This is a genomic window from Pseudomonas ovata, assembly GCF_003131185.1.
Taxonomy (GTDB): domain Bacteria; phylum Pseudomonadota; class Gammaproteobacteria; order Pseudomonadales; family Pseudomonadaceae; genus Aquipseudomonas; species Aquipseudomonas ovata.
Window position 1 is genome coordinate 285,567 of the sequence record NZ_QFFU01000003.1, and the last position, 56,446, is coordinate 342,012.

Annotated in this window: 55 protein-coding genes and 1 riboswitch (2 of these 56 only partly in view); of the genes, 21 read left to right on the plus strand and 34 right to left on the minus strand. The window is 63.4% G+C overall.

Features of this window, described 5'->3' with window-relative positions; translation table 11 throughout:
* On the minus strand, positions 1-1,269 hold the 5' portion of the coding sequence (locus DGA31_RS06695) for a DNA recombination protein RmuC (RefSeq protein ID WP_161959165.1). 111 nt of this gene lie to the left of the window's left edge; the window shows 1,269 of its 1,380 coding nt (coding positions 1-1,269); the start codon lies at positions 1,267-1,269; its stop codon lies beyond the left edge, outside the window.
* A 1,057-nt stretch (positions 1,270-2,326) separates the two neighbouring features.
* On the opposite strand from DGA31_RS06695, the gene DGA31_RS06705 reads away from it, so the two are divergent.
* From DGA31_RS06705 to DGA31_RS06715, 3 genes are all read left to right on the plus strand, one after another.
* On the plus strand, positions 2,327-2,554 hold the full coding sequence (locus DGA31_RS06705; RefSeq protein WP_056838230.1) for a hypothetical protein: 228 nt from the start codon (positions 2,327-2,329) through the stop codon (positions 2,552-2,554).
* Between the two features lie 215 nt (positions 2,555-2,769).
* Entirely contained in the window at positions 2,770-3,249 is a 480-nt protein-coding gene (locus tag DGA31_RS06710; RefSeq protein ID WP_056838228.1) for a hypothetical protein, read from the plus strand.
* 152 nt (positions 3,250-3,401) lie between these two features.
* Positions 3,402-4,664 carry an OmpP1/FadL family transporter gene (locus DGA31_RS06715; protein WP_056838226.1) on the plus strand — a complete coding sequence of 421 codons (1,263 nt, stop codon included), beginning with the start codon at positions 3,402-3,404 and terminating at the stop codon, positions 4,662-4,664.
* 81 nt (positions 4,665-4,745) lie between these two features.
* Here the strand turns inward: DGA31_RS06715 and DGA31_RS06720 are convergent, their stop codons facing one another.
* From DGA31_RS06720 to cobO, 13 genes are all read right to left on the minus strand, one after another.
* Positions 4,746-5,297: a glutathione peroxidase gene (locus DGA31_RS06720; RefSeq protein ID WP_056839053.1), complete on the minus strand. Its 552-nt coding sequence runs from the start codon at positions 5,295-5,297 to the stop codon at positions 4,746-4,748.
* A gap of 98 nt (positions 5,298-5,395) precedes the next feature.
* A complete protein-coding gene (locus DGA31_RS30465; protein ID WP_269084915.1) occupies positions 5,396-5,518 on the minus strand; it encodes a hypothetical protein in 123 nt (40 codons plus the stop codon).
* Positions 5,515-6,723, minus strand: a complete 1,209-nt coding sequence (locus DGA31_RS06725; RefSeq protein ID WP_056838198.1) for an MFS transporter — start codon at positions 6,721-6,723, stop codon at positions 5,515-5,517. Before DGA31_RS06725 ends, DGA31_RS30465 begins: the two co-directional genes overlap by 4 nt.
* Positions 6,724-6,853: 130 nt before the next feature.
* Complete coding sequence (locus DGA31_RS06730; protein WP_109512010.1) at positions 6,854-7,582, minus strand: adenosylcobinamide-GDP ribazoletransferase; 729 nt, start codon at positions 7,580-7,582, stop codon at positions 6,854-6,856.
* Position 7,583: 1 nt separating this feature from the next.
* A complete protein-coding gene (gene cobC / locus DGA31_RS06735) occupies positions 7,584-8,168 on the minus strand; it encodes an alpha-ribazole phosphatase family protein (RefSeq protein WP_109512011.1) in 585 nt (194 codons plus the stop codon).
* Positions 8,165-9,217 (minus strand): nicotinate-nucleotide--dimethylbenzimidazole phosphoribosyltransferase, encoded by a 1,053-nt coding sequence (cobT, locus tag DGA31_RS06740; protein ID WP_056838191.1) that lies wholly within the window; start codon positions 9,215-9,217, stop codon positions 8,165-8,167. The genes cobC and cobT overlap by 4 nt, the downstream gene beginning before the upstream one ends.
* Positions 9,214-9,735 (minus strand): bifunctional adenosylcobinamide kinase/adenosylcobinamide-phosphate guanylyltransferase, encoded by a 522-nt coding sequence (gene cobU, locus DGA31_RS06745; RefSeq protein ID WP_056838189.1) that lies wholly within the window; start codon positions 9,733-9,735, stop codon positions 9,214-9,216. The genes cobT and cobU overlap by 4 nt, the downstream gene beginning before the upstream one ends.
* A 1-nt stretch (position 9,736) precedes the next feature.
* Positions 9,737-11,197 (minus strand): cobyric acid synthase, encoded by a 1,461-nt coding sequence (locus tag DGA31_RS06750; protein WP_109512012.1) that lies wholly within the window; start codon positions 11,195-11,197, stop codon positions 9,737-9,739.
* On the minus strand, positions 11,194-12,198 hold the full coding sequence (cobD, locus tag DGA31_RS06755) for a threonine-phosphate decarboxylase CobD (RefSeq protein WP_109512013.1): 1,005 nt from the start codon (positions 12,196-12,198) through the stop codon (positions 11,194-11,196). Before cobD ends, DGA31_RS06750 begins: the two co-directional genes overlap by 4 nt.
* The gene (gene cbiB, locus DGA31_RS06760; protein WP_056838182.1) at positions 12,191-13,099 is read right to left on the minus strand and encodes an adenosylcobinamide-phosphate synthase CbiB; all 909 of its coding nucleotides are present in this window, start codon (positions 13,097-13,099) and stop codon (positions 12,191-12,193) included. The genes cobD and cbiB overlap by 8 nt, the downstream gene beginning before the upstream one ends.
* Positions 13,096-13,746, minus strand: a complete 651-nt coding sequence (gene bluB / locus DGA31_RS06765; RefSeq protein ID WP_056838180.1) for a 5,6-dimethylbenzimidazole synthase — start codon at positions 13,744-13,746, stop codon at positions 13,096-13,098. Before bluB ends, cbiB begins: the two co-directional genes overlap by 4 nt.
* Positions 13,743-15,041, minus strand: coding sequence for a cobyrinic acid a,c-diamide synthase CobB (locus DGA31_RS06770; RefSeq protein ID WP_109512014.1), 1,299 nt, complete (start codon positions 15,039-15,041; stop codon positions 13,743-13,745). Before DGA31_RS06770 ends, bluB begins: the two co-directional genes overlap by 4 nt.
* On the minus strand, positions 15,038-15,649 hold the full coding sequence (gene cobO, locus DGA31_RS06775) for a cob(I)yrinic acid a,c-diamide adenosyltransferase (protein ID WP_056838177.1): 612 nt from the start codon (positions 15,647-15,649) through the stop codon (positions 15,038-15,040). Before cobO ends, DGA31_RS06770 begins: the two co-directional genes overlap by 4 nt.
* 96 nt (positions 15,650-15,745) lie before the next feature.
* Positions 15,746-15,956: riboswitch (cobalamin riboswitch) on the minus strand.
* Positions 15,957-16,058: 102 nt separating this feature from the next.
* Between cobO and DGA31_RS06780 the strand changes: the two genes are divergently transcribed.
* Entirely contained in the window at positions 16,059-17,375 is a 1,317-nt protein-coding gene (locus DGA31_RS06780) for a PQQ-dependent sugar dehydrogenase (protein WP_109512015.1), read from the plus strand.
* Between the two features lie 70 nt (positions 17,376-17,445).
* Here DGA31_RS06780 and DGA31_RS06785 read toward each other — a convergent pair whose 3' ends face one another.
* The 6 genes from DGA31_RS06785 to DGA31_RS06810 all read right to left on the minus strand — a co-directional run bounded on the left by DGA31_RS06785 (position 17,446) and on the right by DGA31_RS06810 (position 22,606).
* Positions 17,446-17,988 carry a C40 family peptidase gene (locus DGA31_RS06785; protein WP_056838173.1) on the minus strand — a complete coding sequence of 181 codons (543 nt, stop codon included), beginning with the start codon at positions 17,986-17,988 and terminating at the stop codon, positions 17,446-17,448.
* Positions 17,989-18,061: 73 nt separating this feature from the next.
* Positions 18,062-18,763, minus strand: coding sequence for a C40 family peptidase (locus DGA31_RS06790; RefSeq protein ID WP_109512016.1), 702 nt, complete (start codon positions 18,761-18,763; stop codon positions 18,062-18,064).
* 74 nt (positions 18,764-18,837) lie between these two features.
* Positions 18,838-19,602, minus strand: coding sequence for an NAD-dependent deacylase (locus DGA31_RS06795; protein ID WP_161959156.1), 765 nt, complete (start codon positions 19,600-19,602; stop codon positions 18,838-18,840).
* Positions 19,596-20,300: a DnaA regulatory inactivator Hda gene (gene hda / locus DGA31_RS06800; RefSeq protein ID WP_056838166.1), complete on the minus strand. Its 705-nt coding sequence runs from the start codon at positions 20,298-20,300 to the stop codon at positions 19,596-19,598. Before hda ends, DGA31_RS06795 begins: the two co-directional genes overlap by 7 nt.
* 136 nt (positions 20,301-20,436) lie before the next feature.
* On the minus strand, positions 20,437-21,510 hold the full coding sequence (locus DGA31_RS06805; protein ID WP_056838164.1) for an AI-2E family transporter: 1,074 nt from the start codon (positions 21,508-21,510) through the stop codon (positions 20,437-20,439).
* 37 nt (positions 21,511-21,547) lie between these two features.
* Positions 21,548-22,606 carry a DUF2066 domain-containing protein gene (locus DGA31_RS06810; RefSeq protein WP_109512017.1) on the minus strand — a complete coding sequence of 353 codons (1,059 nt, stop codon included), beginning with the start codon at positions 22,604-22,606 and terminating at the stop codon, positions 21,548-21,550.
* A gap of 287 nt (positions 22,607-22,893) precedes the next feature.
* Between DGA31_RS06810 and purM the strand changes: the two genes are divergently transcribed.
* The 4 genes from purM (at position 22,894) to DGA31_RS06830 (ending at position 25,783) form a co-directional block, all read left to right on the plus strand.
* Entirely contained in the window at positions 22,894-23,952 is a 1,059-nt protein-coding gene (purM, locus tag DGA31_RS06815; protein WP_056839050.1) for a phosphoribosylformylglycinamidine cyclo-ligase, read from the plus strand.
* Positions 23,952-24,614: a phosphoribosylglycinamide formyltransferase gene (purN, locus tag DGA31_RS06820; protein WP_109512018.1), complete on the plus strand. Its 663-nt coding sequence runs from the start codon at positions 23,952-23,954 to the stop codon at positions 24,612-24,614. The genes purM and purN overlap by 1 nt, the downstream gene beginning before the upstream one ends.
* Before the next feature lie 8 nt (positions 24,615-24,622).
* Positions 24,623-25,336 carry a DUF3108 domain-containing protein gene (locus DGA31_RS06825; protein ID WP_109512019.1) on the plus strand — a complete coding sequence of 238 codons (714 nt, stop codon included), beginning with the start codon at positions 24,623-24,625 and terminating at the stop codon, positions 25,334-25,336.
* A gap of 267 nt (positions 25,337-25,603) precedes the next feature.
* The gene (locus DGA31_RS06830; RefSeq protein ID WP_056838156.1) at positions 25,604-25,783 is read left to right on the plus strand and encodes a DUF3110 domain-containing protein; all 180 of its coding nucleotides are present in this window, start codon (positions 25,604-25,606) and stop codon (positions 25,781-25,783) included.
* A 72-nt stretch (positions 25,784-25,855) separates the two neighbouring features.
* Here DGA31_RS06830 and DGA31_RS06835 read toward each other — a convergent pair whose 3' ends face one another.
* From DGA31_RS06835 to cysM, 5 genes are all read right to left on the minus strand, one after another.
* Complete coding sequence (locus DGA31_RS06835; RefSeq protein WP_056838154.1) at positions 25,856-26,395, minus strand: DUF2058 domain-containing protein; 540 nt, start codon at positions 26,393-26,395, stop codon at positions 25,856-25,858.
* Between the two features lie 11 nt (positions 26,396-26,406).
* Positions 26,407-27,258 (minus strand): nucleoside triphosphate pyrophosphohydrolase, encoded by an 852-nt coding sequence (gene mazG, locus DGA31_RS06840; protein WP_109512020.1) that lies wholly within the window; start codon positions 27,256-27,258, stop codon positions 26,407-26,409.
* Between the two features lie 139 nt (positions 27,259-27,397).
* The gene (relA, locus tag DGA31_RS06845) at positions 27,398-29,638 is read right to left on the minus strand and encodes a GTP diphosphokinase (RefSeq protein WP_109512021.1); all 2,241 of its coding nucleotides are present in this window, start codon (positions 29,636-29,638) and stop codon (positions 27,398-27,400) included.
* 155 nt (positions 29,639-29,793) lie between these two features.
* Complete coding sequence (rlmD, locus tag DGA31_RS06850; protein WP_109512022.1) at positions 29,794-31,149, minus strand: 23S rRNA (uracil(1939)-C(5))-methyltransferase RlmD; 1,356 nt, start codon at positions 31,147-31,149, stop codon at positions 29,794-29,796.
* Positions 31,149-32,051, minus strand: coding sequence for a cysteine synthase CysM (gene cysM, locus DGA31_RS06855; RefSeq protein WP_056838145.1), 903 nt, complete (start codon positions 32,049-32,051; stop codon positions 31,149-31,151). Before cysM ends, rlmD begins: the two co-directional genes overlap by 1 nt.
* A 241-nt stretch (positions 32,052-32,292) precedes the next feature.
* Between cysM and DGA31_RS06860 the strand changes: the two genes are divergently transcribed.
* From DGA31_RS06860 to DGA31_RS06870, 3 genes are all read left to right on the plus strand, one after another.
* Positions 32,293-35,046 carry an ATP-binding protein gene (locus DGA31_RS06860; RefSeq protein WP_109512057.1) on the plus strand — a complete coding sequence of 918 codons (2,754 nt, stop codon included), beginning with the start codon at positions 32,293-32,295 and terminating at the stop codon, positions 35,044-35,046.
* A 71-nt stretch (positions 35,047-35,117) separates the two neighbouring features.
* Positions 35,118-35,555 carry a hypothetical protein gene (locus DGA31_RS06865; protein ID WP_109512023.1) on the plus strand — a complete coding sequence of 146 codons (438 nt, stop codon included), beginning with the start codon at positions 35,118-35,120 and terminating at the stop codon, positions 35,553-35,555.
* Entirely contained in the window at positions 35,552-35,956 is a 405-nt protein-coding gene (locus DGA31_RS06870) for an META domain-containing protein (protein WP_056838141.1), read from the plus strand. The genes DGA31_RS06865 and DGA31_RS06870 overlap by 4 nt, the downstream gene beginning before the upstream one ends.
* Positions 35,957-35,959: 3 nt before the next feature.
* Here the strand turns inward: DGA31_RS06870 and DGA31_RS06875 are convergent, their stop codons facing one another.
* A complete protein-coding gene (locus DGA31_RS06875; RefSeq protein ID WP_109512024.1) occupies positions 35,960-36,421 on the minus strand; it encodes a TlpA disulfide reductase family protein in 462 nt (153 codons plus the stop codon).
* A 126-nt stretch (positions 36,422-36,547) separates the two neighbouring features.
* Between DGA31_RS06875 and arsC the strand changes: the two genes are divergently transcribed.
* The 3 genes from arsC to DGA31_RS06890 all read left to right on the plus strand — a co-directional run bounded on the left by arsC (position 36,548) and on the right by DGA31_RS06890 (position 38,433).
* Positions 36,548-36,901, plus strand: coding sequence for an arsenate reductase (glutaredoxin) (arsC, locus tag DGA31_RS06880; RefSeq protein ID WP_056838138.1), 354 nt, complete (start codon positions 36,548-36,550; stop codon positions 36,899-36,901).
* Positions 36,898-37,503 (plus strand): NAD(P)H:quinone oxidoreductase, encoded by a 606-nt coding sequence (gene wrbA, locus DGA31_RS06885; protein WP_056838136.1) that lies wholly within the window; start codon positions 36,898-36,900, stop codon positions 37,501-37,503. Before arsC ends, wrbA begins: the two co-directional genes overlap by 4 nt.
* A gap of 258 nt (positions 37,504-37,761) precedes the next feature.
* Positions 37,762-38,433 carry a DNA-3-methyladenine glycosylase I gene (locus DGA31_RS06890; RefSeq protein WP_056838134.1) on the plus strand — a complete coding sequence of 224 codons (672 nt, stop codon included), beginning with the start codon at positions 37,762-37,764 and terminating at the stop codon, positions 38,431-38,433.
* Here DGA31_RS06890 and ttcA read toward each other — a convergent pair.
* The gene (gene ttcA, locus DGA31_RS06895) at positions 38,427-39,254 is read right to left on the minus strand and encodes a tRNA 2-thiocytidine(32) synthetase TtcA (protein ID WP_109512025.1); all 828 of its coding nucleotides are present in this window, start codon (positions 39,252-39,254) and stop codon (positions 38,427-38,429) included. The genes DGA31_RS06890 and ttcA overlap by 7 nt on opposite strands.
* Positions 39,255-39,569: 315 nt before the next feature.
* On the opposite strand from ttcA, the gene DGA31_RS06900 reads away from it, so the two are divergent.
* Both DGA31_RS06900 and DGA31_RS06905 read left to right on the plus strand, forming a co-directional pair.
* Positions 39,570-40,169, plus strand: coding sequence for a Yip1 family protein (locus tag DGA31_RS06900; RefSeq protein ID WP_109512026.1), 600 nt, complete (start codon positions 39,570-39,572; stop codon positions 40,167-40,169).
* A gap of 101 nt (positions 40,170-40,270) precedes the next feature.
* Complete coding sequence (locus DGA31_RS06905; RefSeq protein WP_056838128.1) at positions 40,271-40,765, plus strand: SprT family zinc-dependent metalloprotease; 495 nt, start codon at positions 40,271-40,273, stop codon at positions 40,763-40,765.
* A 58-nt stretch (positions 40,766-40,823) separates the two neighbouring features.
* Here the strand turns inward: DGA31_RS06905 and DGA31_RS06910 are convergent, their stop codons facing one another.
* The 3 genes from DGA31_RS06910 to DGA31_RS06920 all read right to left on the minus strand — a co-directional run bounded on the left by DGA31_RS06910 (position 40,824) and on the right by DGA31_RS06920 (position 44,522).
* On the minus strand, positions 40,824-42,170 hold the full coding sequence (locus DGA31_RS06910; RefSeq protein ID WP_109512027.1) for a dicarboxylate/amino acid:cation symporter: 1,347 nt from the start codon (positions 42,168-42,170) through the stop codon (positions 40,824-40,826).
* A gap of 331 nt (positions 42,171-42,501) precedes the next feature.
* Positions 42,502-43,848, minus strand: coding sequence for an ATP-binding protein (locus DGA31_RS06915; protein WP_056838124.1), 1,347 nt, complete (start codon positions 43,846-43,848; stop codon positions 42,502-42,504).
* Positions 43,845-44,522 carry a response regulator gene (locus DGA31_RS06920; RefSeq protein WP_056838122.1) on the minus strand — a complete coding sequence of 226 codons (678 nt, stop codon included), beginning with the start codon at positions 44,520-44,522 and terminating at the stop codon, positions 43,845-43,847. Before DGA31_RS06920 ends, DGA31_RS06915 begins: the two co-directional genes overlap by 4 nt.
* Before the next feature lie 239 nt (positions 44,523-44,761).
* Between DGA31_RS06920 and DGA31_RS06925 the strand changes: the two genes are divergently transcribed.
* On the plus strand, positions 44,762-45,550 hold the full coding sequence (locus tag DGA31_RS06925; protein WP_056838120.1) for a dienelactone hydrolase family protein: 789 nt from the start codon (positions 44,762-44,764) through the stop codon (positions 45,548-45,550).
* Positions 45,551-45,719: 169 nt separating this feature from the next.
* Positions 45,720-46,439 carry a 4'-phosphopantetheinyl transferase family protein gene (locus DGA31_RS06930; RefSeq protein ID WP_109512028.1) on the plus strand — a complete coding sequence of 240 codons (720 nt, stop codon included), beginning with the start codon at positions 45,720-45,722 and terminating at the stop codon, positions 46,437-46,439.
* 1 nt (position 46,440) lies between these two features.
* On the opposite strand, the gene fhuF is transcribed toward DGA31_RS06930, so the two are convergent.
* Positions 46,441-47,148 carry a siderophore-iron reductase FhuF gene (gene fhuF / locus DGA31_RS06935; RefSeq protein ID WP_109512029.1) on the minus strand — a complete coding sequence of 236 codons (708 nt, stop codon included), beginning with the start codon at positions 47,146-47,148 and terminating at the stop codon, positions 46,441-46,443.
* A 583-nt stretch (positions 47,149-47,731) separates the two neighbouring features.
* Here fhuF and DGA31_RS06940 point away from each other — a divergent pair.
* Both DGA31_RS06940 and DGA31_RS06945 read left to right on the plus strand, forming a co-directional pair.
* Positions 47,732-50,647, plus strand: coding sequence for a ribonucleoside-diphosphate reductase subunit alpha (locus DGA31_RS06940; protein ID WP_056838114.1), 2,916 nt, complete (start codon positions 47,732-47,734; stop codon positions 50,645-50,647).
* A 231-nt stretch (positions 50,648-50,878) separates the two neighbouring features.
* Positions 50,879-51,064, plus strand: a complete 186-nt coding sequence (locus DGA31_RS06945; RefSeq protein ID WP_109512030.1) for a YhfG family protein — start codon at positions 50,879-50,881, stop codon at positions 51,062-51,064.
* A 529-nt stretch (positions 51,065-51,593) separates the two neighbouring features.
* Here DGA31_RS06945 and DGA31_RS29770 read toward each other — a convergent pair.
* Positions 51,594-51,752, minus strand: coding sequence for a hypothetical protein (locus DGA31_RS29770; protein WP_153811668.1), 159 nt, complete (start codon positions 51,750-51,752; stop codon positions 51,594-51,596).
* Between the two features lie 52 nt (positions 51,753-51,804).
* Between DGA31_RS29770 and DGA31_RS06950 the strand changes: the two genes are divergently transcribed.
* On the plus strand, positions 51,805-53,055 hold the full coding sequence (locus DGA31_RS06950) for a ribonucleotide-diphosphate reductase subunit beta (RefSeq protein WP_056838106.1): 1,251 nt from the start codon (positions 51,805-51,807) through the stop codon (positions 53,053-53,055).
* Between the two features lie 232 nt (positions 53,056-53,287).
* On the opposite strand, the gene DGA31_RS06955 is transcribed toward DGA31_RS06950, so the two are convergent.
* Together DGA31_RS06955 and DGA31_RS06960 are read right to left on the minus strand one after the other, a co-directional pair.
* A complete protein-coding gene (locus DGA31_RS06955; RefSeq protein ID WP_109512031.1) occupies positions 53,288-54,730 on the minus strand; it encodes an aldehyde dehydrogenase family protein in 1,443 nt (480 codons plus the stop codon).
* Positions 54,731-54,987: 257 nt separating this feature from the next.
* Positions 54,988-56,446, minus strand: partial view of a 5-guanidino-2-oxopentanoate decarboxylase gene (locus tag DGA31_RS06960; protein ID WP_109512032.1) — the 3' portion only. It continues 155 nt past the right edge of the window; the window shows 1,459 of its 1,614 coding nt (coding positions 156-1,614); its start codon lies off the right edge, out of view — the gene reads right to left on this strand; it ends in the stop codon at positions 54,988-54,990.

Consider the following 56,446-nt stretch of genomic DNA (forward strand, 5'->3'; position numbering starts at 1 on the left):
CAATTGCTCGCTGCGACTGACCAGATTGCCACGTCCCTCGATCAGCTTGTTGCGCGCCGCACCGTAAGCCTTGTCCAGTTGCTGCAGCCTGTTGCCGACCTCGTCCAGGTCCTGGATAAACAGCACGAACTTGTCATACAGCCAACCGGCACGCTCGGCAATTTCCCGGGCATTCTGGCTCTGGCGCTCCTGCTTCCACAGGCTGTCGATCACGCGCAGGGTCGCCAGCAGGGTGGTGGGACTGACAATCACGATATGCCGGTCGAACGCTTCCTGAAACAGATTCGGCTCCACCTGCAATGCGGCGGCAAAGGCTGCCTCGATCGGCACGAACAGCAAGACAAAGTCCAGGCTGTGCAACCCCTCAAGACGCTTGTAGTCCTTGCCGGACAAGCCCTTGACATGATTGCGCAACGACAGCACATGCTGCTTGAGGGCCGCCTGGCCGATTACCTCGTCGGCAGCACTGACATATTGCTGCCAGGCGGTCAGGCTGACCTTGGCATCGACCACCACTTGCTTGTCGCCCGGCAGCATGATCAGCACATCGGGCTGAAAACGCTCGCCATCGGCGCTCTTGAGGCTGACCTGGGTCTGATATTCACGCCCCTTTTCCAGTCCGGCGTGCTCCAGCACCCGCTCCAGAATCAGCTCGCCCCAATTACCCTGGGTTTTCTGCCCCTTGAGGGCCTGGGTCAGGTTGGTGGCCTCATTGCTCAGGCGCAGGTTCAACTGCTGCAGGCGCTCGAGCTCCTTGCCCAGCGAAAAACGCTCGCGCGCCTCGCTCTGGTAGCTTTCTTCAACGCGTTTTTCGAACGACTGGATACGTTCCTTGAGCGGATTGAGCAACTGCCCGAGCTGCTGCTGGCTGGTTTCGGCAAAGCGTTGCTCACGCTCATCGAAAATCTTGCCGGCCAGTTCGGCGAACTGTGCCCGAAGCTCATCGCGCGAGCCTTGCAAGTCGTTGAGGCGCTGTTGATGGCTGTCCTGCTGCTCGCGCAACTCGGCCTGCAACGCAGAACGACTGGCATCCAGTTGCCGCAGCTCGGCTTCCTTGATCGCCCGCTCCTGATTCCAGGCCTGGACCGCATCGCGGCGCTCATCACACTCTTCACGCAACAGTTCGACTTCGCGTCGTACCGCTGCAAGGTCAGCCTTGCGCGCCGCATTGGCTTCGCTCAGGTCGCTGATTTCGTCACGACTGGCATCCAGTTGGGCGTTCAGCCCGTCCTGCGCCAGCTGCGCCATGCTCAGGCGCTCGTCAAGCAACGCACTGGCCGCCTCGCGTGCAGCCAGCCGTCGTTGCAACTGCCAGGCCAGTGCCAGCAGAGGCAACCCGGCAAGGCCAAGCCCCAGCAACAGACTGGTAAGGTCAAACGCCATATCGACTCCATCAATGGTAGGCAGGCAGCATTATGCGCACAACGGCTGGCAAAGGAAGAAACAGCGCCGCCAGGGTCGAAAGACCAAGGGGAAATTCAGAAGGGCCGAACACTTTACGCGCTTTTTGTGTCGCGTAAACCCCCTGATACACCCGGACATGCCTTGGGACAATCCACAGAAGCTGTGGATAACTCAGTGGACAACCCCGCCTCGCCCCCCGCAAAGGCGCGCAGCATGGGGCTTTGGCTCAAACTGTCGATTTTTTCACCAGTTTAAAAAAGCGATGTTTTTCATTGACTTATTAATTCAACGCAATAAATCAAGCGCTTAGGCGATCCTGTGACAGTGATGTGGCAGCTTGCGTTGCCAATGTGTACAACCCACCTTTAACGTCACTCTGCTTGTCAAGAAATGCTTACACGACCCGTTCGCTATCCTGACGTGCGCTAGGGTCTCGGAAAATAAATACAGACAGGGGCTTTTATTCGCCTTTGGAATGCGCTAGGCTGCTCGCCGTTAGTACCAAGCTGAATATCAATTCTCCCAGGTCGATCACGTACGCTCTCCTCAATGACCTCATGCAGGCATTATGGATAAACAGAGCGACTTCATCGCCGGTTCCCCGGACATGCCCCTTGCTGCAGCAGCCGAAGATGCGCTGTACGATCAAGGCCCATGTCTCACAAACCCGCCTGCAATTGATCAGGATCTGCACCCGGAGCACGGAACCTTAGCTCCTGTCGTGTTGCCTGTCCTCTCAAGTACCTACCAGTCAGCCCAAGCGCACCTCTCATAATATGACGCGCTTCAACCGACTGCTTTTATTCCAGTCAGGTTCTGCGCCCGGCCACAGCCCACACATCATCTGTAGGCCCGCGTTTTACTGGAATCCTTATGGATATGCGGCATCCAAGGATGCCGTTCAGGAAACATTTTTCAACTCATGACTATTCAAAACATCCACACCCAGAAAGCCATCAGCGCCCTGACTCACGCCTTTGCTCCGATGAACTGCCTGATCCTTGCCTCACGCAAGGGCAGCTTCAGCTTCACGCTGGTCAACGAACACGGCATCGCCCGCCACAGCGAGCGCCTGTATCCAGAGCAATACGCCAGCGCCGCACCGTTGCAAGCCATCATCGACCGCACCCGCCAGGCCCTCGCAGCCTGAGTCGAATACAATGCCCTGGATCGGCAGGCTAATCGCCAACCGATCTAGGCATGCGATTGAATAACGGCAAATGATTTATAAACAGGCCTTTACCTCGCAAATTTGACACTAGACTTGAACTTGAGCGGCCTGCCGCTCCTGACGGGTCTGCCTTGATCAATCGCTGCCACGCGCCCAGACCCGTCGGCCACTTCCCAAAGTGAGCGGACTGTCTTATGGGTATTGCAGCCGTACATTTGCACCGTCACGTCATTCGTCCAACCCTGGCCTACCTGGGCCACCACTCCTGCAGTGCCGAAGCACTGCTGCTGGGCATTGCCGCCAGCCAGTCATCCCTGGGCGCCGCCCTGGACAGCCGCCGCGGACATGGTCTTTACCATATCCGCGAACAACGCCATCAGCAGTTGTGGGACACCTACCTGGCGCGGGACCCCGATCTCGCCAGCCGCGTACGTGGCCTGGCCAGCCAGCATGCCTTTCTCACCGGCCCTCATCTGGAACTGACCGTCAATCTGCGTTACGCCACGGCCATCGCCTGGCTGATGATCCAGGCCAAGGCTATTGTCGTGCCAGCAGAAGACGACCCTTTGGCCATGGCCCGAATATGGCGCCAGATATTTCAGCCCCAAGGCTGCCTGAGAGATTTCGTAACAGCATGGCAAATCAGTGTTGCACCTCTCTTTGCCACAGCGTGAAGTTTCTTCCCGTTTGACACGTTCGCAGACGTTCGCGACACAAATGTCGGATTGTCCTACAAGAAAAGGCTCTATTTCGCACTCTTCAGCCTATGGCGCACTGTAAAAAATGTTGATACTTTCGACGCCGTGATTCTCATGGAGTACTAATAATGAAAAAACCAATGCTCAAGACCACACTTGGATTTGCGGCCTGTCTCGCTTCTTCCCATCTACTCGCTTCCGGCTTCGCCCTCAACGAACAAAGCATCAGCGGCATGGGCACCAGCTTCGCCGGGCGCTCCTCGGCCGGCGAAGACGCCAGCACCGTATACGGCAACCCGGCCGGCATGTCGCGCATCAAGCGCGAGCAGGTCAGCTTCGGCGCGGCGGCCATCTTCGCCAAGACCGACATCAACGATGGGCGGGGCACCTTCGGTGGCAGCAACGACGGCGACATGGTGCCGGTGGTTGCAGTACCCATGGGTTACTACATCAAACCGCTCAATGAGCAATGGACCTTCGGCCTGGGCGTCTACGCCCCCTACGGCCTGCTGACCGACTATGAAAGCGGCTTTGCCGGCCGCTACTGGTCGGACAAGAGCGAAGTCAAGGTCGTGACCATCCAGCCGACCATCAGCTACGCCTTCAACGACAAGGTCTCGATCGGCTTCGGCCCGACCATCAACCGCATCGAAGGTGAGCTGAGCTCCAGGACCCTGACCGCCGCCACCCCAGGCCGCAACGACGGCAAGGTCACCATCACCGGCGACGACACCGCCGTAGGCTTCAACGTCGGCCTGATGGTCCAGGCCACCGACGCCACGCGTCTGGGCCTGACCTATCACTCCAAGGTCGACTACACCCTCAAGGGCAAGACCAAGGTCGAAGGCCCTGGATTCGGGCCTTTCAGTGGCCAGAAGTACGACGCCTCGCTCGACCTGAACACGCCGGAGTCGGTCGACTTCTCGGTCACCCATCAACTGGACGACCAGTGGACGATCTACGCCGGCAGCACCTGGACACGCTGGAGCCGCCTGGAGACCATCGACGTGGTCAACAAGACCCCGGCGCCGCTGACCCCGACCATCGGCCTGATTTCCGAGCCGCAGGAATGGCGTGACACCTGGTACCACGCCATCGGCGCCGCCTACAAGGTCAACCGCGAGTGGACCCTGCGCGCCGGCCTGGCCATGGACCAGTCGCCGGTCAGCAACTCGCACCGTTCGCCACGCATCCCGACCGGCGATCGCAAGATTGTCAGCTTCGGTGCCGGCTGGAGCCCGACCGACGACATCACCATCGATGTCGCCTACCTGTACCTGCGTGAAGACGAGGCCAAGCTGCGTGACAGCAGCGCCACCAAGGGCACCTACAATGCCGACTTCCGCAACAGCGCCCATACGGTGGGTACGTCGCTGACCTACAAGTTCTAAGCGTACGGCAAGCCATGAAAAAGCCCGCGATTCTGACCAGGGATCGCGGGCTTTTTCATGGCGGCCTTCAACGTTGTCTGCTCAAGGCTTCGAGGCAATGGCCTTTTCCACGGCGGCCAGCAGCTCCGGATCATCCGGCTTGGTCGTGCTGGCAAAATAGGCAATCACCTTGCCCTGGCGGTCGATTACATACTTGTAGAAGTTCCAGCGCGGCGCCCCGCCCTGTTCGGCCAACCCCTTGAACAAGGGTATGGCATCGCTGCCACGCACAGGCTGCGGCTCGGTCATCGTGAAGGTCACGCCGTAATTGACGTAGCAGACCTTGGCCGTTTCTTCGCCATCGCCGGACTCCTGCTTGAAGTCATTGGACGGCACGCCCAGCACTTCCAGGCCTTGGGCCTTGTACTGCTGGTTCAGGGCCTCAAGCCCCTTGAACTGCGAGGTAAAGCCACAAAAGCTGGCGGTATTGACCACCACCAGCGGTTTGCCCGCATAACGCTCGCACAGGTTGATCGTCTCCTTGGCTCGCAGCATGGGCAACTCACCCCGCAATAGAGCCGGGCAATCGGCGGCCTGAGCCGTACTGCTCAATGCCAGCAGCAGGGCCGGCAGCGAAATCCAGCGAATGGTCATGCGGGCATCCCTGTTCATCGATGTGATGCCTGACACAGTACTCTTTTCGGCAACTGACGACACTCACTGGCAAACCTGCATAGTCGCTTGTACAACCCTCAGCAATTACCCATGCCCAACTGCAAACCGGCCAACCCCACCTGTTGCCAGCCCCACCACGCCAGGGCCAGCACCGCAGCCCCCGCAGCGAGTGCCGGCAGCCAGAGCCAGATGTGCTTCACGCCACCGCCTGGGCTTGCAGCCGCGTCACAGGACGCTCACGCACCGGCCAGTTCAAGGCAGCGGCCAGCACACTGAGCAACACCGAGATCTGCCAGACCAGGTCGTAGCTGCCGGTGCGGTCGTACACCACCCCGCCCAGCCAGCCGCCCATGAACGAGCCCAGTTGATGGAACAGGAAGACAATTCCGGCCAGCATCGACAGGTTGCGCACACCGAAGATGCTCGCCACGGTGCCATTGGTCAACGGCACCGTGGACAACCACAGCAAGCCCATGGCGATGCCGAACAGGTAAGCGGTGGTCTGGCTCAGGGGCACCCAGAGAAACAGCACGATCACCACCGCACGCAACAGGTAGATGGCGCTGAGCAGGCGCGGCTTGGACATCTTGCCGCCCAGCCAGCCGGCGGTGTAGGTGCCGAAGATATTGAACAGCCCGACCAGCGCCAGCACGGTGGTGCCGACCTGCGCAGGCAGGTGCTGGTCCACCAGGTAGGCCGGCAGATGCAGGCCGATGAATACGACCTGGAAGCCGCAGACGAAAAAGCCCAGAGCCAGCAGCCAGAAGCCCGAATGCGAACAGGCTTCACGCAGGGCTTCACCCAGGCTTTGCTGGGGCCCGGTGACCACCACCGGCTGGCTTTGCCTGAGCATTGCCGCCAAGGGCACGATCAGCGCCACCAGCACCGACAGCACCAGCAAGGCGCCGGACCAGCCCAGCCCGCCAATCAGGCCCAGCGTACCCGGCAACATGGCGAACTGGCCGAACGAGCCGGCGGCACTGGCGATGCCCATGCCCATGCTGCGTTTCTCGGGCGGCAGCGAGCGGCCGACCAGGCTCAGAAGAATCGAAAACGAGGTGCCGGACAAGCCGATCCCGATCAGGATGCCGGCGCTCAGCGACAGGCTCAACGGCGAATCGGCCAGGCTCATCGTGGCCAGACCCGCCGCGTACAACACCCCGCCGATCACCACGATGCGGGCCGAGCCGTAGCGGTCGGCCAGGGCGCCGGCAACCGGTTGCGCCAGCCCCCACAGCAGGTTCTGCAAGGCAATGGCGAAGGCAAACACCTCGCGGCCCCAGCCGAAATCATTGCTCATCGGCGACAGAAACAGGCCAAAGCCATGCCGCGTGCCCAGCGACAGCGCCAGGATCAACGCACTGCCCACCATGATCCAGCCACTGGTTCGCCAGGCTGATGTCATTGCTACCCCTCCGGTCCTTCGCAGGTGATGCGGTCGATGACCTGCTGTTATTGTCAGAAATCATTGCAGCAAGGCGTATATAACGGCCCTGCCGATGTTGCAAGATATTTCCCGACCAAGGCAGGCAGACTCAGATCACGATCGCCACCAGCACCATGACTTCAAGCAGTTCGAGCATTGCACCGGCCGTATCACCGGTAGTACCGCCCAGACGGCGCAGCATGACCCGGCGCAGGGCATAAAACCCCAGTACAGCCACCAGCACTGCCCACAGCCCGTTAAACCCGGCCATAAACAGACAAAAGAGCGAAACCAGCCCCAGCACTCGCCAGCCGGCACGACGCGGCAAATGATCGGCCAGCGCCTGGCCAAGCCCGCCGGCACGTACGTAAGGCGTGGTCAGAAACAATCCCAGCAAGGCACTGCGGCCGATCAACGGCGCCAGCAGCAGGCCAATCGGTTGCTGTTGATCAAGCAAGGCCAGAATCGCGGTGAACTTGAGCAACAGCACCAGCACCAGCGTGACCACGGCGATCGGCCCGCTGCGCGGGTCCTTCATGATGGTCAGGGTGCGCTCACGATCACCAAAACCACCCAACCAGGCATCGGCGCTGTCGGCCAGGCCGTCCAGGTGCAAGCCACCGCTGAGCAACACCCAGGCACTGAGCAGCAAGGCGGCGTGCAGCATCGGCGGCGCACCACTCAATAGCAGGCTCAAGCCGATCAGCATCAGGCCGAACAACGCGCCCACCAGCGGATAGCACAACAGCGAGCGGCCCATCTGCCTCGGCTCAGGCATGCCCGGCAGGCGCACCGGCAAGCTGCCGAGAAATTGCAGGGCGATCCAGAACGGCAACATGTCAGCGCTCCGTCAGTCGGCCATCGGCATCAATGTCGATGGCCAGCAAGGCGCCGTGGCCGACCTCGACTTGCAGCAAGTGCTCACGTGGCAGGCCGCGGGCCTGAGCCAGCAACAGGCGCATCACGCCGCCGTGGCTGACCAGCAACACGCGCTCGCCGGCATACTGGCGCTGCAAATGCTGCACGCCCCCAAGCACACGCTCGGCAAAGGCCAGCACCGGCTCGCCGTTGGGCGGGGTAAAGGTATAAGGGTTATCCCAGAACGCTCCGAGCCCCGCCGCATCGGTGTCCATGATCTGCGCCGCGCTGCGCCCTTCCCAATCGCCGAAATGCAGCTCTTGCAAGGCCGGCGCCAGCGTCATGGGCACGCCCAGGCGCTCGGCCAGGGCCTGGGCAAAACGCGCGCAGCGCTGCAAGGGCGAACTGACAATACGCGTCCAGGGACCACCTTCAACGACGGCTTCGTGCATCTGCGACCAGCCCTGTTCAGTCAGGGCGTCGTCCAGGCTGCCGCGCAAGCCGCCGCCCAGTTCGGTTTCACCGTGCCGCAGCAGGTCCAGGCACAGGCGCCCCTCGAGGCTCATGCCGGGCGATCCGCCACGGCGGCCTCGGCAAAGGTCGCCATGCCGTTGTGCAACTCGCAGGCCAGCCGTACCAGCGGCACCGCCAGCGCCGCCCCGCTGCCCTCGCCCAGGCGCAGGCCCAGGTCGAGCAAAGGCTCGGCCTGCAGCACTTCGAGCACATGACGATGACCGGTCTCGGCCCCCCGATGACCGAACAGCAGCCAGGCCCGGCAGGACGGGTTCAACCGCACCGCCACCAGCGCCGCTACGGTGCAGATAAAACCATCGACCAGGGCCACGATGCCCTCCTGCGCACAGGCCAGGTAAGCGCCGACCAGCGCGGCAATCTCGAAGCCGCCCAGGCAGAACAGGCTGCACAACGGGTCGCCGGCGTGCTCGGCGTGTACAGCCAGGCCGCGCTCGATTACCGCAATCTTGTGCTGCACGCCTTCAGCGTTAAGGCCCGTACCAGGGCCGACCAGCAAGGGCGCGGCGCACTCGAGCACCGAGCAGGCCACGGCGCTGGCGGCCGCCGTGTTGCCAATGCCCATTTCCCCGCCCACCCACAATTCGCCACCCGCCGCCTTGGCACGCAGCACACTGTCACGTCCGGCCAGCAACGCCGCATGACCTTGCTCGACGGTCATGGCCGGGCCCTGCACGAAGTTGGCGGTGCCGGCGCCCAGGTGCAAGTGGCGCACGCCGGGCAGGTTCACGGGCGAGACGGTGCCCAGGTCGATCACGTCCAGTTGTGCCGCCAGTTGCCGGGCCAGCACGCTGATCGCCGCGCCGCCATTGACGAAGTTGCCGAGCATCTGCCCGGTGACCGCCTGCGGGTAGGCCGAGACGCCTTCGCTGACCACGCCATGGTCGCCGGCGAAGATCGAGATCCACACCTGTTCGACACTGGGTTTCTCGCGCCCTTGCAGGCCGGCGATCTGCACCGCCAGGCGTTCCAGTTGCGCCAGCGAACCCGCCGGCTTGGTCAATTGCTGTTGGCGTGCCAACGCCGCTTCCCGGGCGGGCACATTGATTGCCTGAGCCGGTGCAAGCCACCAGGTCTGTGTCATGGAGCAGTTCCTTTCAAGGTCAGGGGCAGGCCGGCCACGGTCAGCACCACGCGCTGGCAGCGCTCGGCCAGGGCCTGGTGCAACAGGCCGGCTTCGTCGACATAGCGACGGGTCAGCTCACCGAGGGGCACCACGCCCAGCCCGGTTTCGTTGCTGACGAAAATGATCTCGCCGGGCAGCCCGGTGACGGCATCAAGCAGCGCCTGGCGCTCCTCGACAAGGCGCTCGGCGTTGTCGAGCATCAGCAGGTTGGTCAGCCACAGGGTCAGGCAGTCGACCAGCAGGCACTGGTCGGCACCGGCCTGTTCACGCAACGCAGCGGCCAACGCCAACGGTTCTTCGACCAGTCCCCAACTGTCCGGGCGACGCTGGCGATGCAGGGCCACGCGCTGGTTGAGTTCGCCGTCCACCGGCTGACTGGTGGCGATGTAGGTCACCGCCAGCCCTGAGCGGGTGGCCAGTTCTTCGGCCAGGCGGCTTTTGCCGGAACGGGCACCGCCAAGGATCAGTTGCAACATGTCAGGCGTGCTCCAGGCCGCAGAGCTGGCGCAGCAAGGCCACGTCCAGGTGCCGGTCGACCAGATCGGCCAGGCGCTCGATGTCGTATTCGCGCAGGGCGTGGTAGTCGATGCTCTGCACCTCGGCCAGCCCGGCCCAGCGCAGCAACGCGGTGCAGGCGGCCGGCGACTCGAACAGGCCATGCAGGTAGGTGGCGAAGATCTGCCCGTCCGTGCTTTGGGCGCCGTCGCAACGGCCATCGTCCAGGCGCACCGCGCAGTGCTCAAGCGCTGCACCCGTGGTGACGCCGGCATGAATCTCGTAACCGGCCACCTCGGCGCCCTCAAGCGCCAGGTGACCGCGGACATTGCGCAGCTGCTTTTCGCTTTCCAGCACCGTGCTCATGTCCAGCAGCCCCAGGCCGGCACTGGAGCCGGGCGCGCCTTCCAGCCCTTGCGGATCGTGCAGGTGCTGGCCGAGCATCTGTAACCCGCCGCAAATGCCCAGCAGCTTGCCGCCATAGCGCAGGTGACGGGCGATGGCCTCGTCCCAGCCGTTGGCGCGCAGCCAGGCCAGGTCGCTGCGCACGCTCTTGGAGCCAGGCAGAATGATCAGGTCGGCCGGCGGGATGGGCTGGCCGGCGCCTATGAACTGCAGATTGACCTGCGGGTGCAGGCGCAACGGGTCGAAATCGGTGTGGTTGCTGATGCGCGGCAACACCGGCACCAGCACATTGAGCACCTGCTCGGCCTTGTCGGCCTGGCGCCGGTCCAGGCCATCCTCGGCCTCCAGGTGCAGGTCCATCAGATAGGGCAGCACGCCGACCACCGGCTTGCCGGTGCGCTGCTCCAGCCAGTCCAGGCCGGGCTGCAGCAAAGCGATGTCACCGCGAAAGCGGTTGATGACAAAGCCCTTGATTCGCGCCTGCTCGCTAGACGACAGCAGCTCCAGCGTGCCGACCAGATGGGCAAAGACCCCGCCACGATTGATGTCGGCAATCAGCAGCACCGGACAGTCGACCACCTCGGCAAAGCCCATGTTGGCGATGTCGTTCTCGCGCAGGTTGATCTCGGCCGGGGAGCCGGCGCCTTCGACCATCACCACCTGATAGGCCTCGCTCAGGCGCTGGTGCGAGGCCAGCACCGCCTGCATGGCGATGGTCTTGTAGCCGTGGTAGGCCACGGCATTCATGGTGGTCACCGCCCGGCCATGAATGATCACCTGCGCGCCGGTGTCACTGTTGGGCTTGAGCAGCACCGGGTTCATGTCGGTGTGCGGCGCCAGCCCGCAGCCCTGGGCCTGTACCGCCTGGGCGCGTCCGATCTCGCCACCGTCGGCGGTGACGGCACTGTTGAGGGCCATGTTCTGGGGCTTGAACGGCACCACGCTGACGTCCTGGCGCGCCAGCCAGCGGCACAGCCCGGTTACCAGCGTGCTCTTGCCGGCATCGGAGGTGGTGCCCTGCACCATCAGGGTGGTCATGTCAGTTCCTTGAAATAGTCATGCAACAGGGTGTCCAGGCGCTGCCAGTCAGCCTCGCTGGCCGGCAAGCCAAAGCGCAGGCTGCAGGCGTCGGCGTTTTCGCCGATGAACAGACGTAACAGCACGCCACGCCGGGCGGCAAACTCATATAAAGGTTGCGCATGGGCCGTGACCCGCCATTGAAACAGGGCGCAACCGCCGGTCGGTGCCAGGTCGTGGGCGGCCAGCAACCCGGCAAGCCGCGTGGCGGCCTGTTCAAGGCGCTGGCGCTGGACCTGCTGGCCGGCCCGGTCGCTCAGGCAGGCCAGGCCAATCCTGCGGGTGGGACCGCTGACCGCCCAGGGGCCGATCTCGCGGGCCAGTGCCTTGAGCAGGCTCGGCTCGGCCAGGGCAAAGCCCAGGCGCACCCCTGCCAGGCCGAAGAACTTGCCGAACGAGCGCAGCACGATCAAGCCGCTGCGCGTGGTTTCGGCGGCCAGGCTTGAGGCCGGGGTGCTGTCCATGAAGGCCTCGTCGATGACCAGCCAGCCACCGCGCTCGGCCAGCCGGGCGTGCCATTCCAGCAAGCGCTCAGGCGCCAGCAGCAGCCCCGTGGGGTTGTTGGGGTTGACCACCACCAGAATGTCGAGGCTGTCGAGAAAGTAGTCGACCTCATGGGCCAGCACTTCACGCACCAGAAAGCCGGCCTTGCGCCAGGCATGCGCGTGCTCGGCGTAACAGGGCGAGACCACGCCGACCTTGCCGCCACTGCGCAGGCGCGGCAAGGCCTGGATCGCGGCTTGCGAACCCGGCAACGGCAAGGCACGCGGGGCGTTGTAATACGCGCAAGCTGCGGCTTCAAGGCCGTCATCGGCTTGCGGCAGACGTGCCCAGTCTTGCGCCTCGATGGGCGGAATCGGCCAGGCCCAGGGTGCGATACCGGTGGACACATCCAGCCAGTCGGCCTCGGCCATCCCGTAACGCTGCGCCGCCGCCCGCAAGCGGCCTCCGTGTTCAAGCATACAATTGTGCTCCTGCACACAGCACCAGCAGCCACAGCCAGACGCCGCGCTGCACCAGTTGCCAGCCGGCCTCGATGGACTCTGCATCGGCAGGCTTGCCTTCACCCAACGGCGGGCGCTCATGCACCTCACCGTGATACACCGCAGGCCCGCCCAGCTCGACGCCCAGCGCACCGGCGCCGGCCGCCATCACCGGGCCCGCATTGGGGCTGTCCCAGGTCGGCCCCTGGGTGCGCCAGCAGCGCAGCGCCAGGCGCGTCTTGCCCAGCACCGCGTAAGTCAGGGCCACCAGCCGCGCCGGCATATAGTTGAGGACATCGTCGATCTTCGCCGCCGCCCAGCCGAAACGCTCGAAGCGTTCGTTGCGATAGCCCCACATGGCATCCAGGGTATTGCTCAGCCGGTACAGCACCACGCCCGGCGCCCCGGCCACGACAAACCAGAACAGCGCGGCAAACACCGCATCGCTGCCGTTCTCCAGCACCGACTCAGTGGCGGCACGGGCCACGCCATTGGCATCGAGTTCCGAAGTCTGCCGGCTGACCAGGTAGCCGACCCGCTTGCGCGCCTCGTCCAGGTCATCGCCACGCAAGGCGGCCGCCACCGGTTGCACATGCTCACCCAGGCTGCGCAGCCCCAGCGCGCAGTACAGCGCCAAGATCTCGACCAGCGTGCCCAGGTACGGCAACCAGCTCAGCAGCGTGATCAACAGGGTCAACGGCACCACGGCCAGCACCCAGGCGGTGACACCATGGCTGCGCCAGCCACGACCAGCGGCATTGAAGCGTTGCTCGATACGCTCGGCATAGCGTCCGAACGCCACCAGCGGATGCCAACGTTTCGGCTCGCCCAGCAACGCATCCAGCGCCACCCCCGCCGCGCTCAACAGCGCCACACTCATGGATGCACTCCCCATTGGTTTTCATACAGCAATTGTTCGAGCGGGCGCGCCTGCGCCCAGCCTTCGAGCACCAGCATCGGTGCCGGATAAAAGCCATCGACCGGTCCCAGGCACAAAATGGCCAGGGGCCGCGCGCCGGCGGGCATGTCGAGCAAGGCGGCCAACGCATCGGGGTCGAACAGCGACACCCAGCCCATGCCCAGGCCTTCGGCCCGCGCCGCCAGCCACATGTTCTGGATGGCGCAGGACAACGACGCGATGTCCATCTCCGGCAAGGTACGCCGGCCAAAAATATGCTGTTCGCGGCCGTCCATCAGCGCCGCGACGATCACCTCGGCGCAATCGCTGATGCCCTCGACCTTGAGTTTCATGAAGTCATCGGCGCGCTCACCCAGGGCCTCGGCAGTGCGCACCCGCTCCTGCTCGACCTGGGCCTGCAGGCTGGCACGCAAGGTCCGGTCGGTGATGCGGATGAAACGCCAGGGCTGCATCAAACCGACGCTGGGCGCCTGGTGCGCGGCCTCCAGCAAACGCGCCAGCCGTTCGGGCGCCACCGTGCCACCACTGAAGTGGCGCATGTCACGGCGCTCGGCAATGGCCCGGTACACCGCCGCCCGCTCATCGGGGCTGAAGGCTGCGTCGCTCATGGCGTGAACAGCGCCGCAATCGCAGGCGGGCTCGAAGGGAAATAAAAATGCACGTACGAGGCCGTCAACCGGCCCAGGCGATAGACCGCCTCGGCCCCGCGCCCGCCATTGGGGCTCACGCCCCGGGCGATCGGCTCCAGGGCCGTGCTGGTCAATGAGTGATGGTAAGTGTGCCCGCGCAGCAAGCCTTCGGGCAGCGCCACGTTCTGCAGCGCCAGGGCCGCCAGGCGCGTTTGCATCACCGCCTCGCCCGGCACCAGGCCGGCCAGTTCGACGCGCACGCCCTGGACATCGGTCAGGGCATCGAGCAGGTAGAGCATGCCGCCGCACTCGGCCAGGATCGGTTTGCCTGCCGCGTGATGGGCGGCAATCGCCTCGCGCATCAAACGGTTGGCGCCCAGGGCCACATGGTGCAGCTCGGGATACCCCCCGGGCAGGTACAGGCTGTCGGCCTCGGGCAGCTGCGTGTCATGGATCGGCGAGAAGAAACTCAACTCGGCGCCCATGCCCCGCAGCAGGTCGAGGCTGGCGCCATAGACAAAGGCAAACGCTTCGTCACGGGCGATGGCAATGCGCACCCCGGCCAGCAACGGCTCGACCGGTTGCGGTTCGGGCGCAGCAAAGGTCACCGGCGGCGGCAGCGTCACTTCGCAAGTGCTGCCCAGCGCCTGGGCGGCGGCATCCAGGCGCGCATCCAGATCGTTCAATTCACTGGCCTGCACCAGCCCCAGATGGCGGCTGGGCAGCTCAATGCCGGTCTCGCGCGACAACGCGCCGTACCAGCGCAGCCCTTCGGTCAGGCTGTTTTCCAGCAGTTGCGCATGGCGCACAGTGCCGACCCGGTTGGCCAGCACGCCGGCAAACGGCAGGTCCGGCTGATAACGCGCCAGCCCCAAGGCCAGGGCGCCGAAGGTCTGGGCCATGGCGGTGCCGTCGATGACGCCCAGCACCGGCACCCCGAAGTGCCGCGCCAGGTCGGCGCTGGACGGGGTGCCGTCGAACAGGCCCATGACCCCTTCGATCAGAATCAGGTCGGCCTCACCGGCCGCCTCCCAGAGCAGACGGCGGCTGTCTTCGACGCCGATCATCCACAGGTCCAGTTGATAGACCGGCGCACCGCTGGCGCGCTCCAGGATCATCGGGTCGAGAAAATCCGGGCCACATTTGAACACACGCACCTTGCGCCCCTGATTGCGATGCAACCGGGCCAGCGCAGCGGTGACGGTGGTCTTGCCCTGCCCGGAGGCCGGGGCGGCAATCAATACGGCGGGGCACTGGCGGGCAGCGTCACTCACAGCTCGATGCCCTTTTGCGCACGAATGCCGGCCTGAAAGGCATGCTTGACCATGCCGATCTCCGACACGGTGTCGGCCAGTTCGATCAATTCGGGCTTGGCACCGCGGCCGGTGACCACCACATGCTGCATGGGCGGGCGCGCCTGCAGATCGGTCAGCACCTGGTCGAGGTCCAGGTAGCCGTGCTTGAGGGCAATATTGAGTTCATCGAGGACCACCAGGCTGATGGCCGGGTCGCTGAGCAATTGCTTCGACACCTCCCAGGCCGCCTGGGCAGCGGCGATGTCGCGCTGACGGTCCTGGGTTTCCCAGGTAAAGCCCTCGCCCATCACGTGATAGCGCACCTGCTCGGGAAAACGCCGGAAAAACAGCTCTTCGCCGGTGCTGTTGCGGCCCTTGATGAACTGCACCACACCGCATTGCATGTCGTGTCCCATGGCCCGGGCCAGCATGCCGAACGCCGAACTGCTCTTGCCCTTGCCATTGCCGCTGAGCACCAGCAGCAGGCCGCACTCATTGGGCGAATTGGCAATGCGCTCGTCGATGATGGCTTTCTTGCGCAGCATGCGCGCCAGGTGGCGTTCGTCACGTTCGGGGGATGGGTTCATCTTCAGCTCTCCGCTGGGGGGCACGCGAAAGCAGACGACAGGACAGCCTCGGGCCGCCAGGCGCGTACCCGTTGCAGAGCATCGCCCGCCGTGATGCTGTGGAAAGAGTGACAGGCCGGTCTCCGGGCTCATGAGCGGGTGTTACCCCTGGCGGTGCGCCTTCCCGGGCAAACCCAGTGGCGTCGGACACCGCCTTGACTCATCTACCGTTGCGGGGGCAGCGCCGGAATTGGACAGGTCCTGACCGGCTTCCCTGTTTCACCTCGCCAATCGATGATTGCAAGGCACCTGAAACAAGCGGCGAAGGGTAGAGGGTTGGGTAAACAGCGTCAAACAGTATTGAATTGAACCTCACGGACGGCGCTTTCTCTATCCATAATCAGCTTTTGGTTTATGGCGAGGCCTCACCATGCTCAAGCGTGTCCCGCATTGCGCAATCATCCTGCTCACCGCAGGCGGCCTGGCAGCCTGTGGCGAAACCGCCAGCCTGCAAGTGGCCGACGGCTCGGGCCCTGCCCCGCAGCTGCCCGCCCCCAACAAGACCCTGCTGCCGACGGTCAATATCGCCCCGGCCATCGGCTGGCCCGAGGGCGGCAAGCCGGTCGCCGCCCCCGGCACGCAAGTGGCCGCCTTTGCCGAAGGCCTGGACCATCCGCGCTGGCTGTATGTATTGCCCAACGGCGATGTGCTGGTGGCCGAATCCAACACGCCCGCCAAGGAGACCTCCGGGGGATTGCGTGACTGGATCGCCAAGAAGGTCATGAGCCGTGCCGGGGCCGGCGTGCCCAGCGCCAACCGCATCACCCTGCTGCGCGATGCCGACCGCGACGGCGTTGCCGAGACCCGCTCGGTGCTGCTGGAAAACCTCAACTCACCGTTCGGCATGACGCTGGTGGGCAATACGCTGTACGTCGCTGACACCGATCGCCTGCTCGGCTTCTCCTATGAAAGCGGCCAGACCCGGATCAGCGGGCCACCTGCGGTGATCACTGACCTGCCAGGTGGCGAGCTGAATCACCACTGGACCAAGAACGTGATCGCCAGTCGTGATGGCAGCAAGCTGTACGTCACAGTCGGTTCCAATAGCAATGTCGGCGAGAACGGCATGGACCAGGAACAGGGGCGCGCCGCCATCTGGGAAGTGGACCGCGCTTCAGGGCAGAAACGCCTATTTGCCTCGGGACTGCGCAACCCCAACGGCATGGACTGGGAACCGGTGACCGGCAAACTCTGGACCGCCGTCAACGAGCGCGACGAAATCGGCAGCGACCTGGTACCCGACTACGTGACCTCGGTGCAGGACGGCGGCTTTTATGGCTGGCCCTACAGCTACTACGGCCAGCACGTCGATGAACGCGTGCAGCCACAAGAGCCGCAGAAAGTCGCCAGCGCCCTGGTGCCCGATTATGCCGTGGGGCCGCACACCGCTTCGCTCGGGCTGGTGTTCGCCGACGGCAAGACCCTGGCCGCGCCGTTCGATGAGGGCATGTTCATCGGCCAGCACGGCTCATGGAACCGCAAGCCGCACAGCGGCTACAAGGTGGTGTTCATCCCGTTCAAGGCCGGCAAGCCTGCAGGCCAGCCGGTCGATGTGCTGAGCGGGTTCCTGGACAAGGACGAGAAAGCCATGGGCCGCCCGGTGGGCGTGGTCAACGACCAGCGTGGCGGCCTGCTGGTGGCGGACGATGTAGGCAACCGCATCTGGCGCGTGACATCAGCCAGGTAATCAGATGGACTCGCCCACGCCGAGGCGTGGGCGAGTCCATCCGATTACAGAGCAGAATAAAGACTGTGAATCACCGGCCGTTCTGCGCCAGGCTTTCCGGGCGGATCACGCGCTTGGCGTTCAGATAGGCCTTCTGCCAGTAAGGCTTGCTCAGGCTGTCGAGCTTGACCGTGCCGCCGGTGGCCGGTGCATGCACGAAGCGCCCTTCACCGACATAGATACCGGCATGCGACACCTGCGAGCCGCCGGAGGTGGCGAAGAACACCAGGTCGCCGGTCTGCAACTGTTCACGCCCCACGGTCGGCGCGTTCATCACGATCATGTCGCGCGTCGAGCGTGGCAGGCTGATGCCGGCCATGTCACGGTACACATAGCCGATCAGGCCGCTGCAATCGAAACCGGAATCCGGGGTATTGCCGCCCCAGCGATATGGCGTACCCACCAGCCCCAAGGCACGAAACAGCACATCCTCGACCGCCGGTGACGCTACGGTCGCGGGCGCAGCCAGCACGGGGCGCTGAACGATACGGGGTTTCTGGGGGGGTGGTGCGCTGGCGCAGGCGCCGAGCAGCGCTGCGAGGGAAATCACCATCAGGCGTAACGTCATCGACATAACCACAACTACTCCCTTCGGATGCGGCCTTGTTGCCGAAAGCACAAAGCCCGGTCAGGGACCGGGCATCACGTTATTTATGGCGTTTGATAGTAGCGGGTTTTACGCTGGTCGAGGTCATCGCCGTGGTCTGCACGTCGCCGCTTGGCGGTGCCAGCACCAGGGCGCGCTTGGCCTCGATGAAGGTCTTGCTCCAGTACGAGTCGTCCAGGCTGTCGATCCGGACTCCGCCGCTGCGGCGGCTGCTGGAATGAATGAACTGCGCATCCCCCAGGTAGATCGCTGCATGGCTGACACGACCGCGACCGGCGGTGCTGAAGAACAGCAGGTCACCCGGCTTGAGGTCGCGGCGGGCAACCTGCGGTGCATCGATATTGATCATTTCCCGGCTCGAACGCGGCAGGCTCATGCCGGCCTCTTCGCGGAACAGGAAATTGATGAAACCGCTGCAATCGAAGCCCGAGGTAGTCGAGCTGCCGCCAAAACGGTAGCGCGTACCGATCAGCGACTTGCCGCGTTCCAGAATGGAGTCGGCCAGCAACGGCAACTGGTAGGAGGTGTTTCTGGAGAACCCGGCCAGTTCTTCTTCGGCTTCCTGCTCCTGCTGCAATTGAGCAGTGTGGGCATGACGCACGCCGGACTGGGCGGTGATGGAATGGGTGTACTGCGCCTGGTGTTCAGGCTGCGGCTGGGTGACCGATGACTGGGTCGAGCAACCGAACAGAAACGTGGCAAAAAGCAGTGGCACGAGGGGTGCGAAGCGAACAACTTGCATGGGCACGACCGTGGCGGAAAATTCAGGAGCCGCGACTATGCCTTCAATGAAAGTGATTTGCAAATTCTATCGAATTAAATGTGACTTATGAGTTCAGGCATGACATGTGCCGCCCGCCCCTTGAGAAACACGTCCATGGCGGCACTGTGATCAGTGGCCAAGGGATTGATTTCCAAGGTAAACCCGCCTGAGACACGGGCGCGCAGCACAGGTTCCTGGATATAAGGAAAACTGGCAGTGGTGCCAATGCTTAGAACCGCATCGAACCCCAGGCTCATCTGCTGTTCCAGAGCGCTCAAGGCCTGTTCCGGCAGCATTTCCTGAAACAACACGACCGGCGGTCGCAAAATGCCATTACACACCCTGCAGAGGGGCGGCAAGGGTCGTTGCAGGTGCTCGCTCAGGTGAGGATCCTGTGCGCCGCATGCCTGGCAGAACAGCAGTGCCATCTGCCCGTGAATTTCGATCAGTCGTTCCGGCGGACTGCCAGCGGCACGGTGATACCCGTCGACGTTCTGGGTCAGCACCCAGCACTCGGGCTTGAGACGCTGCAACTGGGCAATGGCGTAATGCGCGACATTGGGTTCGCCGCCCAGGCAGGCACTGCCCAACTGAGCAATGTACTTCCAGCACAGTGCCGGGTCGCGGCGCAGCATCGGCCCCGACAGGGCCACTTCGATGGGCAGGTCGTCATCGGTGCGGCCGTTGTACAGGCCGCCGACGCCCCGGTAGGTCGGCAACCCCGAATCGGCGGACAGCCCGGCCCCGGTGATCACCAGAATGCGGCGGGCATGGCGCAGCGCTGCACCGGCCTGGCGCATCAACTGCGGGTCTACCACCCAAGGGTTTCCTTGAGAAAGGGAATGGTCAGCTTGCGCTTCTCCTGCAATGACGCCTGGTCGAGGCGCTCAAGCAGATCGAACAGCGCGCTCATGCTGCGCGTGCCGCGCGTGAGGATGAAGTGCCCCACGTCATCGGTGAGGTGCAGGCCGCGGCGTGACGCGCGCAATTGCAGTGCACGCAGTTTGTCTTCATCGGACAGGCCGCGCATCTGGAACACCAGGGCCATGGTCAGCCGCGACTTGAGGTCGGGCAGCTTGATCGGCAGTTCACGGGGCGACTTGGAGGCGGCGATCAGCAGGCGTCGGCCGCTGTCGCGCAGGCGATTGAACAGATGGAACAGCGCTTCTTCCCAGTCCGGCTTGCCGGCAATGGCCTGCAGGTCGTCCAGGCACACCAGCTCGTATTGCTCCAGATGGTCGAACAGCTCGACGCCCTCTTCGAGCAACTGGGCCAGGGGCAGGTACACCGCCGGCTCACCGAGCTGCTTGAAACGCAGGCACGCGGCCTGCAACAGGTGCGTACGACCTACCCCGTCCTTGCCCCACAGGTAGATCAGGCTTTCGGTCCACCCCGCGTCCGCTTCACACAGGCGCTCGACATAGCCCAGCGCCGCTGCATTGGCGCCGGGGTAGTAATTGACGAACGTGGCGTCGTCACGCAGACGCACACTCAAGGGCAGCTGAACGGGTTTCATGCTGGCTGGGCGCTTCCTGGGAGCAAGCGAACCTCGCGAAAAAGAATGCAAAGTCTATACCTGCAAGGCGGGCCGCACAATGCGACGCACCCCAAGGAAAATCAAAGGCTTGCAGGCGCGCCCAGTGCCAGTGCGCTCAAAGCTCCGGATCGCGCGTGCCGGCGTAGACATCCGACGCCTTGTATAGCGTATGAACATGACGCAACAGCACCATGATCACCGCAGCCACCGGCAGTGCCAGCAGGATGCCGGTAAAACCGAACAGTTCGCCACCGGCCAGGATCGCGAAAATCACCGCCACCGGGTGCAGGCCGATGCGATCGCCCACCAGCAACGGTGTCAGCACCATGCCTTCCAGTGCCTGGCCGACCATGAACACCGCCACGATGCCCAGCATCGGATACAGGTCACCTCCAAACTGGAACAGCCCGGCGATCAGCGCCGCGCCAATGCCGATCACAAAGCCCATATAAGGCACGATGGCCGCCAGCCCGGCGATCACACCGATCAGCAGGCCCAGTTCCAGGCCCACCAGCATCAGGCCGGCGGCGTAGATCACCCCCAGCGCCACCATCACCAGCAACTGACCGCGAATGAACGCGCCCAGCACCTCATGACACTCACCGGCCAGGCTGACGATGCGCGCCTCGCGCTGGCGCGGCAGCAGGCCATGGATCTTGCCCATCATCACGTCCCAGTCGCGCAACAGGTAGAAGCACACCACCGGGATCAGCACCAGGTTGGTCAGCCAGCCAATCAAGGCCAGGCTTGAAGCCGTGGCCTGCGACAGCACCAGGCTGACGACATCACCCGCTTCGCCGATGTGCCCGGACAGCGAAGTCTTGAGCTTGTCGAAACGCCAGAAGCCATCGGACAGGCCAAACTTGGCCTGGGCCCAGGGCAACGCTGTGTGCTGCAGCCAGTCGAGTATTTGCGGCGCCAGCTCGTAGAGGCGCATCAACTGACGGAACAGCATCGGCACCAGCACCAGCAGCAAGGCCATCAGCACCAGAGTGAACAAGCCGAACACCGCCACCACGCCCAATGTACGGGACAGGCCGAGTCGCTCCAGGCGATCGACCAGCGGGTCACCCATATAAGCCAGCAGCAATGCCACCAGAAACGGCATCAGAATGGTGTGCAGCACCCCCAGAAAGACCAGCAGCAACACCGCACCACCCAGCCAGAACCAACGCCGCGAATCCGTCATTTAATGCCTCTGCACCTGGAAAACATCATTTGCACCCTTACCAGCGAAAGTATAACTGGGGGGCATTGGCCGGCGCGGGCGCCGGTGCAGCGGTATCTGATGGTGATGCGGGCGCGTTTACCGGCCCGCTCGCCTGGACCGGCAGCGCCTCGCTGGCCGGGACTTCCTGCAAGCGGGCCAAGGCCAGTTGCGAACGGACCTGCTCGGCACTGGCACTGACGTCGAACGTCAACCGGTCGCCCTCGACCAGCGCCAGGCGCCCACCAAAGGGGTCGAGCAAGCGTTGCAGCTCGGCATAACGCTCCAGCGTCGAGCCCTGGAACTGCACCTGCAAGGCGCTGGCGACCGCGCCTGGCTTGATGGCAAAGCGCGGCGCCAGGCGCTCGCTGACTGCCAGCATCACGGCATCGGCCAAGGCTTCGACGCTCGCCCCGCCGGCCTTGCCCTGCTCCCGGGTATCGCCCAGCCACAGACGCCAGGTGCCTTGCCACTGCCCACTCTCTTCACGGGCATGCACGGCCAGGATCGCGTCGGTGCCGTAGCGCTCGGAAGCCTGCTTGATGTCAACGCCGTCCTTGTCGGCCAGGTGCTCGGCGGTGCCCACGCCCTGCTCGCCCAGGTCGGCCAGCGGCAGGTGCAAGGGCAGGCCGCGATGCTCGGCGGCGCGGCGCAGCGGTTCGGCGGCGCCCTGGCCGTCGCCAACCAGGTTGGAACCTTCGACGGAATCGATCAGCCACCAGCCCAGAATGCTGGGCCGGTTGCTGCCCCAGATCGGCAGCCCGGCCTGACGCAAGGCGCGGTCGGTGCTGGCCGGGTCGAAATCCACCAGCAGCTTCTCCGGCGGCCCCGCTTCATAGCCGTACTGGCTGATGATCTGTTGAGGGTTCTTGCGCACCTCGGCCAGCGGCGCCTTGGCATTGCCGGTCAGGCGCTGCACCAGGGTCTGCACCGCCGCCTGGGTGGCACGGTCGCGCTCGTCGGGCGCCTGGCTGGCCACCGGCTCACGCACTTGATAAAGGTTGGTCACGGTCTGCGCGAGCGTCGGCAGGCTTGCCAGGCTCAGGCAGCCAAGAAGAAGGTAGCTGGAAAGACGCATGGGGCAGTTCCCGAACGGAAGATGGCAGCAGTCAATACGAGGCTTGAGACAACAACAAAGCCTCAATCATTCACATCAAGGGCGTTATTGTACAGGTCGACGCCTTAACCGAACCTGAGCACCGGCACCACTCGGCCCCAAGGATGGCCCCGGCGCGGCAAGCCTGCTAAAATCGCGCGCCTTCACAGACCGAAAATGGCACCGACTCCGGTACGGCATGCATGCATGTGCAAAACCTGGGTGTCGCGGTCGATCCTCCGAATCCCCCTGAAGGCCTGGATTTTTTTATGAGCAAGCAACCCTCCATCAGCTACAAAGACGCCGGTGTAGACATCGACGCCGGTGAAGCATTGGTCCAACGCATCAAAGGCGTGGCCAAGCGGACCGCGCGCCCCGAGGTCATGGGCGGTCTGGGAGGTTTCGGCGCGCTTTGCGAAATCCCGGCCGGCTACAAACAGCCCGTGCTGGTTTCCGGCACCGACGGTGTAGGCACCAAGCTGCGCCTGGCGCTGAACCTGAACAAGCACGACACCATCGGCATCGACCTGGTGGCCATGTGCGTCAACGACCTGGTGGTCTGTGGCGCCGAGCCATTGTTCTTCCTCGACTACTACGCCACCGGCAAGCTCAATGTCGACACCGCCGCTCAGGTGGTGACCGGCATCGGCGCCGGCTGTGAACTGGCCGGCTGCTCGCTGGTGGGCGGCGAGACCGCCGAAATGCCCGGCATGTACGAAGGCGAAGACTACGACCTGGCCGGCTTCTGCGTCGGCGTGGTGGAAAAGGCCGAGATCATCGACGGCTCCAAAGTGGCCAGCGGTGACGCCCTGATCGCCCTGCCGTCGTCGGGCCCGCACTCCAACGGTTACTCGCTGATCCGCAAGATCATCGAAGTGGCCGGTGCCGACATCGAGAACATCCAGCTCGATGGCAAGCCGCTGACCGAACTGCTGATGGCCCCGACGCGCATCTACGTCAAGCCACTGCTCAAGCTGATCAAGGACACCGGCGCGGTCAAGGCCATGGCCCACATCACCGGTGGCGGCCTGCTGGACAACATCCCGCGCGTGCTGCCTGAAGGCGCCCAGGCCGTGGTCGACGTGGCCAGCTGGCAGCGTCCGGCGGTCTTCGACTGGCTGCAGCAGCAGGGCAACGTCGAAGAACACGAAATGCACCGCGTCCTGAACTGCGGCGTGGGCATGGTCATCTGTGTGGCCCAGGAGCACGTCGAGCAGGCGCTGAACGTACTGCGCGAGGCCGGCGAGCAGCCATGGGTGATCGGCCAGATCGCCACGGCCGCCGAAGGCGCGGCCCAGGTCGAGCTGAAAAACCTCAAGGCACATTGATGCCAGCGTCGAGTCCAGTGGCGCGCAATGTCGTGGTGTTGCTGTCCGGTAGCGGCAGCAACCTGCAAGCGATGATCGACCAGTTCAGTGAGGCCGGCAGCCCGGCGCGCATCGTCGCGGTGATTTCCAACCGCGCCGATGCCTTCGGCCTGCAACGGGCCAGGGACGCGGGTATCAGCACCCGTGTCCTGGACCACAAGGGTTTCGCGGGCCGCGAGGCCTTCGACGCCGCCCTGGCCGAACTGATCGACGGTTTCGCGCCGGACCTGGTCGTGCTGGCCGGGTTCATGCGCATCCTCAGTGGCGATTTCGTGCGCCACTACCAGGGTCGCCTGCTCAACATCCACCCCTCGCTGCTGCCCCTCTACAAGGGCTTGCACACGCATCAAAGGGCGCTGGAGGCTGGTGATACCGAGCATGGCTGCAGCGTGCACTTCGTCACCGAGGAACTCGATGGCGGACCGCTGGTCGTACAGTCGGTGGTTTCGGTAGAGTTGCACGACTCCCCTGAAACCCTGGCGCAGCGTGTCCATGCCCAGGAACACCGGATTTACCCATTGGCCATCCGCTGGTTCGTCGAAGACCGTCTGCGTCTTGACGAACAAGGCGCTTCCCTCGATGGCCAGTTGCTCCCGGCCAGCGGCCATCTGATTCGAAACTAGGAGATTCCATGCGTCGTGCCTTGCTCTTCGCTGCTGCTTTGCTTGCCCTGCCCGCCAGCCAGGCAGCCGAACTTCAGCCCTTCTCCGCCAGCTACACCGCCGACTGGAAGCAGCTGCCCATGAGCGGCACCGCCGAGCGCAGCCTGAAAGCCGGTGCCGATGGCGTCTGGAATCTCGATTTCAAGGCGTCGATGGTCATTGCCAGCCTGTCCGAGTCGAGCACTTTGAAGGTCGATAAAGATGTCATGGTGCCGCTGACCTACAACTTCGAACGCAGCGGCCTGGGCAAGTCCAAGAAGGTCGACCTGGTGTTCGACTGGTCGACCAAGTTCGTCACCGGCTCCGACCGCAGCGATGCCGTCAAACTGCCGATCAACCGCGGCGTGCTCGACAAGTCCACCTATCAACTGGCCTTGCAGCACGACGTGGCCGCCGGCAAGAAAAGCATGAGCTACCAGGTGGTCGACGGCGACGAACTGGACACCTATGACTTCCGCGTCCTGGGGTCTGAAAAGGTCAGCACCAAGGCCGGCCAGATCGATGCCATCAAGGTCGAGCGCGTGCGCGACCCGACGCAGAGCAAACGCACCACCGTGCTCTGGTTTGCCAAGGACTGGGATTACCTGCTGGTGCGCCTGCAACAGGTCGAAACCGACGGCAAGGAGTACAACATCATGCTCCAGGACGGTACGGTCAACGGTAAGACCGTCAAGGGCAGCTAAGCGCCAGGCCTGCGACAGCAAAAAGCCCCGGCTCGCGAGAACCGGGGCTTTTTTTCGCCGGCAAAAAGTGCCGGACGCTTACATGAAAAATGCTTCATGAAACATTAAGAAACAATCAAATCCTTATAAATCAATAGCTTGAATAATTTTCAGGATAGTTCAGCCACATATTGCCCTGCACAAGGGCTTTACTTAGGAAGCTAACAAAACCTATAAAGAAGGCCTGCGACAGATCGCCGCAGTTTCCAGATTCAGGAGCTGAACGACATGACTGTAAAAGTGACCGAGCGCGACGATGCCCACCTTTCCCATGAAACCGTAGCCCACGGCATTCACGTCTGGGACGTCTACCAGCAGGATCAACTGGTCGGCATGTTCCATGACGAGTCCGATGCCCAGCGCTACAAGGCCGAGCTCGAAGAACAGGAAAATCGCAGAGGCCACTGAGCCTGATCTCTTGAAAGACAAAACCCGCCTTGAGCGGGTTTTGTCTTTGCGTTGATCAGCCGATGAAGAGGCTTACCACATCAGGTCATCAGGGATCTGATAGGCCGCATACGGGTCGTCGGCATCCGGTGCTTCGGTCGGGGTATTGAGCAACACGATACGGCGCGGGTCGCGCTCCTGGATCTTCAGGGCCGGCTCGCGCGGGATGATCTCGTAGCCCCCACCATGGTGCACGATCGCCAGCGAGCCGCTGCTGAGCTTGTTGCGCACCAGCGCATTGACCGGGATGCGCTTGACCTTCTTGTCGTCGACAAAGTTGTAATAGTCTTCAGTGGTCAGCTTGGGAATGCGTGACACTTCGATCAGTTGCTTGACCTGCGCGGCACGGGCCTTGGCTTCGGCCTTTTCCTGCTGCTGGCGATTGAGCTCCTGGTCACGCCTGGCCTTTTCGGCCATCGCTTCCTGGGCGGCACGCTTTTGCGAGTCGTCGGCCTCGATCTGGCCCTTGTGCACCAGGCGCTGTTCTTTCTGCTTGGCTTTACCGGCCTGCTTGGCCTGCTTTTCGTTGACCAGACCTGCCTTGAGCAACTGGTCGCGTAGGGAAAGGCTCATTGTCTACTCGCTTATTCGATTTCACGCACCACACCACACAGGGATGGATGCTTTTCCTGTCGTTTGGCTTCGCCCCACAGGGCATCGAGTTCTTCCAGGCTGCACGCCTCAAGCGCACGGCCCTGATCACGCACCACCGCTTCGATGAAGCGAAAGCGCCGGTCGAACTTGCCGTTTGCCGAGCGTAGCGCAGTTTCGGGGTCGACTTTAAGGTGGCGCGCCAGATTCACCACTGAAAACAGCAAATCACCGATCTCATCGGCCATGTGCCCGGCATCGCCTTCGGCCATGGCCTCCAGCACTTCATCGAGTTCTTCGCGGACCTTGTCGACCACCGGCAAGGCGGCCGGCCAGTCAAACCCGACCTGCGCCGCGCGCTTTTGCAATTTGCCGGCCCGCGACAACGCCGGCAAGGCCACCGGCACATCGTCAAGCAACGACAACTGCTCCGGGGCATCGGCCTGCTCAGCGCGCTCCTGGGCCTTGATCTCGTCCCAGCGCCGACTGACCTCGCTTTCGCTCAGGCGCGGGGTTTCCAGCGGCGCATACAGCTCGCCGGTGGGAAACACATGTGGATGGCGGCGCAGCAACTTGCGGGTGATGCCGTCCACCACCGCATCGAACTCGAAGCGCCCTTCTTCCTTGGCCAACTGGGCGTAGAACACCACCTGAAACAACAGGTCGCCCAGCTCACCCTGAAGATGAGCAAAGTCGGACCGTTCGATGGTATCGGCCACTTCATAAGCCTCTTCCAGCGTATGCGGCACGATGCTGGCGTAGGTCTGCTTCAAGTCCCATGGGCACCCGTACTGCGGATCACGCAGCCGGGCCATGAGGTTCAACAGGTCTTGCAACTGATACATGGGGGATTTCCTGGCCGACGTAGGAGCGCGCTTGCCCGCGACAAGGTCCGCAAGGACCTTCCTACGATAGTGAGGCCACCATTTTTGCGAGCGCTAGCGCACTCGGTCGCGGTGGTCCGGCATTCCGGCAAGCGCGCTCCTACGATGTCTTGTTGCGTCGGGTTTCGATGATATTCGGCAACTGGGCAATTCGCCCCAGCAACCGGCCCAGGGCCTCAAGCCCTGGAATCTCGATGGTCAGCGACATCAGCGCGGTGTTGTCTTCCTTGTTCGAGCGGGTGTTGACCGCCAGCACGTTGATGCGCTCGTTGAGCAGCACCTGGGTGACGTCACGCAGCAGACCTGAACGGTCATAGGCACGAATGATGATGTCCACCGGGTAGGTGAGCACCGGCGCCGGCCCCCAACTGACCTGGATGATCCGTTCCGGCTCGCGGCCGCCCAGCTGCAGCACCGAGGCGCAGTCCTGACGGTGAATGGTCACGCCGCGTCCCTGGGTGATGTAGCCGACAATCGCGTCGCCCGGCACCGGCTGGCAGCAGCCGGCGATCTGCGTCATCAGGTTGCCGACGCCCTGGATCTGGATGTCGCCGCGCTTGCCAGGACGGTAGCCGGTGGCCTTGCGCGGGATCAGCTCGACTTCGTTGAGGCGCTCCGGCTCGACCTGCTGTTGCGCCAGGTTGACCAGTTGCGTCAGGCGCAGATCGCCCGCACCCAAGGCCGCGAACAGGTCCTCGGCGGTCTTGTAGTTGGCTTTTTCGGCCAGCTTGTCGAAGTCGACCTGGCCCAGCGCCACACGCGCCAGCTCGCGTTCGAGCAGGGTCTTGCCGGCAGCGACGTTCTGGTCGCGTGCCTGCAGCTTGAACCAGTGGACGATCTTGGCCCGTGCCCGTGAAGTGGTGATGTAGCCCAGGTTGGAGTTCAGCCAGTCGCGGCTCGGCGTGCCGTGCTTGCTGGTGATGATCTCGACCTGCTCACCGGTCTGCAGGCTGTAGTTGAGCGGCACGATGCGCCCGTTGATCTTGGCGCCCCGGCAGTTGTGGCCGATCTCGGTGTGCACCCGGTAGGCAAAGTCCAGCGGCGTCGCCCCCTTGGGCAGGTCGATGGCGTGGCCGTCCGGGGTGAACACGTAGACGCGGTCGGGTTCGATGTCGACCCGCAGCTGTTCGGCCAGGCCACCGATATCGCCCAGTTCTTCGTGCCATTCCAGCACCTGGCGCAGCCACGAGATTTTCTCTTCGTAGTGGTTGGAGCCGGACTTGACGTCGGTGCCCTTGTAGCGCCAGTGCGCACACACCCCCAGCTCGGCCTCTTCGTGCATGGCGTGGGTGCGGATCTGCACTTCCAGTACCTTGCCTTCCGGGCCGATGACGGCGGTGTGCAGCGAGCGATAGCCATTTTCCTTGGGGTTGGCGATGTAGTCGTCGAACTCCTTGGGAATGTGCCGCCACAAGGTATGCACGATGCCCAGCGCGGTGTAGCAGTCGCGCATTTCCGGCACCAGCACGCGCACAGCGCGCACGTCGTAGATCTGGCTGAAGGCCAGGCCCTTGCGCTGCATCTTGCGCCAGATCGAATAGATGTGTTTGGCCCGGCCGCTGATGTCGGCCTTGACGCCGGTGGCTTGCAGCTCGTTGTCGAGCTGGCTCATCACATCATTGATGAAGCGCTCGCGGTCCAGGCGCCGCTCGTGCAGCAGCTTGGCGATCTGCTTGTACTGCTCGGGCTCCAGGTAGCGGAAAGACAGGTCTTCCAGCTCCCATTTGATATGGCCGATGCCCAGGCGATGCGCCAGCGGCGCATAGATGTCGAAGACTTCACGGGCGACGCGGTTGCGCTTTTCTTCGTCGGTGTTCTTTACCGCCCGGATGGCGCAGGTGCGCTCGGCCAGCTTGATCAGCGCCACACGCACGTCGTCGACCATGGCCACGAGCATCTTGCGCAGGTTCTCGACCTGGGTCTGGCTGCCCAGCACCAGCGACTGGCGCGGGCTGAGGCTGGCGCTGATGGCGGCCATGCGCAGCACGCCGTCGATCAGCTTGGCCACGGTCGCACCAAAGCGCTCTTCGACCTGCGCCAGCGGGATGACCCCTTCGCGCACGCCGCGATAGATGACCGCCGCGATCAGGGTGTCCTGGTCGAGCTTGAGGTCCGCCAGAATTTCGGCGATTTCCAGTCCCGTCTGGGAGCTGGACGTGCCATCCGCCCAATCGTTGGTGGTGGCCTTGTTCTGCTGCTCGGCTTGCCGGGCGAATTCGCAGGCCGCTTTCATGGCCTCGCGATCCAGAATCAGATCGACGCTGACGATATGATCGAGCCATGCGTCGAGATTGATACTGCCGTCAGTGTTGACCGGCTGGTGTGCTCTCACCTGTACCATGCATTACCTTCCCTACGGCGCGATGAATAGCGCCGACAGTCGCCTGCCTTCTTGCGCGAATGCCACTTGCGGGGCCCACAAGCACCGGCATTCGCGGGCCGGTCGGATTAAACGAGATTCCCTGTCAGTACCGGCTCGATCCTCTGAACCGTTGCTCACTCACTCATTTCGAATAAAGCCATCGCCTCGACATGCGCCGTCTGCGGAAACATGTCGAGAATTCCGGCGCGTTTTAACCGGTAGCCCTGCCTGACCAGCTCGACCGTGTCGCGGGCCAGGGTTGCCGGGTTACATGACACATATAACAGGCGCCGCGCGCCTGACTGGCCGATCTGGCGCACCACATCAAAGGCGCCATCGCGCGGTGGGTCCAAGAGTACCGCAGAACACCCGTCTACAGCGCCCTCTGCCACCGCCTGCGAGCCGGAAAGATCGGCCTGGCGGAACGTGACGTTGGCCAGCCTGTTGGCCTGGGCATTGAGGGCGGCGCGCTCGACCATCGTCTGCACGCCCTCGATGGCCAGCACTTCACGCACCTGGCCGGCCAGCGGCAAGGCAAAGTTGCCCAGCCCGCAGAACAGGTCCATGACCCGCTCATGAGGCTGCGGCGCCAGCCAGTCCAGCGCCTGTTCGATCATCAACGTGTTGACCTGCGCGTTGACCTGGATGAAATCGCCGGGGCGCCAGGCCAGGCTCAGGTTCCAGGGCTCAAGCCGATAGCCCAGCGCCTGCGTCGGGTCGACCGGGTATGGCTCGCCGTCACCGTGCAGCCAGAGCTGCGCCTGATGCGCCTTGCAAAAGTCATGCAGGATGCCCAGGTCGGCCTCGGCCAGGGGTGCGGTATGACGCAGCAACAGGGCGCGCGAGGTGCCGCTGAACAGCTCGACATGCCCCAGTGCCTGGGGTTTGCCAAGACGCGCGAGCAAGGCCGGCAGTTGCGCCATCATCGGTTGCAGCTCAGGCACCAGCACCGGGCAATGACCGATGGTGACAATATCCTGACTGGCTGCCGCCCGAAAACCGACGTCCAGCCGTCGCGCCTTCTGGTCCCAGCGCACCGCCACCCGCGCCCGGCGCCGGTAACCCAGCTCGGGGCCGACCAGGGGCGCCGACCATTGCTCGGGCGCTACACCGGCCACGCGCTGCAGCTGCTCGGCCAGCATCTCCTGCTTGAGCGCCAGTTGCTGGGCGTGGGGCATGTGCTGCACGCTGCACCCGCCGCAGCGGCCGAAATACTCACAGGCCGCCGGCCGACGCGACTCGCAGGCCTTGAAGACCCGCTCGGTGCGCGCCTCGACCACCTTGCCCCGGGCATTGAGCACCCGCGCCTCGACGTCTTCGCCGGCCAGGCTGCCGGTGACAAACCAGGTGCGGCCTTCGACGAAGCCGATCCCGCGGCCATCACTGGCCAGGCGCTCGATGACCAGGCGCTGCTTCTTGCCGACCGGCACCTGAGTGTTTTTCACCCCGCCGGCAGGCTGGAAGCGCAGCCCTCGTTCGTGTTTGGCCATCAGTTGGGGGCGTCGTAGACGCCGGTCGACAGGTAGCGGTCGCCGCGGTCACAGATAATGGCGACGATCACGGCGTTCTCGACTTCACGCGACAGGCGCAGCATGCCGGCCACGGCACCGCCGGAGGACACGCCGCAGAAAATGCCTTCTTCGCGTGCCAGGCGACGCATCACATCCTCGGCCTCGGCCTGGCCCATGTCGATGATCCGGTCGACGCGATCGGACTCATAGATACGCGGCAGGTACTCTTCGGGCCAGCGGCGGATACCGGGGATGGCAGCACCTTCCATCGGTTGCAGACCGACGATCTGCACCGCCGGGTTCTGCTCCTTGAGGTAGCGCGAGGTGCCCATGATGGTGCCGGTGGTGCCCATCGAGCTGACGAAATGAGTAATGGTGCCAGCGGTCTGCTGCCAGATTTCCGGGCCGGTGCTGGTGTAGTGCGCCTGCGGGTTGTCACCGTTGGCGAACTGGTCCAGTACCTTGCCGCGGCCTTCGGCCTGCATGCGTTCGGCCAGGTCGCGGGCACCTTCCATGCCCTCCTCCTTGCTGACCAGGATCAGCTCGGCGCCATAGGCGGTCATGGCGGCCTTGCGCTCGGCACTGGAGTTGTCCGGCATGATCAGGATCATCCGGTAACCCTTGATGGCCGCAGCCATCGCCAGGGCGATGCCGGTGTTGCCGGAGGTCGCCTCGATCAGCGTATCGCCGGGCTGGATCTGGCCGCGCCCTTCGGCACGGGTGATCATCGACAGCGCCGGGCGGTCCTTGACCGAGCCTGCGGGGTTATTACCTTCAAGCTTCAACAGGAGGGTATTGCGGGTGTCGCCACCGATACGCTGCAGGCGCACCAGTGGTGTGTTGCCGATGCAATCGGCAATGGTTTGATACTGCAGGGTCATGGCGTATTCGCAATCCAGACTGCGGGGGTGCCTATCATAACGGCAAACGCCCAAAGCCCATATCACGCAAAGTGAGGCACTTATCACTAAAAAGAATAAGTCACTGTCGGCTTTGTCGTACGCCCGGCGCGCTGTCCGGCCCGCCAAGGCTGTAACATGCGTCCATTGAATGACTACACTGCCTGTGCCGTATGTCTGTTTCCGACAGCGTGCCCACCTGACCTGCCGCCGGAGAATGCATGTGCTGACCAAGCTGGGTATCAAGAGCCGGGTGCTGTTACTGACCATCCTGCCCACCAGCCTCATGGCGCTGGTGCTGGGCGGCTACTTCACCTGGATGCAACTCTACGAATTGCAAAACCAGCTACTGACCCGGGGCGAGATGATCACCCGGCAACTGGTGCCGCTGGCCGCACCGGCGCTGGGCCATGCCGACAAGGCCGTGCTCAACCGCATCGCCACCCAGACCCTGGAAGAGGACGACGTGCGCTCGGTGACCTTCCTGGACGCCGAACGCAACGTACTGGCCCATGCCGGCCCCAGCATGCTCAACCCGGCCCCCACCGGCCAGGGCCCGCAACTGGTCAACAGCACCGGCAGTGACGCCACCCGCTACCTGCTGCCGGTGTTCGGCAACCAGCGGCACCTGACCGGTGCCGTCATTGCCAATGAAGCTGATCGCCTGCTGGGCTGGGTCGAGCTTGAAATCACCCACAACGGCACCCTGCTGCGTGGCTACCGCAGCCTGTTCGCCAGCCTGCTGCTGATCCTGACGGGCCTGGCGATAACCGCCGCCCTGGCGCTGCGCATGAGCCGCAGCATCAATCAGCCGCTGGGACGCATCAAGCAGGCGGTCAGCCAGCTCAAGGAAGGCCACCTGCAAACCCGCCTGCCACCGCTGGGCAGCCAGGAGCTGGACGAGCTGGCATCCGGCATCAACCGCATGGCCTCGACCTTGCAGAATGCCCAGGAAGAACTGCAGAACAGCATCGACCAGGCCACCGAAGACGTGCGCCAGAACCTTGAGACCATCGAGATCCAGAACATCGAGCTGGACCTGGCGCGCAAGGAGGCGCTGGAGGCCAGCCGCATCAAGTCGGAGTTTCTGGCCAACATGAGCCATGAAATCCGTACGCCGCTCAATGGCATTCTGGGCTTTACCCATTTGTTGCAGAAAAGCGAGCTGACCCCGCGCCAGAACGACTACCTCAACACCATCGAGAAGTCCGCCGACAACCTGTTGAGCATTATCAACGAAATCCTCGACTTCTCGAAGATCGAGGCCGGCAAGCTGGTGCTCGACAGCATTCCGTTCAACCTGCGCGACCTGTTGCAGGACACCCTGACCATCCTCGCCCCCGCCGCTCATGCCAAGGAACTCGAACTGGTCAGCCTGGTGTACCGCGACACGCCGCTGGCGCTGACCGGCGACCCGCTGCGGCTCAAGCAGATCCTGACCAATCTGGTCAGCAACGCGATCAAGTTCACCCGCGAAGGCACCATCGTCGCCCGCGCCATGGTCGAGGAAGAAACCGAAGACAGCGCGCAACTGCGCATCAGCGTGCAGGACACCGGCATCGGCCTGTCCAGCCAGGACGTGCGGGCGTTGTTCCAGGCCTTCAGCCAGGCCGACAATTCACTGTCGCGCCAGCCCGGGGGCACCGGGCTGGGGCTGGTGATTTCCAAGCGTCTGATCGAGCAGATGGGCGGCGAGATCGGCGTCGACAGCACGCCAGGGGTCGGCTCGGAATTCTGGATCAGCCTGAAGCTGCCCAAGGCCCGCGACGACACCGAAGATCAGGCTCACCATCCGTTGCAAGGGGTGCGCGTGGCTGTGCTGGAGCGTCATGAACTGGCCCGCCAGGCGCTGGAGCACCAACTGGAAGACTGCGGGCTGGAGCCTGTGACCTTCAAGAACCTGGAAAGCCTGATCAACGGTGTGACCGTGGCCCACCAGACCCAGACCGCGTTCGAGTTGGCGGTGCTGGGCGTGACCCGTTACGACATTCCGCCCGAACGACTGCGCCAGCATATCTGGGACCTGGAAAACCTCGGCTGCAAGGTGCTGGTGCTGTGCCCGACCACTGAGCAGTCGGTGTTCCAGGTCTCGGTGCCGGACGTCTATACCCAATTGCAGGCCAAGCCGGCGTGCAACCGCAAGCTGCACCGGGCCTTGTCGGAACTGATCACCCCCAAGGTGGTGCGCGCCGACACCAGCGTGCCGCTGCCCAGCCGGGCGCCGCGCATCCTGTGCGTGGACGACAACCCGGCCAACCTGCTGCTGGTGCAGACCCTGCTGGAAGACCTGGGCGGCATTGTGGTCGCGGTCGACAGCGGGTATGCCGCCGTACAGGCGGTGCAGAACGACACCTTCGACCTGGTACTGATGGACGTGCAGATGCCCGGCATGGACGGGCGCCAGGCCACCGAGGCGATTCGCGACTGGGAGGCGGAGCGGCAAAGCAGCCCCATTCCCATCGTGGCCCTCACCGCCCATGCCATGGCCAACGAAAAACGCTCGCTGCTGCAAAGCGGCATGGACGACTACATGACCAAGCCGATCGGCGAGCGGCAACTGGCCCAGGTGGTGCTCAAGTGGACCGGGCTGGCGCTGCGCAGCGGGCAGCCGGAGAGCCCGGCCGAGGCCGCCGCCAGCCATCTGGGACCGCTGGTACTCGACCACGAGGAGGGCCTGCGCCTGGCGGCCGGCAAACCGGACCTGGCCGCCGACATGCTGGCCATGTTGCTGGCCTCACTGGATGCCGACCGCGAAGCCATCCGTGCTGCCCGCAGCGCCACCGACATCCAGGCGTTGATCGAGCGCATCCACCGCCTGCACGGCGCCACCCGCTACTGCGGCGTGCCGCAACTGCGCGCCGCCTGCCAGCGCGCCGAAACCCTGCTCAAGCAGGACGCCCCGCAGGCCGACCAGGCCCTCAACGACCTGGACAAGGCCATCGCCCGCCTGGCGGCCGAAGCGCGCGTCACGGCGTGACACAGCCGCTTGTGGCTTGTGGCTTGCCGCTGGCGTGCCCATGCTAAGATGGCGCGCATTTTGGAGGACCCATGGCCGAACACGATTTCCGTTACAGCATGCTCAACCCACAACACACCCTGACCGAATGCCGCACTTTGGCACCGGGCCGCTACCAGGTCACCGGCAACGGCGGCTCGATCCATGAAGGCGACCAGTTGCTGGTCACCCTCAAAGGCAGCAAGTCGCTGTACATGCGCCTGAACGTCGAGAAAGTCCGCCACCTGATCAACCCGCCCGGGCAATGGGTGGCGGTGGCCAAGGGGCCGGTGTTCGATGAACTGATCATCCATGAGTGGAAGGTCAACTGTGACAGCTGCAGCACCGAGCTGACCTTCGAGTTCTCGGTCGAGAGCAAGCTGGGCGCCAAGGCACAGAAACCGGCCGCCGCTGCCCGCATTGCCGAGCTGGGCTGGAAAGCCGAGGGCGACAAGCACTACTGCCGCCAATGCCAGGCGCAACCTTCATGAAACGCCTGGCCCTGACCGGCCTGGTCGGTGCGCTGCTGCTGGCCGGCTGCGCCAGGCAGCCTGTGGCGCAGATCGAACAGGACAAAAGCTATGTGCTGGAGTGGATCGGTGAACGCCCGCTGATCGACCGCAGCCACCTGACCATGACCCTGGGCCGTGATGGCCGGGCCTACGGCAATGCTGGCTGCAACCACTGGTTTGCGTCCTACAGCCTGCAAGGCCAGATGCTGACGTTCGACAAGGTGGGCAAGACCCGCAAGCTCTGCGTCGAAGCCGTCATGGAGCAGGAACAACGCTTCCTCGACGCCCTGCCCGGCACCCGGCGCTGGGACATCTCACCGATCCAGCAACTGCGGCTGTGGCCGGCCGAAGGCCAGCCGCTGCGGTTCTGGCCGGAATAGCGCCTATGGGCGCAGCGCCTTGAGCCGGTCCATGATGATCTCGGCGCTCTGCTCGCCCAGCAGTTGCTCGCGCATCTTGCCCTTGTCATCGATGATGTAGGTCACCGGCAGCGCCTCGGCCGGCGGCAGCTCAAAGCGCTCGGCCGGGTCCTGGGCCAGGACAGTGAACTTGATGCCCAGCGCCTCGGCGGCCTTTTTCAGCTCGTCACCTTGCAGGTTGTCGAAGTTGACCCCCAGCACCGTGACCTTATCGCCCTTGAGCTGCTCGTCCAGGGCATTGAATTCAGGGATTTCGGTCCGGCACGGACCACACCACTCGGCCCAGTAGTTGATCACCAGCCAGTGCTTGTCGATGCGCTCGCTGGCGACTTTCTGGCCATTCTGGTCAGTGCCCAGGTCTGCGCCGCACCCACTGAGCAACAGGCTGCCCACCAGTGCCATCACTGCTGCCAATCGCCTTGCCATCTGTCTTTTCCTCTTTTGACCTGACCGTACTTATATCGCGCAATGCAACCGTGGGCGACTGTCTATGTCGAACGGTTACATGGCGCAGGTAGAATACGCGCCACCTTGTATGGATGCGACCCGCCAATGACCGATCTGACGCTTTATCACAACCCGCGCTGCTCCAAATCCCGCGCCGCGCTTGAACTGCTGCAAGCCCGCGACCTGGCCCCGGAGGTTGTCCTCTACCTGCAGACACCGCCCGATGCCGCGCACTTGCGCCAGTTGCTCGACAAGCTGGGCATCCCGGCCCGGCAACTGCTGCGCAGTGGCGAAGACGAGTACAAGAGCCTGAACCTGGCTGACCCGTCCTTGAGCGACGCGCAATTGATCGACGCCATGGTCGCGCACCCCAAACTCATCGAGCGGCCGATCCTGGTCGTCGGCGACCGTGCCGTGATCGGCCGGCCACCGGAAAACATCCTGGAGCTGCTAGCGTGAGCACACCTTATATTCTGGTGCTGTTTTACAGCCGCAACGGTGCCACCGCCGAAATGGCCCGGCAGATCGCCCGCGGCATCGAACGGGGCGGCCTGGAAGCCCGACTGCGCACGGTGCCGGCCGTTTCGGCCGACTGCGAAGCCACCGCGCCGGCGATTCCCGACAGCGGCGCGCCGTATGCGACCCTGGACGACCTCAAGCACTGCCACGGCCTGGCGCTGGGCAGCCCGACCCGCTTCGGCAACATGGCTGCACCGCTCAAGTATTTTCTCGACGGCACCAGCAACCTGTGGCTGACCGGCGCCCTGGTCGGCAAGCCAGCGGGCGTGTTCACCTCCACCGCCAGCCTGCACGGCGGCCAGGAAACCACACTGCTGTCGATGCTGTTGCCCTTGCTGCACCACGGCATGCTGATCACCGGCCTGCCGTACAGCGAGTCGGCGCTGGTAGAAACCACCGGTGGCGGCACCCCGTATGGTGCCAGTCACCATGCCGGCGCCGATGGCAAGCGCGCGCTGGACAAACACGAAACCGACCTGTGCCGCGCCCTCGGCCAGCGCCTGGCCAACACCGCGCTGTTGCTCTCATCCAATACAAAATAACTGACTGATTTTATTGCCTATTGAATTCACCCGTAGGAGCGCGCTTGCCCGCGACCGAGTGCGTAGCGCTCGCAAAATGTGTGAAGCGATGCAATTTTTTGATGCAAACACATTCAAAATCTCGGAAACGCTGAAAATTTACGACTGCTGCGCACTCGGTCGCGGTGGTCCGGCATTCCGGCAAGCGCGACACCGCCGGTGTTCGCTGCACGGCAGCGCAGCGCCGGGCCTGCGGGTGATGCCCTACCAGGAGTTTCGATGCTCGATTACAAATGGCTTCACGAATACTGCCTTAACCGTTTCGGTTCGGCCAAGGCGCTGGAAGCCCAATTGCCGGTGCCGAAAACCACGCGCCAGTTGCTGGCAATCGGTGATGATCGCTACCTGTCGACCCTGGCGCTGCGGGTGTTCCGTGCCGGGCTCAAGCACAGCCTGGTGGACGCCAAGTGGCCAGCCTTCGAGCAGGTGTTCTTTGGCTTCGACCCGGAAAAGGTCGTGCTGATGGGCGCCGATCATCTGGAGCGGCTGATGCAGGATGCGCGCATCATCCGCCACTTGGGCAAGCTCAAGAGCGTGCCGCGCAATGCGCAGATGGTGCTGGACATTGCCCAGGAACATGGCAGTTTCGGGCAGTTCATCGCCCAGTGGCCGGTCGAGGACATCACCGGCCTGTGGCAGTACCTGCACAAGCACGGCAGCCAACTGGGCGGGCTGTCGGCGCCGCGCTTCTTGCGCATGGTCGGCAAGGACACTTTCGTGCCGAGCAACGATGTGGTGGCCGCGCTCAATGCCCAGGACATCGTCGACAAGGTGCCGGGCAGCAAACGCGACCAGGCCGCCGTGCAGGCCGCGTTCAACCAGTGGCAGGCCGAAAGCGGCCGGCCGCTGTGCCAGCTTTCAGCGATGCTGGCCTTTACCGTCAATCACTGAAGGTTGACCACATTGACGAAGCGCGAGGCCGCGCTTTCGTCCATGCGCAGGCTGGTGAAGTCGAACAGGTTGCGGTCGGCCAGTTGCGACGGCTGGACGTTCTGCAGGGCGCGGAAGATGCTTTCGGTGCGCCCGGGGGTCTTGCGCTCCCACTCCACCAGCATGTCCTTGACCACCTGGCGCTGCAGATTTTCCTGCGAGCCGCACAGGTTGCACGGAATGATCGGAAAGCCCTTGAAGTCCGAATAGGCCTGGATGTCCTTCTCATGGCAGTACGCCAGGGGGCGGATCACCACGTTGCGACCGTCATCGGAGCGCAGCTTGGGCGGCATGGCCTTGAGCGCGCCATTGAAGAACATATTGAGAAAGAAGGTCTCGACGATATCGTCGCGGTGATGACCCAGCGCCATCTTGGTCGCGCCGATTTCGTCGGCAAAGGTGTACAGCGTGCCACGACGCAGGCGCGAGCACAGCGAGCAGGTGGTCTTGCCTTCGGGAATCAGCTCCTTGACCACCGAGTAGGTGTCTTTCTCGACGATGTGGTACTCGATGCCCAGGCCGGCCAGGTACGCCGGCAGCACCTCCTCGGGAAAGCCGGGCTGCTTCTGGTCCATGTTCACCGCCACGATGTCGAACCTGATGGGCGCCACCTTCTGCAGGTGCATCAGCACATCGAGCATGGTGTAGCTGTCCTTGCCGCCGGACAGGCAGACCATGACCTTGTCGCCCTCCTCGATCATGTTGTAATCGCTCACCGCTTCGCCGGCCAGCCGACGCAGGCGTTTCTGCAGTTTGTTCTGATTGACTGAAAGAGTGCCCATGGTGCTGGTGGTATCCGCTGCAAGATGTCGACAAATGGCCTGGAGCGCAAGGTTCCGGCAAGACCGCTGAAAAGGCCGCCATTTTACCCATAACCTCGTCATCCTTGAACATGCCATCGCCCTCGCTATTAGCCGTGCCGCGCACATTGCCAATCGCTCTAAGGGCATTCGTTCGCAGTGGGCGCCACTTTCTATACTCCCAGATGAGGCCCGCCGGCCGACCCCGGCCCCGCCTTTGTCCCGGCGGCGGTGATCCGCCAGTGCCCAAGCCCTTCGGGCCGGGATGTGTCTTGCACGCTGATTGGGAGTCAACCTGTGATCAATCATGTCTGGGGCCTGTTCACTCACCCCGAACGCGAGTGGCAGCAGATCCGCAAGGAAGACGAAAGCATTCGTCACATTTACCTCACCCACACCCTGCTGCTGGCGGCCATTGCGCCGTTGTGTGCCTATATCGGCACCACGCAGGTCGGCTGGACCCTCGACGAACGGACGCCGGTGCTGCTCACGCAAGTCAGTGCGCTGCGCATGGCCTTGCTGTCGTACCTGACCCTGCTGGCCGGGGTGGGCATCATGGGCGGCTTCATCCACTGGATGGCGCGCACCTATGGCGCCAGGCCGAGCCTGGCACGCTGCATCGCCTTTGCGACCTACACCGCCACGCCGCTGTTCATCGGCGGGCTGGCAGCCCTTTACCCACACCTGTGGCTGGGCGTGCTGGCCGGCGCAGCGGCCATCGGCTACACGGTGTACCTGCTGTACACCGGCTTGCCACTGTTCATGAATGTGTCGGCTGAAGAAGGCTTCATGTTCTCCAGTGCCATTCTCTCGGTCGGCCTGGTGGTGCTGGTGGCGATCATGGCCTTCACCGTCGTGCTGTGGGGGCTGGGCGCCGGCCCGCAGTACATCGGCTGAACCACAACAGCATCCGGTCGCCTGGGACGGGCAGGCGACCATCGGGTTTCCAGCCCGTGGGCGCCTTCGGCATAATGGACGCTTCTGGAGAGTTGTCACGCATGCCCGAGCTACTGAAGTCCCGAGTCGAAACCTGTTACCAGCAAGCCGAAGCGTTCTTCAAGCGCCCGTTCAAACGCCCCGTCGTCAGCTTCGAGCTGCGCGGCCAGAAGGCCGGTGTGGCGCACCTGCACGAGAACAAACTGCGTTTCAACCCCCAGCTGTACCAGGAAAACAGCGAGGACTTCCTGCGCCAGACCGTGCCGCACGAAGTGGCCCACCTGGTCGCCCACCAGTTGTTCGGTTCCGGCATCCAGCCCCACGGCCAGGAATGGCAACTGATCATGCGTGGCGTCTACCAACTGGCGCCCAACCGCTGCCACAGCTATACGGTGCAGCGGCGCCAGGCCACCCGCTACATCTACCTGTGCCCGTGCCCGGACAGCGACTTTGCCTTCACCGCGCAACGCCATCGGCTGGTGATGAAGGGCCGGCGCTACCTGTGCCGGCGCTGCAAACAGGCGCTGACCTTCAGCGGCCATGTCCGCGTCGAATAACGCCTTTGCCTGAAACGAAAAAACCCATCCGAAGATGGGTTTTTTCATGCCTCAAGCGTTAAACGACAGGCTTGGTGGTGCTCACCGGGGCCGGGCCTTCAGCCACGCCCAGGTCGTCTTCGTGACGGGTTTCAACGATGGAGGTACCACCGGAAGCCAGCTCGGACTGCAGCTTGTCGGTGTCCAGCTCGCCGACCCACTTGGCCACGACCACGGTGGCGACGGCGTTACCGACCAGGTTGGTCAGGGCGCGGGCTTCGGACATGAAGCGGTCGATACCCAGGATCAGCGCCAGACCGGCCACCGGCAGGTGACCTACGGCCGACAGGGTGGCCGCCAGGACGATGAAGCCGCTACCGGTCACGCCAGCAGCACCTTTGGAGGACAGCAGCAGCACCAGCAGCAGGGTGATCTGGTGGGTGATGTCCATCTGGGTGTTGGTCGCCTGAGCGATGAACACGGCCGCCATGGTCAGGTAGATCGAGGTGCCGTCGAGGTTGAACGAGTAACCGGTCGGAATGACCAGGCCGACAACCGACTTCTGTGCGCCCAGGCGCTCCATCTTGATCAGCATGCGTGGCAAGGCCGATTCCGAAGAGGACGTACCCAGCACGATCATCAGTTCTTCACGGATGTAGCGAACCAGTTTCAGGACGCTGAAACCATGTGCACGGCAGATCGCGCCCAGCACCAGCACCACGAACAGTACGCAGGTGATGTAGAAGCAGATCATCAACTGGCCCAGTTGCACCAGCGAGCTGACACCGTAGGCACCGATGGTGAAGGCCATGGCACCGAAAGCACCGATCGGGGCAAGCTTCATGATCATGTTGATGATGTTGAACATGACATGGGCGAAGCGATCGATGAAGTCCAGTACCGGACGACCGTAGGCACCCAGGCGATGCAGGGCGAAGCCGAAGATCACCGAGAACATCAGCACTTGCAGGATGTCACCGGTGGCGAAGGCACCGACGATGGTGTTCGGGATCACGTTGAGGATAAAGCCGACGATGCTCTGGTCCTTGCTCGCGGTCACATAAGCGGCGATCTTGGAGGCGTCCAGGGTGCTGACGTCGATGTTCATGCCGGCGCCCGGCTGAACCACGTTGACCACGATCAGGCCGATGATCAGGGCCAGGGTGGAGACGATTTCGAAGTACAGCAGCGCGTAGCCACCGGTCTTGCCGACCGATTTCATGTTCTGCATGCCGGCGATGCCGCTGACAACGGTACAGAAGATGATCGGAGCGATGACCATTTTGATCAGCTTGATGAAACCGTCACCCAGCGGCTTGAGGGCCTTGCCGGTGTCCGGATAGAAGTGACCGATCAGGATACCGATCACGATGGCCACGATGACCTGGAAGTACAGCGTTTTGTAGAAGGGCTGACGAGTCGTCATTGCAGTTATCCTCAAGGGCACGCCCGCACAGTTCATCTGATGCTGACGTTGCCTATAAAGCGCTAACCCTCCTGCACTGGAGGGATTTGTTTTGGTCGAGCTGCGCGTGGCAGGTCTCTGCAACCTGTATAGCAACACGCATGCCAGCCTGCGGAACTTTTCTGAAAGCCCCGCGTGGCAAGGGTTGTCCTTGTGACGATAGTCCTGATCGGGAAAAGCGAGTGGCGGATTTCCGCCTGATTGCAGGTAAATCCGCTGAGGCGTGGCGGGTATCCGCCGCGTATGCAGGGTGCTGGCCTGCAGTGGGCTGGCGACACCAGCCCCGCCCACCTCACTCGGCCATGAAGTGAATCCGGAACAACGCGCCGCCCAGGGGCGAGTCTTCCAGGGTCAGGTGAGCGTTATAGCTTTCGATGATGTCCTTGACCACGGCCAGACCAATGCCCTGCCCCGGATTCTGCCGGTCCAGACGCTCGCCACGCTGCAGGATGCGCGCACGCTGGTTGGGCGGCACCCCTGGGCCGTCGTCTTCGACGCACAGCTCATCGCCACCGGGACCACTGACAAAGCTGACCCGCACCTCGCCCAGGCACAGGCGATAGGCGTTTTCCAGCAGGTTGCCGAGCATTTCCATCAGCGCAGCTTCTTCCATCGGCACCTGGCCGTGATCGGGCAGGTCCAGGCTGACCCTGACGGTCTTGTCGCGGTACACCTTCTGCAAGGTGTTGCACAGGCTCTCGACCACCGGGCGCAGCTTGACGTGGTGACGCACCAGGCCGCTCTTGCGCAGGCTGGCACGTTGCAACTGATAGCCGATCTGCTGGCTCATGCGCTCGATCTGCGATTGCAGCACCCGCGCCTGCTCGACGTCCTCGGGGCGCTTGGCAATGTTCTCGCTCACGCCCTGCAGCACCGCCAGCGGGGTTTTCAGGCTGTGCGCCAGGTCACCCAACGAATCGCGGTAGCGGATACGCTGTTCGCGCTCGCTGCGCAACAGCCGGTTGAGCGAGTCGGTCAGGCGCAGCAACTCGCTGGGATGATCCTCGCCCAGGCTGTCGCGCACCCCGGCCTCGACCTGGTCCAGCTCCTTGCTGACCCCCTTGAGGGCGCGCAGTCCCCAGGTCAGCCCCAGCCACAACAGCCCCAGCAACACCACCAGCGCCGCACCGAAGCCCAGGTAAAGCTTCTTGCGCAAGCCGCCGACGGTTTCCTGATAACCACGCAAGGACTGCACGGCCACGATGCTGAACGCCACATTGCGACCGCCCAGCAGGCGGATCTCGACGTCATAGACAAAGAACTCCTCGCCCTCGGCATTCTTGATGCGGGTGAACTTGCTGCCCTGGCCGTCATAATACGGGTGATAGTTGATGTCTTCGGCCTCAGCGGCCAGCGAACGCCACACCAGTTGGCCCTGGCGGTTATAGATGTAACCCAGCAGGCGGCTGCCAGGCAGGTTGAACTGCTCGCCGGGCAACAGCGACGGCATCAGCAGATGGCCGCCCTCGACCCTGGCGGCGGAAATCAGCGTGGTCACATCCGAGGCCAGGCGCTGCTCGATGGCGCCGCGCAGGGCCATGCTGAACCCGCCTTGCAAGGCCGGCAGCATCAGCAGCATGAAAATCACGGCCAGGGTCGCTGCGCCCAGCATCAGGCGCAGGCGCAGCGAACGGATCATGTGCAGCGCTCAGTGAACAGATACCCCATGCCGCGCACGGTTTCGATGGGTTTGAAGGCGGCCGCCGCATCGAGCTTGCGGCGCAGCCGGCCGACCAGCACCTCGATGACGTTCGGGTCGCGCTCGTCGTCATCGGGGTACAACTGCTCCATGAGCCGCTCCTTGGGCACCACCTGCTGGTGATGCAGCATCAGGTACTCGAGAATCCGGTACTCATAGGCGGTCAGTGCCAGCGGCTGCTCCTGCAACGTGGCCTGCTTGCGGTTGAGGTCCAACAGCAAGGGCCCGGCAGTGATGGTCGACTGGATAAAGCCGCTGGAGCGGCGCAACAGGGCATTGAGCCGCGCTTCGAGCTCTTCGAACTGAAACGGCTTGACCACATAGTCGTCAGCGCCGGCGGCCAGGCCCTCGACCTTGTCCTGCCAGTTGCCACGGGCGGTCAGCACCAGGATCGGAAACGACTTGCCCAGCGCCCGCAACTGCCGGATCAGGTCCAGCCCGCCCAGCCCCGGCAGGCCCAGATCGATCACCGCCAGGTCGTGGTTGAACTGCCCGACCTGGTACAGCGCCTCTTCGGCATTGGCCACCGCCTCCACCACATGGCCCGCCTCGCCCAGGCGCGTGTGTAAATGGTGGCGCAGCAGCGCCTCGTCCTCGACCACCAACAACTTCATGCTCTCTCCCGGGCGTCCATGACCCCTTCAGGATGAAAAAACCGGCCATCGTTCAAGCCCGATGCGCAGGCGCTCATGATAACGACCTTCGGCGGCGGCGCCATACGCCCAACCGACATTGCCACGCTATGGCCCCACAGTAATGGCCAGGCCCTGAACTTCGACTGAACCTGCCGTGCATCGATACCCGCAAATCGGCTAGGCTTGGCCTTCCCAATGGTATTGAAAAGGATTCTCGCATGCGCGTCTTGATTGGATTGACCCTCATGGGCCTGGCCGGACTGGCCCAGGCTGCGATCAAGACCGAGCAGGTCAACTACAAGAGTGCCGACGGCACGCCGCTGGTGGCTTACTACGCCTACGACGATGCCATCAAGGGCCCGCGCCCGGGCGTGCTGGTGGTGCATGAATGGTGGGGGCTGAACGACTACGCCAAGCGCCGCGCCCGTGACCTGGCCGAACTGGGCTACAGCGCCATGGCCATCGACATGTACGGCGACGGCAAGAACACCGAACACCCCAAGGATGCCATGGCCTTCATGCAGGCGGCCCTCAAGGACAGCGATGCGGCCAACCAGCGCTTCGATGCGGGCCTTGAGCAACTGAAGAAACAACCGCAGACCCAGCCGGACAAGATCGCCGCCATCGGCTACTGCTTCGGCGGCAAGGTGGTGCTCGACGCCGCCCGTCGCGGCGAGCCCCTGGCCGGCGTGGTCAGCTTCCACGGTGCGCTGGCGGCCCAAAGCCCGGCCAGACCGGGCATCAAGGTGCCGCTGCTGGTCGAACACGGCGCCAGCGACAGCATGGTCACGGCCAAGGACGTCGCCGCGTTCAAGCAGGAAATGGACGCGGCCGGTGCCGACTATAAATTCGTCAGCCTCGAAGGCGCCAAGCATGGCTTCACCAACCCGGATGCCGACCGCCTGAGCCACGGCGACCATGGCGGCCCGGACATCGGCTACAACAAGGAAGCCGACCAGCGCTCGTGGGCCGACATGCAGGCGTTTTTCAAGAAAATCTTTGGTTGACCCCACACCTTGCCGTAGGAGCGCGCTCTGCCCGCGACCGGCTGCGTTAGCAGTCGTAAATTTGTGGCGTTTCATCTATCTCTGCGAGCGCTGCGCACTCGGTCGCGGGCAGAGCGCGCTCCTACGCCCCCTATACCAGACACCTGTTTAGCGATAGAACTTGCAGCCCATGACCTCATCCTTGCCCACCTGTTGCCCCGATCTCAAGCCGGACTGGCCTCTGCCCTATGCGCTTGAAGGGGTGGTATTAACAAGCGCGCATTTCGATCCCGGGCAACTGCTCCCTGAAGACTGGCAACGTTGCCAGATCGACCCGCCGGCCAGTATCCAGCGTTCGGTTGCCAAGCGTCAGACCGAGTTTCTCGCCGGGCGCCTGTGTGCCCGTGAAGCCCTGCGCCGGCTTGATGGCCGTGCCTGTGTGCCGGCCATCGGCGAAGACCGCGCGCCGGTCTGGCCAGCCGGTATCTGCGGCTCGATCACCCACAGCACCGGCTGGGCCGCCGCCATCGTTGCGCAGCAGGCGCACTGGCGCGGCCTGGGCCTGGACGCCGAACACCTGCTCGATGCCGAGCGTGCCCGGCGCCTGGCCGGCGAGATCCTCACCGCCGAGGAGCTGGCCCGCCTGCACAACCTGCCCGCCGAGCAGATCGCGCTGTGCGTCACCCTGACCTTCTCGATCAAGGAAGCGCTGTTCAAGGCGCTGTACCCGCTGGTGGGCAAGCGTTTCTATTTCGAGGACGCACATGTGCTGGAATGGTCCGCCGATGGTCAGGTACGCCTGGGCCTGCTCTGCGACCTGTCCGAGGAGTGGCACCACGGCAAGCAGTTGCAGGGCCAGTTCGGCCTGCACAACGACCACCTGCTGAGCCTGGTGGCCATTGCCCGCTGAATCAGTCGCACGGCAACGGGCAGTGCTCGCAACGCCCGACCCATTGCACCTGGTAACTCAGGCAACAGCTGCGCCGTTGGCGACGTGGCGCACCCTCGGCCTGCGGCACATGGGTCACCGTATTGAACAGCGGATTAGCGCGACCATCGCTGCGTCGCGAGTGCCTGAGCAACGGCCAGCCGTCCTGCGCCAGGGCCGGGTCGATGCGCTCCAGGTGCCGCAGGCACTGCTCCAGCGTATCGCCCGCGCTGCTCCACAACACCGCGCGCGGCAACGGACCATAAGCGCTCAGCGCTTCGATGAACGGCTGCAGGTTGTCATCGAGCAGTGCAGCAAAGCGTTGCCACGGCGCCTGCGCCACTGCCGGCCTGAAGCCGCCCGGCTGCAGGAATTGCAGGCCCACCGGCACCCCGCGCTCATCCAGCGCCAGGGCAATGTCTGCCAGTGCCAAGGGCCAGTGCCAGCCGTACGCCAGGTCAGCGGCCAGCACCGGCGGGATCAGGTGCATGAAGTAGTACTTGGCCCATTGCGACACCAACACCGGTTTGTGACGGGCCATCAAGGCCGCTCCATACACGCCCTCAAGCAGCGCATCGAGTCGCTCGGCCCTCAACAAGGCCGGCACAGGGACACCGGCCGGGGCCGTAGCGTGCGCCAATACGCTCCGACCAAAGGCCTGCAATTCACCGTCAAACACCCCTGGGTTCATGAGACTCCTTTCTGGCCGCTGTGTGATGCACGAAACACGCCAGATCACCCTTGCACATTGGAAATTCTGTGATAGGGTTCGCGCCCGCAAAAATCAGTGGTCAGTTCGTCGGGAAATATAAAAATCAGGTAAACGCGGCCCGCCCATAAGTTATGCGGGCTGAGGGGTAATCATGCACAGCTTTACTCACAACCTATCCACAGGCAGTGCGTTGAAGTACCGCGCAAAACGCATTATCTTGTAGCCCCTGAACGCAACAGACCCTACATGTGGGGTTTAGCCCCAAAATCAAAAGCACAACTTCAAGTCAGGTTTCAAGCCTTTTTATCGAACCGTCGAGGTTGAACTTACCACCGGTTTCACAGACCAAGCGCTCGCGCCAAGGGCTGAGGTTCACAGGACCACCACTACGCACGTCCTGCAATGACCGACCGGCATTCTTCAAATGATTTCCAGGCACTGGGCCTTCCCGGTGCCTTTGACTTTTCAAGCCGGGGAGCGGCGCCCAACCCTCCTCAAGCCGGTACCCGCCGGCACGGTGGGCAGTATTGCCCGAACATACTCAAAGACTGTGGAGACCCCCATGCAGACAGACACAACTCGCGAGAATCAGCCGGCCAGCGCGCCGCACGCGAGCCAGGCCCAACAGGACCTGAGCGCGACCGCCCCCGGTCAATTGCGTGTAATCAAGCGTAACGGCACTGTCGTCCCGTACACCGACGACAAGATCACGGTCGCCATCACCAAGGCGTTCCTCGCAGTTGAAGGCGGCAATGCCGCCGCTTCGTCGCGCATCCATGACACCGTTGCCCGCCTGACCGAGCAGGTCACCGCCACCTTCAAGCGTCGCATGCCTTCGGGCGGCACCATCCACATCGAAGAAATCCAGGACCAGGTCGAACTGGCCCTGATGCGCGCCGGCGAGCAGAAGGTCGCCCGCGACTACGTGATCTACCGTGATTCGCGCGCCAAGGAACGTGCCGGCCGCGCCGCTGCCGACGTGACCATCAAGCCGCATCCGTCGATCCGCATCACCCGTGCCGACGGCAGCCTCGAGCCGCTGGACATGGCGCGCCTGAACACCATCGTCACCGAAGCCTGCGAAGGCCTGGCCGAAGTCGACGCCGCGCTGATCCAGAACGAAACCCTGAAAAACCTGTATGACGGCGTGGCCATCAAGGACGTCAACACCGCCCTGGTGATGACCGCCCGTACCCTGGTCGAGCGCGAACCGAACTACTCGTACGTCACTGCCCGCCTGCTGATGGACACCCTGCGCGCCGAAGCCCTGGGTTTCCTGAGCGTGGCCGACAGCGCCACGCACCACGAGATGGTCGACCTGTACGCCAAGGCCCTGCCGGCCTACATCGACGCCGGCATCAAGAACGAGCTGCTGGACCCGGAGCTGGCCAGCTTCGACCTGGAAAAGCTCGGCAAGGCGATCAACCACGAGCGTGACCAGCAGTTCACCTACCTGGGCCTGCAGACCCTCTACGACCGTTACTTCATCCACAAGGACGGCGTGCGCTTCGAACTGCCGCAGATCTTCTTCATGCGCGTGGCCATGGGCCTGGCGATCGAAGAGAAGCAGCGTGAAGACCGTGCCATCGCGTTCTACAACCTGCTGTCGTCCTTCGACTACATGTCGTCGACCCCGACCCTGTTCAACGCCGGCACCCTGCGTCCACAGCTGTCGAGCTGCTACCTGACCACCGTGCCGGACGACCTGTCGGGCATCTACCATGCGATCCACGACAACGCCATGTTGTCCAAATTCGCCGGTGGCCTGGGCAACGACTGGACCCCGGTGCGTGCATTGGGCTCGTACATCAAGGGCACCAACGGCAAGTCCCAGGGCGTGGTGCCGTTCCTCAAGGTGGTCAACGACACCGCTGTGGCAGTCAACCAGGGCGGCAAGCGCAAGGGCGCGGTCTGCGCCTACCTGGAAACCTGGCACATGGACATCGAAGAGTTCATCGAGCTGCGCAAGAACACCGGTGATGACCGCCGTCGCACCCACGACATGAACACCGCCAACTGGATTCCTGACCTGTTCATGAAGCGCGTCTTCGATGACGGCCAGTGGACCCTGTTCTCGCCTTCGGAAGTGCCGGACCTGCACGACCTGACCGGCAAGGCCTTCGAAGAGCGCTACGAGTACTACGAAGCGCTGACCGAATACCCGGGCAAGATCAAGCTGTTCAAGACCATCCAGGCCAAGGACCTGTGGCGCAAGATGCTCTCGATGCTGTTCGAGACCGGCCACCCGTGGCTGACCTTCAAGGACCCGTGCAACCTGCGCAGCCCGCAGCAGCACGTGGGCGTGGTCCACAGCTCGAACCTGTGCACCGAGATCACCCTGAACACCAACAAGGACGAGATCGCGGTCTGCAACCTGGGCTCGATCAACCTGCCGAACCACATCGTGGACGGCAAGCTCGACACCGCCAAGCTCAAGCGCACCATCGATGTGGCCGTGCGCATGCTCGACAACGTGATCGACATCAACTACTACTCGGTGCCGCAGGCGCGCAACTCCAACCTGCGCCACCGTCCGGTCGGACTGGGCATCATGGGCTTCCAGGACGCGTTGTACCTGCAGCACATCCCTTACGGTTCCGACGCGGCCGTGCAGTTCGCCGACGCCTCGATGGAAGCGGTCAGCTACTACGCCATCCAGGCTTCGTGTGACCTGGCCGACGAGCGCGGCGCCTACGAGACGTTCCAGGGTTCGCTGTGGTCCAAGGGCATCCTGCCGCTGGACTCGCAACAGATCCTGATCGAAGCCCGTGGCCAGAAGTACATCGATGTCGACCTGAACGAAACCCTGGACTGGGCGCCGGTGCGTGCCCGCGTACAAAAAGGTATTCGTAACTCGAACATCATGGCCATCGCGCCGACCGCGACCATCGCCAACATCACCGGCGTGTCGCAGTCGATCGAGCCGACCTACCAGAACCTGTACGTGAAATCGAACCTGTCGGGCGAGTTCACCGTGATCAACCCGTACCTGGTACGCGACCTCAAGGCCCGCGACCTGTGGGACTCGGTCATGATCAACGACCTCAAGTACTACGACGGTTCGGTGCAGCAGATCGAGCGCATCCCGCAGGAACTCAAGGCGCTCTACGCCACCGCGTTCGAAGTCGACACCAAGTGGATCGTCGATGCCGCCAGCCGTCGCCAGAAGTGGATCGACCAGGCGCAGTCGCTGAACCTGTACATCGCCGGTGCCTCGGGCAAGAAGCTGGACGTGACCTACCGCATGGCCTGGTACCGTGGCCTGAAAACCACCTACTACCTCCGTGCCCTGGCCGCGACCAGCACCGAGAAGTCGACCATCAACACCGGCAAGCTCAACGCCGTTTCCAGCGGTGGCCACGGCCCGGACGACTCGTCCATCGCCGCCCCTCGCCCGAGCGAAGCCGCACCGGCCGGTCCTGCACCGGTGCCGAAGGCCTGTGCGATCGACGAGCCGGATTGTGAGGCTTGCCAGTAAGGCCTGACTGAGCAACACCCCAGGCCCCGCGTACTGCTCAAGTACGCGGGGCCTGTTTGTTTTCGCAGGCTTTGAAACAGGCCGGGATCCTGCCAGCAACCGGAAGCGGCGGTCAGCGTCTACCGCCGACGTATAAGGGCTGTGAATCCGTGCATGGCTTGTGCTGTCTTGTATTCCCGACAGCTACACTTTATGGCTACATTGATGCGTTGATACGTCCGAGGCTGCTTCATGTCCAATCCATCCCTGCAAGCCAAAAAAGCCTATTGCGCCAAAACCCGCAGGTCCAACTACCTGGCCAGCCTGCGCCTTGCAGGCTTCGAGATCGGCCCGGAAGATATGAAGCGTCCTCGGCTTTTGCGCGAAGAACTGCTCGAAGCGTATCGAGCCAAAGACTTTTTGACCTCGCTGCGGTAACAGTTCAATACCGATCATTCAAGGAACACGCATTCTATGTGCGATAGGACGTTTGGCCCCCTGGTTACCCGAGACAGCAATTTTACGGCTGCCATCTGAACAGGACTGAAAACCCTCCGTTCGTCACCTGCTCCAATGCTCTCTGACAGTTAAAAAAACCCCGTCAACAGGCGTACAGCTCCCGTCCTGCCGGCCTGCCCGGAATTTTGCCTTTCAGGCCAAATCCTGACCCAGGTCAAATCCAGGAACGGTCCTCATACAGAGCATTGTCGAAACACCTCGAAATCTATATCGTGTGCCTCGCAACCCATCGAAACACAACATGGACGATTTTCGGGCAATGCCGCGATCTTTTTTGCAAGCAAAAGTTCGTGAGCCAGCCCACAAAAAATGTCCCTGTCCAACCGCTAAATTTCCGAACAGGTAAAGCAGCGTGGAGCAATATTCGCTATACTCCGCGCCCTTGATCCAAGGGACCCAAATGACTCATTGCAACAGCAATATCATCTGCCCTGAATGCAACACAACGTCACGCAACAGGCTTGATTGTCGCCGCCTTCATTGCCGCGGCTTCGACAGTCACAGCAGCGCTTCCTTTCCAGCGCCATAGACAATTCAAGATCACCCACACATTCGCGTTGCCAGCGTGCATCACCGCAACGTTGGCAGCCTTTACTTCAAAATCCACACGGTCATCGTCAGCGGTATTTGATGGCGACCCCAAGCAGGAGATGTAACCCATGCTGAGCTGGGACGAATTCGACAAGGACGACGGCGAAGTCATCGCCGCCAAGCCCAACCAGGCCGCCCAGGCACACGAAGCGGCCATGGACCGCCTCGACAGCGCCGGTGGTGCGGCGGCCAAGGAAGCGCGCGCTGTCACCGCCGCCGACTCGGCTGCCCTGATCCGCGCCAAGCAAGCCCTGGACGCCCTGGATGTCGCTGAAGGCCTGGCTGAACTGGAAGGCGCCTCGGCCCGCGTTGCGGTCGACGAGAAGCGCATGATCAACTGCCGTGCCGACCTCAACCAGCTGGTGCCCTTCAAGTACGACTGGGCCTGGCAGAAATACCTCGACGGCTGCGCCAACCACTGGATGCCGCAAGAGGTCAACATGACCGCCGACATCGCCCTGTGGAAAGACCCTGAAGGCCTGACCGACGACGAGCGTCGCATCGTGCTGCGCAACCTGGGCTTCTTCTCCACCGCCGACTCGCTGGTGGCCAACAACCTGGTGCTGGCCGTGTACCGCCTGATCACCAACCCGGAGTGCCGCCAGTACATCCTGCGCCAGGCCTTCGAAGAGGCGATCCACACCCACGCCTACCAGTACTGCATCGAATCGCTGGCCATGGATGAAGGCGAGATCTTCAACATGTACCACGAGATCCCGTCGGTCGCGAAGAAAGCCGCCTGGGGCCTGAAATACACCCGTTCGATCTCCGACCCGGAATTCAAGACCGGCACGGTCGAGACCGACAAGGAACTGCTGCGCAACCTGATCGCCTACTACTGCGTGCTCGAAGGCATCTTCTTCTACTGCGGCTTCACCCAGATCCTGTCGATGGGTCGCCGCAACAAGATGACCGGCGTGGCCGAGCAGTTCCAGTACATCCTGCGCGACGAATCCATGCACCTGAACTTCGGCATCGACGTGATCAACCAGATCAAGATCGAAAACCCGCACCTGTGGGACGCCGACATGAAGGAAGAAGCCCAGCAGATGATCCTGCAAGGCACCCAGCTGGAAATCGAATACGCACGCGACACCATGCCGCGCGGCGTACTGGGCATGAACGCGGCGATGATGGAGGACTACCTCAAGTTCATCGCCAACCGCCGCCTGACCCAGATCGGCCTGAAGGAAGAATACCCGGGCACCACCAACCCGTTCCCGTGGATGAGCGAGATCATGGACCTCAAGAAGGAGAAAAACTTCTTCGAGACCCGCGTGATCGAGTATCAGACGGGCGGCGCGTTGAGCTGGGATTGATCGGTCTGCGGTAATGAAAAAGCCAGGCGCGCAAGCGGCCTGGCTTTTTTGTGCCTGTTAAAAATACAGATAAACACAACCATCACAGACAGTGGCTGCCTCTCACACGGCATTACTGCGTAGGAGCACCTGCGGTCGCGAGTGTCGCAGTGAATCATGCGGGTCTTTTCGCGACCGTTGGTCGCTCCTACCCATCGGGTATTGGCGGCGCGCCAAGACGGCAGGTGATCGCCTACAGAGGCGTCTTACTGTCGGTACACCGCGTCACATGCTTGACCGCCTGATACGCTGCCAGCCCCCACGGCCCCAGCTCCCGGCCGATCCCGCTGCCTTTGCTGCCGCCCCACGAGGTTTCGACGAACACCGCCTGGATCGAGTTGATCCACACATGCCCCACTTCCAGTGCATCAGCGACGCGTTCGGCGCGGTGCAGGTCGGTGCTGGCGACGGTGGCGACCAGGCCGAAGCGGCTGTCGTTGGCCTTGGCGATGGCTTGTTGTTCGGTGTCGAAGCGCTGTGTGCACAGCACCGGGCCGAAGATTTCTTCCTGCCACAAGCGGCTGCTATCCGGTACGTCGGTGTACAGGGTCGGGCTGACGAACCAGCCCGGCCCCTCCGGTACCTCTGCGCCGGCCTGGCAGTGCAGGCCCTCTTGTTGCGCGATGGCGAAATACTCGCGCACCTTGTGCCATTGCGCCTGGCTGGTCAGCGGGCCCATGTCGACCTCTGCCGCCAATGGATTACCGACCTGCAGCGCGGTGAAAGCAGCCTGCAGGCGCGGGATCAATACGTCAGCGATGCCGTCCTGGATCAGCAGGCGTGAGGTGGCCGAGCACATTTGCCCGGCGTTCCAGCAAATGCCGGCGACGATCCACTCCACGGCCTGGTCGGGGTCGCAGTCGTCGAACACGATGAAGGCCGACTTGCCGCCCAGCTCCAGGGTGACCGGCCGGCAATAGGCGGCGGCGCTGCGCATCACCTGGCTGCCGACGCCGTTGCTGCCGGTGAACGACAGCTTGTCCAGGCCGGGGTGATTGCTCAGGGCCGCGCCGGTTTCGGCCTTGCCGTTGACGATGTTCAGCACGCCCGCCGGTAGGCCCAGTACATCGGCGATTTCGCCGTAGGTCTGTTCGATCAGCGGGGTGATTTCCGAGGGCTTGAGCACCACGGTGCATCCGGCGGCCAAGGCCGGGGCCAGTTTCCAGGCGCTGGTGACCAGCGGGAAATTCCACGGCACGATCAGGCCGACCACGCCGACAGGCTCCAGCCGGGTGCGCGAGGTGAAACCGGGGGCGGCCAGTTCGACGTCGCGATGAGTCGGCTGGGTTTCGATCAGGTCGGCGTAATAACTGAAGGTGGCCACGGCGTCGTCGACATCCAGCTCGGCCTCATGGCGGGGCTTGCCGTTGTTGCGCATCTGCAGGGCGACAAGGGCGTCGCGGCGTTGCACGAGGTGCTCGGCCACGTTACGCAGCACGTCCGCACGCTCGGCCACGGGTGTGGTTTTCCAGACCGGGAGCGCGGCACGGGCGGCGGCCACGGCCTGGTCGACCTGGGCGGGGCTGGCGGCGACCAGCTCGGCGAAGGGCTGGCCCAGCGCAGGATCGTGCACAACCAGGACGTCACCGCCCTCGCCTGCCTGCCAATGGCCGTTGATGTAGTGCGGGGTGTGCATGGTGGGGCTCCGTCATGAAGAGTGGGGCGGTGCTGAGAGCTGTGAGCGCGCTTGCCGGAATGCCGCGACCGAGTGCGTAGCGCTCGCAAGATCTCGGAAACGCTGAACATTTAAGTCTGCTAATACACTCAAAATTTGTGGCACGGCTGCAATTTTACGACTGCTGACATACTCAAAATTTGGGGCACGGCTGCAATTTTACGACTGCTACGCAGCCGGTCGCGGGCAAGCGCGCTCCTACCCCGGGTATGGTGTGATCACGGGGCGAAGGGTGGGGCTTCGTTGATTTCGATGATCAGCGGCCGGTCGCTCGGCGCCTGGCGCAGCAGGGCTTGCAGGTGGGCGTGGTCGCGGGCGCGTTCGGCGGCGCAGCCAAAGCCGCGGGCGATGGCCAGGAAATCCGGGGTGTAGATGTCGACGCCGATCGGGGTGATGTCGCGCCGCTCCATGTAGCGCTTGATCTCGCCGTAGCCGTGGTTATTCCACAGCAGCACGATGATCGCGACCTGCGCCTCCACCGCACTGGCCAGTTCCGGCAGGCTGAACTGGATACCGCCGTCACCCATCAGGCTGATCACCGCCCGGCCTGGCTCGGCCAGCTTGGCGCCAATGGCCGCCGGCAGGCCGTAGCCCAGCGTGCCGTAGCCGGTCGAGGAATTGAACCAGCGGCGCGGGCCGTCCAGTTCCACCAGATGATTGCCGCTGTACACCGTCTGGGTCGAGTCGCCGACAAAGCGCGCCTCGGGCAGTACCTCCAATACGCAGTCGAACAAGCGGCGGTAATGCGCCCAGCCGCTGAACGCCTCGGCCAGTTGTGCGCGCACGGCGGCGGCCCGCTGGGCGCCAGGGCTGTCAGCCTGCGTGGCACGTTCCGGCAGTGCGGCCAGCAAGGCGCGCACGGCCAGTGCCGCATCGCTGAGGATCGCCAGCGCCGGCGCATGGTTGCGGGTCAATTGCTCGGCATCGATGTCGATGCGGATCAGTTCGCCGCCAATCCTGAAGTTGCCGTCGAACACCACGTCGTAATCGGTCTCGCCCAGTTCGGTGCCGATCGCCAGCACCACATCGGCGTCCAGCGCCAGTTGCCGCACCGGCACCAGCGACTGGTTGCTGCCCAGCAACAAGGGATGATCGCCGGGCAACAGGCCCTTGGCATTGATGGTCAGCGCGGTGGGCGCGTCCAGCCGGGCGACCAGCTCACGCACTTCGTCCAGCGCCGCCACACAGCCGCCGCCCAATAGCACCAAGGGCTGCCGCGCTGCACGCAGGCGGGCAGCGGCGTCGGCAATGGCGACCGGGTCCGGCGCCGGGCGGGTGATGACCCGGCGCGGTTGCACGCTCAGGTGTGCGGCGCTGGCGGTGATGATGTCCAGCGGCAGCTCGAGGTGCACCGGCCGGGGCCGCTGGCCGTCGAACACGGCAAAGGCCCGGGCCAGGACGGCGGGCAGTTCATCGACGCTCATCAGCGTGTGGCTGAAGGCGCTGACCCCGGCGACCATGGCGCGCTGGTTCGGCAGCTCGTGCAGGTAACCATTGCCCAGGCCCAGCCGCGGGCGCTCGTTGACGCTGGAGATCACCAACATCGGGATCGAGTCGGCGTAGGCCTGGCCCATGGCGGTGAGAATATTGGTCATGCCGGGGCCGGTAATGATGAAGCACACCCCCGGCCGGCCACTGACCCGCGCATGACCGTCGGCCATGAAGCCCGCGCCCTGT

Bases quoted from the DNA above. Each gene is read 5' to 3' on its own strand.
- DGA31_RS06705 (WP_056838230.1), top strand. From the start codon at position 2,327: ATGACTATTCAAAACATCCACACCCAGAAAGCCATCAGCGCCCTGACT.
- DGA31_RS06710 (WP_056838228.1), top strand. From the start codon at position 2,770: ATGGGTATTGCAGCCGTACATTTGCACCGTCACGTCATTCGTCCAACC.
- DGA31_RS06715 (WP_056838226.1), top strand. From the start codon at position 3,402: ATGAAAAAACCAATGCTCAAGACCACACTTGGATTTGCGGCCTGTCTC.
- DGA31_RS06720 (WP_056839053.1), bottom strand. From the start codon at position 5,297: ATGACCATTCGCTGGATTTCGCTGCCGGCCCTGCTGCTGGCATTGAGC.
- DGA31_RS06725 (WP_056838198.1), bottom strand. From the start codon at position 6,723: ATGACATCAGCCTGGCGAACCAGTGGCTGGATCATGGTGGGCAGTGCG.
- DGA31_RS06730 (WP_109512010.1), bottom strand. From the start codon at position 7,582: ATGTTGCCGTTCTGGATCGCCCTGCAATTTCTCGGCAGCTTGCCGGTG.
- cobC (WP_109512011.1), bottom strand. From the start codon at position 8,168: ATGAGCCTCGAGGGGCGCCTGTGCCTGGACCTGCTGCGGCACGGTGAA.
- cobT (WP_056838191.1), bottom strand. From the start codon at position 9,217: ATGACACAGACCTGGTGGCTTGCACCGGCTCAGGCAATCAATGTGCCC.
- cobU (WP_056838189.1), bottom strand. From the start codon at position 9,735: ATGTTGCAACTGATCCTTGGCGGTGCCCGTTCCGGCAAAAGCCGCCTG.
- DGA31_RS06750 (WP_109512012.1), bottom strand. From the start codon at position 11,197: ATGACCACCCTGATGGTGCAGGGCACCACCTCCGATGCCGGCAAGAGC.
- cobD (WP_109512013.1), bottom strand. From the start codon at position 12,198: ATGCTTGAACACGGAGGCCGCTTGCGGGCGGCGGCGCAGCGTTACGGG.
- cbiB (WP_056838182.1), bottom strand. From the start codon at position 13,099: ATGAGTGTGGCGCTGTTGAGCGCGGCGGGGGTGGCGCTGGATGCGTTG.
- bluB (WP_056838180.1), bottom strand. From the start codon at position 13,746: ATGAGCGACGCAGCCTTCAGCCCCGATGAGCGGGCGGCGGTGTACCGG.
- cobO (WP_056838177.1), bottom strand. From the start codon at position 15,649: ATGAACCCATCCCCCGAACGTGACGAACGCCACCTGGCGCGCATGCTG.
- DGA31_RS06780 (WP_109512015.1), top strand. From the start codon at position 16,059: ATGCTCAAGCGTGTCCCGCATTGCGCAATCATCCTGCTCACCGCAGGC.
- DGA31_RS06785 (WP_056838173.1), bottom strand. From the start codon at position 17,988: ATGTCGATGACGTTACGCCTGATGGTGATTTCCCTCGCAGCGCTGCTC.
- DGA31_RS06790 (WP_109512016.1), bottom strand. From the start codon at position 18,763: ATGCAAGTTGTTCGCTTCGCACCCCTCGTGCCACTGCTTTTTGCCACG.
- hda (WP_056838166.1), bottom strand. From the start codon at position 20,300: ATGAAACCCGTTCAGCTGCCCTTGAGTGTGCGTCTGCGTGACGACGCC.
- DGA31_RS06805 (WP_056838164.1), bottom strand. From the start codon at position 21,510: ATGACGGATTCGCGGCGTTGGTTCTGGCTGGGTGGTGCGGTGTTGCTG.
- DGA31_RS06810 (WP_109512017.1), bottom strand. From the start codon at position 22,606: ATGCGTCTTTCCAGCTACCTTCTTCTTGGCTGCCTGAGCCTGGCAAGC.
- purM (WP_056839050.1), top strand. From the start codon at position 22,894: ATGAGCAAGCAACCCTCCATCAGCTACAAAGACGCCGGTGTAGACATC.
- purN (WP_109512018.1), top strand. From the start codon at position 23,952: ATGCCAGCGTCGAGTCCAGTGGCGCGCAATGTCGTGGTGTTGCTGTCC.
- DGA31_RS06825 (WP_109512019.1), top strand. From the start codon at position 24,623: ATGCGTCGTGCCTTGCTCTTCGCTGCTGCTTTGCTTGCCCTGCCCGCC.
- DGA31_RS06830 (WP_056838156.1), top strand. From the start codon at position 25,604: ATGACTGTAAAAGTGACCGAGCGCGACGATGCCCACCTTTCCCATGAA.
- DGA31_RS06835 (WP_056838154.1), bottom strand. From the start codon at position 26,395: ATGAGCCTTTCCCTACGCGACCAGTTGCTCAAGGCAGGTCTGGTCAAC.
- mazG (WP_109512020.1), bottom strand. From the start codon at position 27,258: ATGTATCAGTTGCAAGACCTGTTGAACCTCATGGCCCGGCTGCGTGAT.
- relA (WP_109512021.1), bottom strand. From the start codon at position 29,638: ATGGTACAGGTGAGAGCACACCAGCCGGTCAACACTGACGGCAGTATC.
- rlmD (WP_109512022.1), bottom strand. From the start codon at position 31,149: ATGGCCAAACACGAACGAGGGCTGCGCTTCCAGCCTGCCGGCGGGGTG.
- cysM (WP_056838145.1), bottom strand. From the start codon at position 32,051: ATGACCCTGCAGTATCAAACCATTGCCGATTGCATCGGCAACACACCA.
- DGA31_RS06865 (WP_109512023.1), top strand. From the start codon at position 35,118: ATGGCCGAACACGATTTCCGTTACAGCATGCTCAACCCACAACACACC.
- DGA31_RS06870 (WP_056838141.1), top strand. From the start codon at position 35,552: ATGAAACGCCTGGCCCTGACCGGCCTGGTCGGTGCGCTGCTGCTGGCC.
- DGA31_RS06875 (WP_109512024.1), bottom strand. From the start codon at position 36,421: ATGGCAAGGCGATTGGCAGCAGTGATGGCACTGGTGGGCAGCCTGTTG.
- arsC (WP_056838138.1), top strand. From the start codon at position 36,548: ATGACCGATCTGACGCTTTATCACAACCCGCGCTGCTCCAAATCCCGC.
- DGA31_RS06890 (WP_056838134.1), top strand. From the start codon at position 37,762: ATGCTCGATTACAAATGGCTTCACGAATACTGCCTTAACCGTTTCGGT.
- ttcA (WP_109512025.1), bottom strand. From the start codon at position 39,254: ATGGGCACTCTTTCAGTCAATCAGAACAAACTGCAGAAACGCCTGCGT.
- DGA31_RS06905 (WP_056838128.1), top strand. From the start codon at position 40,271: ATGCCCGAGCTACTGAAGTCCCGAGTCGAAACCTGTTACCAGCAAGCC.
- DGA31_RS06910 (WP_109512027.1), bottom strand. From the start codon at position 42,170: ATGACGACTCGTCAGCCCTTCTACAAAACGCTGTACTTCCAGGTCATC.
- DGA31_RS06915 (WP_056838124.1), bottom strand. From the start codon at position 43,848: ATGATCCGTTCGCTGCGCCTGCGCCTGATGCTGGGCGCAGCGACCCTG.
- DGA31_RS06920 (WP_056838122.1), bottom strand. From the start codon at position 44,522: ATGAAGTTGTTGGTGGTCGAGGACGAGGCGCTGCTGCGCCACCATTTA.
- DGA31_RS06925 (WP_056838120.1), top strand. From the start codon at position 44,762: ATGCGCGTCTTGATTGGATTGACCCTCATGGGCCTGGCCGGACTGGCC.
- DGA31_RS06930 (WP_109512028.1), top strand. From the start codon at position 45,720: ATGACCTCATCCTTGCCCACCTGTTGCCCCGATCTCAAGCCGGACTGG.
- fhuF (WP_109512029.1), bottom strand. From the start codon at position 47,148: ATGAACCCAGGGGTGTTTGACGGTGAATTGCAGGCCTTTGGTCGGAGC.
- DGA31_RS06940 (WP_056838114.1), top strand. From the start codon at position 47,732: ATGCAGACAGACACAACTCGCGAGAATCAGCCGGCCAGCGCGCCGCAC.
- DGA31_RS06945 (WP_109512030.1), top strand. From the start codon at position 50,879: ATGTCCAATCCATCCCTGCAAGCCAAAAAAGCCTATTGCGCCAAAACC.
- DGA31_RS06950 (WP_056838106.1), top strand. From the start codon at position 51,805: ATGCTGAGCTGGGACGAATTCGACAAGGACGACGGCGAAGTCATCGCC.
- DGA31_RS06955 (WP_109512031.1), bottom strand. From the start codon at position 54,730: ATGCACACCCCGCACTACATCAACGGCCATTGGCAGGCAGGCGAGGGC.